This window comes from Streptomyces sp. NRRL F-5727 (assembly GCF_000719555.1).
Lineage (GTDB): Bacteria > Actinomycetota > Actinomycetes > Streptomycetales > Streptomycetaceae > Streptomyces.
Window position 1 is genome coordinate 1 of record NZ_JOGX01000002.1, and the last position, 55,909, is coordinate 55,909.

At 73.9% G+C, this 55,909-nt stretch carries 50 protein-coding genes, 1 tRNA gene and 1 pseudogene (1 of these 52 cut by a window edge); 31 read left to right on the forward strand and 21 right to left on the reverse strand.

Going from position 1 to position 55,909, the window contains the following annotated elements:
- Positions 1–94 precede the first annotated feature (94 nt).
- Positions 95–730 (reverse strand): TIGR03085 family metal-binding protein, encoded by a 636-nt coding sequence (locus tag IF73_RS0101565; protein WP_031002570.1) that lies wholly within the window; start codon positions 728–730, stop codon positions 95–97.
- 84 nt (positions 731–814) lie between these two features.
- Between IF73_RS0101565 and hisI the strand changes: the two genes are divergently transcribed.
- The 11 genes from hisI (at position 815) to lgt (ending at position 9,833) form a co-directional block, all read left to right on the forward strand.
- The gene (hisI, locus tag IF73_RS0101570) at positions 815–1,186 is read left to right on the forward strand and encodes a phosphoribosyl-AMP cyclohydrolase (protein ID WP_031002571.1); all 372 of its coding nucleotides are present in this window, start codon (positions 815–817) and stop codon (positions 1,184–1,186) included.
- 11 nt (positions 1,187–1,197) lie between these two features.
- Complete coding sequence (locus IF73_RS0101575) at positions 1,198–2,697, forward strand: anthranilate synthase component I (RefSeq protein ID WP_031002574.1); 1,500 nt, start codon at positions 1,198–1,200, stop codon at positions 2,695–2,697.
- A gap of 6 nt (positions 2,698–2,703) precedes the next feature.
- Positions 2,704–3,354 carry a TIGR02234 family membrane protein gene (locus IF73_RS0101580; protein ID WP_031002576.1) on the forward strand — a complete coding sequence of 217 codons (651 nt, stop codon included), beginning with the start codon at positions 2,704–2,706 and terminating at the stop codon, positions 3,352–3,354.
- A gap of 118 nt (positions 3,355–3,472) precedes the next feature.
- Positions 3,473–3,727 (forward strand): HGxxPAAW family protein, encoded by a 255-nt coding sequence (locus tag IF73_RS41780; protein ID WP_031002578.1) that lies wholly within the window; start codon positions 3,473–3,475, stop codon positions 3,725–3,727.
- A gap of 110 nt (positions 3,728–3,837) precedes the next feature.
- The gene (locus tag IF73_RS41785) at positions 3,838–4,335 is read left to right on the forward strand and encodes a DUF2752 domain-containing protein (protein WP_031002581.1); all 498 of its coding nucleotides are present in this window, start codon (positions 3,838–3,840) and stop codon (positions 4,333–4,335) included.
- 131 nt (positions 4,336–4,466) lie between these two features.
- Positions 4,467–5,276 carry an indole-3-glycerol phosphate synthase TrpC gene (gene trpC, locus IF73_RS0101595; protein ID WP_031002583.1) on the forward strand — a complete coding sequence of 270 codons (810 nt, stop codon included), beginning with the start codon at positions 4,467–4,469 and terminating at the stop codon, positions 5,274–5,276.
- 10 nt (positions 5,277–5,286) lie between these two features.
- On the forward strand, positions 5,287–5,523 hold the full coding sequence (trpM, locus tag IF73_RS0101600) for a tryptophan biosynthesis modulator TrpM (RefSeq protein WP_031002585.1): 237 nt from the start codon (positions 5,287–5,289) through the stop codon (positions 5,521–5,523).
- 310 nt (positions 5,524–5,833) lie between these two features.
- Positions 5,834–7,072 carry a tryptophan synthase subunit beta gene (gene trpB, locus IF73_RS0101605; RefSeq protein ID WP_037878060.1) on the forward strand — a complete coding sequence of 413 codons (1,239 nt, stop codon included), beginning with the start codon at positions 5,834–5,836 and terminating at the stop codon, positions 7,070–7,072.
- Positions 7,069–7,890, forward strand: a complete 822-nt coding sequence (trpA, locus tag IF73_RS0101610; RefSeq protein WP_031002589.1) for a tryptophan synthase subunit alpha — start codon at positions 7,069–7,071, stop codon at positions 7,888–7,890. The genes trpB and trpA overlap by 4 nt, the downstream gene beginning before the upstream one ends.
- Positions 7,891–7,963: 73 nt before the next feature.
- A complete protein-coding gene (locus IF73_RS0101615; protein ID WP_031002591.1) occupies positions 7,964–8,800 on the forward strand; it encodes a DsbA family protein in 837 nt (278 codons plus the stop codon).
- 64 nt (positions 8,801–8,864) lie between these two features.
- Positions 8,865–9,833 carry a prolipoprotein diacylglyceryl transferase gene (lgt, locus tag IF73_RS0101620; RefSeq protein WP_031002593.1) on the forward strand — a complete coding sequence of 323 codons (969 nt, stop codon included), beginning with the start codon at positions 8,865–8,867 and terminating at the stop codon, positions 9,831–9,833.
- Positions 9,834–9,909: 76 nt separating this feature from the next.
- On the opposite strand, the gene IF73_RS0101625 is transcribed toward lgt, so the two are convergent.
- From IF73_RS0101625 to IF73_RS0101655, 7 genes are read right to left on the reverse strand one after another with little or no spacing between them, the layout of a single operon-like run.
- Positions 9,910–10,749, reverse strand: coding sequence for an HpcH/HpaI aldolase/citrate lyase family protein (locus IF73_RS0101625; protein WP_051716479.1), 840 nt, complete (start codon positions 10,747–10,749; stop codon positions 9,910–9,912).
- A complete protein-coding gene (locus IF73_RS0101630) occupies positions 10,746–11,981 on the reverse strand; it encodes a CaiB/BaiF CoA transferase family protein (RefSeq protein ID WP_031002598.1) in 1,236 nt (411 codons plus the stop codon). The genes IF73_RS0101625 and IF73_RS0101630 overlap by 4 nt, the downstream gene beginning before the upstream one ends.
- Complete coding sequence (gene rbsK / locus IF73_RS0101635) at positions 11,978–12,898, reverse strand: ribokinase (protein ID WP_031002600.1); 921 nt, start codon at positions 12,896–12,898, stop codon at positions 11,978–11,980. The genes IF73_RS0101630 and rbsK overlap by 4 nt, the downstream gene beginning before the upstream one ends.
- Positions 12,895–14,358 (reverse strand): ADP-ribosylglycohydrolase family protein, encoded by a 1,464-nt coding sequence (locus IF73_RS0101640; RefSeq protein WP_078867904.1) that lies wholly within the window; start codon positions 14,356–14,358, stop codon positions 12,895–12,897. Before IF73_RS0101640 ends, rbsK begins: the two co-directional genes overlap by 4 nt.
- Complete coding sequence (locus tag IF73_RS0101645) at positions 14,355–15,506, reverse strand: ADP-ribosylglycohydrolase family protein (protein WP_031002605.1); 1,152 nt, start codon at positions 15,504–15,506, stop codon at positions 14,355–14,357. Before IF73_RS0101645 ends, IF73_RS0101640 begins: the two co-directional genes overlap by 4 nt.
- Positions 15,487–17,022, reverse strand: a complete 1,536-nt coding sequence (locus IF73_RS0101650) for an ADP-ribosylglycohydrolase family protein (protein ID WP_031002606.1) — start codon at positions 17,020–17,022, stop codon at positions 15,487–15,489. The genes IF73_RS0101645 and IF73_RS0101650 overlap by 20 nt, the downstream gene beginning before the upstream one ends.
- Entirely contained in the window at positions 17,019–18,011 is a 993-nt protein-coding gene (locus IF73_RS0101655; RefSeq protein ID WP_031002607.1) for an ADP-ribosylglycohydrolase family protein, read from the reverse strand. Before IF73_RS0101655 ends, IF73_RS0101650 begins: the two co-directional genes overlap by 4 nt.
- A gap of 278 nt (positions 18,012–18,289) precedes the next feature.
- Between IF73_RS0101655 and IF73_RS0101660 the strand changes: the two genes are divergently transcribed.
- From IF73_RS0101660 to IF73_RS0101675, 4 genes are all read left to right on the forward strand, one after another.
- Entirely contained in the window at positions 18,290–19,018 is a 729-nt protein-coding gene (locus tag IF73_RS0101660) for a VIT1/CCC1 transporter family protein (RefSeq protein WP_031002608.1), read from the forward strand.
- Positions 19,019–19,576: 558 nt separating this feature from the next.
- Entirely contained in the window at positions 19,577–24,151 is a 4,575-nt protein-coding gene (gene gltB, locus IF73_RS0101665) for a glutamate synthase large subunit (RefSeq protein WP_031002609.1), read from the forward strand.
- Positions 24,144–25,604: a glutamate synthase subunit beta gene (locus tag IF73_RS0101670; RefSeq protein WP_031002612.1), complete on the forward strand. Its 1,461-nt coding sequence runs from the start codon at positions 24,144–24,146 to the stop codon at positions 25,602–25,604. The genes gltB and IF73_RS0101670 overlap by 8 nt, the downstream gene beginning before the upstream one ends.
- A gap of 293 nt (positions 25,605–25,897) precedes the next feature.
- Complete coding sequence (locus IF73_RS0101675; RefSeq protein ID WP_031002614.1) at positions 25,898–26,617, forward strand: VWA domain-containing protein; 720 nt, start codon at positions 25,898–25,900, stop codon at positions 26,615–26,617.
- Here IF73_RS0101675 and IF73_RS0101680 read toward each other — a convergent pair.
- Complete coding sequence (locus tag IF73_RS0101680; protein ID WP_031002616.1) at positions 26,612–27,496, reverse strand: aldo/keto reductase; 885 nt, start codon at positions 27,494–27,496, stop codon at positions 26,612–26,614. The genes IF73_RS0101675 and IF73_RS0101680 overlap by 6 nt on opposite strands.
- Positions 27,497–27,565: 69 nt before the next feature.
- On the opposite strand from IF73_RS0101680, the gene IF73_RS0101685 reads away from it, so the two are divergent.
- The 4 genes from IF73_RS0101685 to IF73_RS0101700 all read left to right on the forward strand — a co-directional run bounded on the left by IF73_RS0101685 (position 27,566) and on the right by IF73_RS0101700 (position 29,600).
- Positions 27,566–27,934, forward strand: a complete 369-nt coding sequence (locus IF73_RS0101685; RefSeq protein WP_031002617.1) for a MerR family transcriptional regulator — start codon at positions 27,566–27,568, stop codon at positions 27,932–27,934.
- Between the two features lie 54 nt (positions 27,935–27,988).
- Positions 27,989–28,366 (forward strand): VOC family protein, encoded by a 378-nt coding sequence (locus IF73_RS0101690; RefSeq protein WP_031002619.1) that lies wholly within the window; start codon positions 27,989–27,991, stop codon positions 28,364–28,366.
- Between the two features lie 64 nt (positions 28,367–28,430).
- On the forward strand, positions 28,431–28,943 hold the full coding sequence (locus IF73_RS0101695; protein ID WP_031002621.1) for a pyridoxamine 5'-phosphate oxidase family protein: 513 nt from the start codon (positions 28,431–28,433) through the stop codon (positions 28,941–28,943).
- 39 nt (positions 28,944–28,982) lie between these two features.
- Positions 28,983–29,600, forward strand: coding sequence for a TetR/AcrR family transcriptional regulator (locus IF73_RS0101700; RefSeq protein WP_031002623.1), 618 nt, complete (start codon positions 28,983–28,985; stop codon positions 29,598–29,600).
- Positions 29,601–29,682: 82 nt separating this feature from the next.
- On the opposite strand, the gene IF73_RS0101705 is transcribed toward IF73_RS0101700, so the two are convergent.
- On the reverse strand, positions 29,683–30,576 hold the full coding sequence (locus tag IF73_RS0101705; protein WP_031002625.1) for a tyrosine-protein phosphatase: 894 nt from the start codon (positions 30,574–30,576) through the stop codon (positions 29,683–29,685).
- 253 nt (positions 30,577–30,829) lie between these two features.
- On the opposite strand from IF73_RS0101705, the gene IF73_RS0101710 reads away from it, so the two are divergent.
- On the forward strand, positions 30,830–31,714 hold the full coding sequence (locus IF73_RS0101710; RefSeq protein ID WP_031002627.1) for an SDR family oxidoreductase: 885 nt from the start codon (positions 30,830–30,832) through the stop codon (positions 31,712–31,714).
- Here IF73_RS0101710 and IF73_RS0101715 read toward each other — a convergent pair.
- Positions 31,711–32,196, reverse strand: coding sequence for a MarR family winged helix-turn-helix transcriptional regulator (locus IF73_RS0101715; RefSeq protein ID WP_031002630.1), 486 nt, complete (start codon positions 32,194–32,196; stop codon positions 31,711–31,713). The two genes, IF73_RS0101710 and IF73_RS0101715, sit on opposite strands and share 4 nt — an antisense overlap.
- A 125-nt stretch (positions 32,197–32,321) precedes the next feature.
- Here IF73_RS0101715 and IF73_RS0101720 point away from each other — a divergent pair, with 125 nt between their 5' ends.
- On the forward strand, positions 32,322–33,713 hold the full coding sequence (locus IF73_RS0101720) for an MFS transporter (RefSeq protein ID WP_031002631.1): 1,392 nt from the start codon (positions 32,322–32,324) through the stop codon (positions 33,711–33,713).
- A gap of 20 nt (positions 33,714–33,733) precedes the next feature.
- Here IF73_RS0101720 and IF73_RS0101725 read toward each other — a convergent pair whose 3' ends face one another.
- The 3 genes and pseudogenes from IF73_RS0101725 to IF73_RS0101730 all read right to left on the reverse strand — a co-directional run bounded on the left by IF73_RS0101725 (position 33,734) and on the right by IF73_RS0101730 (position 36,317).
- Positions 33,734–35,203: an ankyrin repeat domain-containing protein gene (locus IF73_RS0101725; RefSeq protein ID WP_037878066.1), complete on the reverse strand. Its 1,470-nt coding sequence runs from the start codon at positions 35,201–35,203 to the stop codon at positions 33,734–33,736.
- A gap of 52 nt (positions 35,204–35,255) precedes the next feature.
- Positions 35,256–35,354, reverse strand: a pseudogene (locus IF73_RS41790) (SAM-dependent methyltransferase); the annotation flags it as partial.
- A gap of 57 nt (positions 35,355–35,411) precedes the next feature.
- Positions 35,412–36,317 carry a hypothetical protein gene (locus tag IF73_RS0101730; protein ID WP_051716480.1) on the reverse strand — a complete coding sequence of 302 codons (906 nt, stop codon included), beginning with the start codon at positions 36,315–36,317 and terminating at the stop codon, positions 35,412–35,414.
- Between the two features lie 194 nt (positions 36,318–36,511).
- On the opposite strand from IF73_RS0101730, the gene IF73_RS0101735 reads away from it, so the two are divergent.
- Positions 36,512–37,297 (forward strand): S1 family peptidase, encoded by a 786-nt coding sequence (locus tag IF73_RS0101735; RefSeq protein WP_031002636.1) that lies wholly within the window; start codon positions 36,512–36,514, stop codon positions 37,295–37,297.
- 59 nt (positions 37,298–37,356) lie between these two features.
- On the opposite strand, the gene IF73_RS0101740 is transcribed toward IF73_RS0101735, so the two are convergent.
- Positions 37,357–39,111 (reverse strand): glycoside hydrolase family 35 protein, encoded by a 1,755-nt coding sequence (locus tag IF73_RS0101740; RefSeq protein ID WP_031002638.1) that lies wholly within the window; start codon positions 39,109–39,111, stop codon positions 37,357–37,359.
- 81 nt (positions 39,112–39,192) lie between these two features.
- Here IF73_RS0101740 and IF73_RS0101745 point away from each other — a divergent pair, with 81 nt between their 5' ends.
- From IF73_RS0101745 to IF73_RS0101770, 6 genes are all read left to right on the forward strand, one after another.
- Positions 39,193–40,080, forward strand: a complete 888-nt coding sequence (locus IF73_RS0101745; RefSeq protein ID WP_031002640.1) for a helix-turn-helix domain-containing protein — start codon at positions 39,193–39,195, stop codon at positions 40,078–40,080.
- An 11-nt stretch (positions 40,081–40,091) separates the two neighbouring features.
- On the forward strand, positions 40,092–40,418 hold the full coding sequence (locus IF73_RS0101750) for a chorismate mutase (RefSeq protein WP_031002643.1): 327 nt from the start codon (positions 40,092–40,094) through the stop codon (positions 40,416–40,418).
- Positions 40,418–41,407 (forward strand): asparaginase domain-containing protein, encoded by a 990-nt coding sequence (locus IF73_RS0101755; RefSeq protein ID WP_031002645.1) that lies wholly within the window; start codon positions 40,418–40,420, stop codon positions 41,405–41,407. The genes IF73_RS0101750 and IF73_RS0101755 overlap by 1 nt, the downstream gene beginning before the upstream one ends.
- A gap of 72 nt (positions 41,408–41,479) precedes the next feature.
- Complete coding sequence (gene pepN, locus IF73_RS0101760) at positions 41,480–43,966, forward strand: aminopeptidase N (RefSeq protein ID WP_031002647.1); 2,487 nt, start codon at positions 41,480–41,482, stop codon at positions 43,964–43,966.
- A gap of 161 nt (positions 43,967–44,127) precedes the next feature.
- Entirely contained in the window at positions 44,128–45,513 is a 1,386-nt protein-coding gene (locus IF73_RS0101765) for a pyridoxal phosphate-dependent decarboxylase family protein (RefSeq protein ID WP_031002649.1), read from the forward strand.
- Positions 45,510–46,922: a lysine N(6)-hydroxylase/L-ornithine N(5)-oxygenase family protein gene (locus tag IF73_RS0101770; RefSeq protein ID WP_031002651.1), complete on the forward strand. Its 1,413-nt coding sequence runs from the start codon at positions 45,510–45,512 to the stop codon at positions 46,920–46,922. Before IF73_RS0101765 ends, IF73_RS0101770 begins: the two co-directional genes overlap by 4 nt.
- Before the next feature lie 4 nt (positions 46,923–46,926).
- On the opposite strand, the gene IF73_RS0101775 is transcribed toward IF73_RS0101770, so the two are convergent.
- Positions 46,927–48,723, reverse strand: coding sequence for a bifunctional metallophosphatase/5'-nucleotidase (locus IF73_RS0101775; RefSeq protein ID WP_031002653.1), 1,797 nt, complete (start codon positions 48,721–48,723; stop codon positions 46,927–46,929).
- Between the two features lie 147 nt (positions 48,724–48,870).
- Between IF73_RS0101775 and IF73_RS0101780 the strand changes: the two genes are divergently transcribed.
- The gene (locus tag IF73_RS0101780; protein ID WP_031002655.1) at positions 48,871–49,554 is read left to right on the forward strand and encodes an SIMPL domain-containing protein; all 684 of its coding nucleotides are present in this window, start codon (positions 48,871–48,873) and stop codon (positions 49,552–49,554) included.
- Between the two features lie 147 nt (positions 49,555–49,701).
- A complete protein-coding gene (pyk, locus tag IF73_RS0101785; protein WP_031002657.1) occupies positions 49,702–51,129 on the forward strand; it encodes a pyruvate kinase in 1,428 nt (475 codons plus the stop codon).
- Positions 51,130–51,305: 176 nt separating this feature from the next.
- Here pyk and IF73_RS0101790 read toward each other — a convergent pair.
- Positions 51,306–51,379 (reverse strand) — tRNA-Leu (locus IF73_RS0101790).
- A 115-nt stretch (positions 51,380–51,494) separates the two neighbouring features.
- Between IF73_RS0101790 and IF73_RS0101795 the strand changes: the two genes are divergently transcribed.
- Positions 51,495–52,148, forward strand: coding sequence for an ANTAR domain-containing response regulator (locus tag IF73_RS0101795; protein ID WP_031002659.1), 654 nt, complete (start codon positions 51,495–51,497; stop codon positions 52,146–52,148).
- 75 nt (positions 52,149–52,223) lie between these two features.
- Here IF73_RS0101795 and IF73_RS0101800 read toward each other — a convergent pair whose 3' ends face one another.
- The 4 genes in view from IF73_RS0101800 to IF73_RS0101815 are tightly spaced (at most 5 nt apart) and all read right to left on the reverse strand, a layout consistent with a single transcriptional unit that may run on beyond the window.
- Positions 52,224–52,940, reverse strand: a complete 717-nt coding sequence (locus IF73_RS0101800) for an ABC transporter ATP-binding protein (RefSeq protein WP_031002662.1) — start codon at positions 52,938–52,940, stop codon at positions 52,224–52,226.
- The gene (locus IF73_RS42515; protein WP_031002664.1) at positions 52,937–53,965 is read right to left on the reverse strand and encodes an ABC transporter ATP-binding protein; all 1,029 of its coding nucleotides are present in this window, start codon (positions 53,963–53,965) and stop codon (positions 52,937–52,939) included. The genes IF73_RS0101800 and IF73_RS42515 overlap by 4 nt, the downstream gene beginning before the upstream one ends.
- 3 nt (positions 53,966–53,968) lie before the next feature.
- The gene (locus IF73_RS0101810) at positions 53,969–55,810 is read right to left on the reverse strand and encodes a branched-chain amino acid ABC transporter permease (RefSeq protein ID WP_031002666.1); all 1,842 of its coding nucleotides are present in this window, start codon (positions 55,808–55,810) and stop codon (positions 53,969–53,971) included.
- Positions 55,811–55,815: 5 nt separating this feature from the next.
- A protein-coding gene (locus tag IF73_RS0101815; protein ID WP_031002668.1) for a branched-chain amino acid ABC transporter permease crosses the window boundary here: on the reverse strand, positions 55,816–55,909 show its end. 836 nt of this gene lie beyond the right edge of the window; only the last 94 of its 930 coding nucleotides appear in the window; its start codon lies beyond the right edge, outside the window — the gene reads right to left on this strand; the stop codon is at positions 55,816–55,818.

Below are 55,909 nucleotides of genomic sequence, written 5' to 3' on the forward strand. Positions count from 1 at the left end.
TCCAGTACGAGGACTTCCACCCGGCACGCCGAGAGCACGCACCTGACGCCGCGGGGCCGCCCTTCGGGCGACGACGGGAGTTTGACGACAGGACCTAGAGCCCCAGCTGCTTCGTGGAGCTCAGCAGCTCGATGGCGTCCGGCTCGCCCTCCAGGCCCACCTTCGCCACCTCCGTACGCCCGTACAGGTACATCGTCAGCTCGCCCGGCTCCCCGGAGACCGTCACCACCGGGGTGCCGCGGTGCGCGACCACCGTCTGGCCGTTCGGGCGGCGCAGCACCAGACCGACCGGGGCCTTCCGGCCGAGCAGCCGGGCGCCCTTCTCCAGCCGGGACCAAAGGGCGTCCGCGAAGACCGGGTCCAGCTCCCGCGCCGACCAGCCGGGCTGGGCCCGCCGGACGTCCTCGGCGTGGACGTAGAACTCGACGACGTTCGCCCCCTCGTCCACCTGCTTGACCGCGAACGGCGAGAACCGCGGCGGACCCGTCCGGACGAGCCGGATCAGCTCCTCGTACGGCTTCGCCGCGAACTCGTCCTGCACCCGCTGCAGCCGCTCCCTCAGCGCCGGTACGAGCGTCCCGGCCGCCGCGTCCGGGCGCCGCTCCCGCACCACCACGTGCGCCGCGAGGTCCCGGGTCCGCCAGCCCTCGCACAGCGTCGCGGCGTCCGGACCGGCCGCCTCCAACAGATCAGCGAGCAGAAGCCGTTCACGTTTGGCATGGGTCGACATGCCCGCCAGCGTACGACCGCTCCGCGCCGTCCGCCCAGTGGACGCCCCGCCGGACACCCCCGCGCGTCACGGCACAATGGCGTCATGCCCAGCACGCCCCGGACCCCCAGCGACCTCGACCCGGCCATCGCCGCCCGCCTCAAGCGCAGCGCGGACGGCCTGGTCCCGGCCATCGCCCAGCAGTACGACACCGGCGAGGTGCTCATGCTCGGCTGGATGGACGACGAGGCCCTGCACCGCACCCTCACCACCGGCCGCTGCACCTACTGGTCCCGCAGCCGGAACGAGTACTGGGTCAAGGGCGACACCTCCGGGCACGTCCAGCACGTCAAGTCCGTCGCCCTCGACTGCGACGCCGACACCGTCCTCGTCAAGGTCGACCAGGTCGGCGCCGCCTGCCACACCGGCACCCGCACCTGCTTCGACACCGACGTGCTCCTCCCCGCGGCCGAGTAGGGTCTGGCGCCATGGATCTCGAGACCTTCCGCAAGCTGGCGGCGGACCGCCGCGTCATCCCCGTCAGCCGCAGGCTCCTCGCGGACGGCGACACCCCGGTCGGGCTCTACCGCAAGCTCGCCGCCGAACGCCCCGGCACCTTCCTCCTCGAATCCGCGGAGAACGGCCGCAGCTGGTCCCGCTACTCCTTCATCGGCGTCCGCAGCGACGCCACCCTCACCGTGAAGGACGGCGAGGCCCACTGGCTCGGCACGCCGCCCGTCGGCGTCCCCGTCGACGGCGACCCGCTCGCCGCCCTCCGCGCCACCGTCGAGACCCTCCACACCCCCCGCGACCTGGCCGGCGGCCTCCCGCCGTTCACCGGCGGCATGGTCGGCTACCTCGGGTACGACATCGTCCGCCGCCTGGAGCGCATCGGCGACTCCACCCGCGACGACCTGGAGTTCCCCGAGCTCACCATGCTGCTCACCAGTGACCTCGCCGTCCTCGACCACTGGGACGGCTCGGTCCTGCTGATCGCCAACGCGATCAACCACAACGACCTGGAGACCGGCGTCGACGAGGCGTACGCGCACGCCGTCGCCCGCCTCGACGCGATGGAGGCCGACCTGGCCCGCCCCGTCGCCACCACCCCCGTCGCCCTCCCGGCCTCCGAGCTCCCCGAGTACTCCGCGCTCTGGGGCGGCCCGGCGTACCAGGACGCCGTCGACGACATCAAGGAGCGCATCCGGTCCGGCGAGGCGTTCCAGGTCGTCCCCTCGCAGCGCTTCGAGACCCCCTGCGCCGCCTCCGCCCTCGACGTCTACCGGGTCCTGCGGGCCACCAACCCGTCCCCGTACATGTACCTCTTCCGGTTCGAGAACGGCTTCGACGTCGTCGGCTCCAGCCCCGAGGCCCTCGTCAAGGTCGAGGACGGGCAGGCGATGCTCCACCCCATCGCCGGCACCCGGCACCGCGGCGCCACCCCGCAGGAGGACCACGACCTCGCCGAGGAGCTGCTCGCCGACCCCAAGGAGCGCGCCGAGCACCTGATGCTCGTCGACCTCGGCCGCAACGACCTCGGCCGGGTCTGCGCCCCCGGCTCCGTCGAGGTCGTCGACTTCATGTCGATCGAGCGGTACTCCCACGTCATGCACATCGTCTCCACCGTCACCGGCCGGGTCGCCGAGGGGCGGACCGCCTTCGACGTCCTCACCGCCTGCTTCCCCGCCGGCACCCTCTCCGGCGCGCCCAAGCCCCGCGCGATGCAGATCATCGAGGAGCTGGAGCCCTCCCGGCGCGGCCTGTACGGCGGGTGCGTCGGCTACCTGGACTTCGCCGGCGACTCCGACACCGCCATCGCCATCCGCACCGCCCTGCTCCGCGACGGCACCGCGTACGTCCAGGCCGGAGCGGGCGTCGTCGCCGACTCCGACCCGGCCGCCGAGGACGCCGAGTGCCGCAACAAGGCCGCCGCCGTCCTCCGCGCCGTCCACACCGCCAACCGGATGAAAGGTTCATCGCAGCCGTAGGGGATAGTGGGGTACGTGAGTGCCGTACCCGTACCCCAGCCCCGCGCCGCCCGCGCGGCCGTCACCTCCGGCGGCCGGCGGAGCCTCGCCGTCGCCCTGCTCCTCGGTGCCCTCGGGGCCACCGTCGTACTGCTCTCCGCCGGCCAGATCTGGGCCGAGGGCACCGCGTCGGTCGCCGGGGGCACCGTCCCCGTCGAGGCCGACGGCGGCACCGTCACCGGCGTCCCGACCGCCCTCGCGATCGTCGGCCTCGCCGCCCTCGTCGCCGTCTTCGCCGTCCGCCGGGCCGGCCGCACCCTCGTCGCCGGGCTCCTCGCCCTCAGCGGCGCCGGCGCCGCCCTCGCCGCCCTCCTCGGCGCCTCCGACAGCGCCGCCCTCGACGCCGAGGCCGCCCGGATCAGCGGCGACACCGCCGCCGCCGTCGCCGGTCTCAGCCACACGGCCTGGCCCTACGTCGCCGCCGCCGGCGCCCTGCTCATCCTCGTCGCCGGCCTCTTCGCCCTCCGCTACGGCAAGAGCTGGCCCGCGATGGGCGGCCGCTACGAGCGCTCCGGCGCGCCCCGCGCGGCGCGCCGCCCCGCCGCCGGCGACCCCGACCGGCCCGAGGACCTGTGGAAGGCGCTCGACCGCGGCGAGGACCCGACACACGACGCGTGATCGTCCGGGACCCCCCGAGTCACCTCCGCGGGGTCATGTGCGGAAGAATGACGCCGTCATCACATGACGGCCGTCGTCTTCGACGTCACCACCGAGCAACATCTACGAGGAGCAACTCATGGCGGGCAGCGCCCACGGACACACCCCGGCCGCCTGGACCGGTGTCATCATCTCCTTCATCGGCTTCTGCATCGCCGGAGTCTTCATGGTGGCGGCGAACGTGCCCGGCTTCTGGGCCGGTATCGGCGTCATCGTGCTCGGCGGTGTCGTCGGCGGCGCGATGAAGATCGCCGGTCTCGGCATGCCCAAGGAGTCCCAGGCCGTCATCGACGCCCGCGAGAGCGCGACCGCCGCGGCCAAGGCCCGCGCCTGACCCCGAGCCCCCAGGGCCCACGGGACGCGCGCACCACACGAACGGCGCAGTCCGGCACCGCCGGGCTGCGCCGTCGTGCGTCCCGCCGCCTCCCGGGCGACAATCACCGCGTGACCGCCGAGCCGCCGCCGCAGACCACCCCGCCCGCCCCGCAGCCCGTCCCGCCCCTCCTGCCGAGGCCGCTCACCGAGGCCGAGGAGTTCCGGCGGCGCCTGCTCCGGCGGCGGCTGCTCGCCCCGCTCGCCACCCTCGCCGGCACCGCCGCCGCCTTCACCTACGTCGGCCTCGTCGACCCCAACGAACCGGGCCACTACCCGGTCTGCCCGCTGCTCCGCCTCACCGGCCTGTACTGCCCCGGCTGCGGCGGCCTGCGCAGCGCCCACGCCGTCGCCCACGGCGACCTCGCCGCCGCCCTCGGCGCCAACGCGCTCGCCGTCGCCGGCTACGCGGTCTGCGCGGTCCTCATGGCGGTCTGGCTGGTTCACGCCGTCCGCGGCGCGCCGACCCGGATCACCGTGCGGCCCGCCTGGTGGTGGGCGCTCGGCGCGCTGACCGCGGCGTTCGCCGTGGTGCGGAACCTGCCGTTCGGCTCCGCGCTCGTCCCGTGAAGTCCCAGGGATTGGGACACCGCGCCGCTCGATGCGGATCAGACGGCCTCCTGCGGATACCATCGGACATGGCTGAACCGTGTTCATCAGGTTCCGTGGAACCGTCACCGTCCCGGAAGGGGGCCTCTCGCGTGAGTGTGCTCGACGAGATCATCGAAGGCGTGCGCGCCGACCTCGCAGAGCGGCAGGCGCGGGTCTCCCTCGACGAGCTCAAGGAGCGCGCCGCCAAGGCCCCGCAGGCCAAGGACGGGGTCGCCGCGCTGCGCGGCGACGGCGTCACCGTGATCTGCGAGGTCAAGCGCTCCAGCCCGTCCAAGGGAGCGCTCGCGGCGATCGCCGACCCGGCGGGACTCGCCGCCGACTACGAGGCGGGCGGCGCCGCCGTCATCTCCGTCCTCACCGAGCAGCGCCGCTTCGGCGGCTCGCTCGCCGACCTGGAGGCCGTGCGCGCCCGGGTCGACATCCCGGTCCTGCGCAAGGACTTCATCGTCACCGCCTACCAGCTCTGGGAGGCCCGGGCGTACGGAGCGGATCTCGCGCTCCTCATCGTCGCGGCCCTGGAGCAGGAGGCCCTCGTCTCCCTCATCGAGCGCGCCGAGTCCATCGGGCTCACCCCGCTCGTCGAGGTCCACGACGAGGAGGAGGTCGAGCGCGCGGTCGAGGCCGGCGCCCGGATCATCGGCGTCAACGCCCGCAACCTCAAGACCCTCCAGGTCGACCGCTCCACCTTCGAGCGCGTCGCCCCCGAGATCCCGGCCGGCATCGTCAAGGTCGCCGAGTCCGGCGTCCGCGGCCCGCACGACCTCATCGCGTACGCCAACGCCGGCGCCGACGCGGTCCTGGTCGGCGAGTCCCTCGTCACCGGCCGCGACCCGAAGACCGCCGTCGCCGACCTCGTCGCCGCCGGCGCGCACCCGGCCCTGCGGCACGGCCGGAGCTGACGGCCGCGTCATGACCCCTCGCCGCGTCGCCGTGCCGACCGCCCCGGGCTCCACGGCCCAGGGGCCGGTCGGCCTGCGCGCGGTCGCCGTCCCGGCCCACGCCCGGCTCGCCCGCGGCTGCCGGCCCCGGGGCTGCCGGGCGCCGGCCCGCCGGGTCCACGGCCGCCGGGTCCGCCACTGCATCGGCTCCGAACCGGGCACGGTCCCGGGCATGCGATGGCGCGCCCGCCTCACACGCGCGCGCTGACCGCCCCCGGCCCTGTGGGCAGGCGTCCCGCAGGGCGGGACGGGTGGGCACAGGGACGGCGCCCCTGCCGGGCCCAGGCTTTCCGGGCCTGAGCCCGCACCGCCGGTACGGCTCCGTACGGGTGCGGGTCCAGGCACGGGGAGCGGAGGCACCCGCAACGGTGCCGTCCCGTTGTGCCCACCCGTTCCGCCCCGGCGGAACGCATGCCCACAACGGGACGGCGGGGCCGTCACAGAGGCCGCACGCGCGCGCGTGGAAGCGAGTCACGTCCCTCACACGACCGCATCGCCCCGCGAGGAGCAGCATCCGCATGACCAGCGAGTTCTTCATCCCGGACCCGGAGGGCCAGGTCCCGTCGCCCGAGGGTTACTTCGGCGCCTTCGGCGGCAAGTTCATCCCCGAGGCCCTCGTCGCCGCCGTCGACGAGGTCGCCGTCGAGTACGAGAAGGCCAAGAACGACCCCGAGTTCGCCCGCGAGCTCGGCGACCTCATGGCCCACTACACCGGCCGCCCCAGCGCCCTCACCGAGGTGCCCCGGTTCGCCGAGCACGCCGGCGGCGCCCGGATCTTCCTCAAGCGCGAGGACCTCAACCACACCGGCTCGCACAAGATCAACAACGTGCTCGGCCAGGCCCTGCTCACCAAGCGCATGGGCAAGACCCGGGTCATCGCCGAGACCGGCGCCGGCCAGCACGGCGTCGCCACCGCCACCGCCTGCGCCCTCTTCGGCCTCGACTGCACCATCTACATGGGCGAGGTCGACACCCGGCGCCAGGCCCTCAACGTGGCCCGGATGCGGATGCTCGGCGCCGAGGTCATCGCGGTGAAGTCCGGCAGCCGCACCCTCAAGGACGCCATCAACGAGGCGTTCCGCGACTGGGTCGCCAACGTCGACCGCACCCACTACCTCTTCGGGACGGTCGCGGGACCGCACCCCTTCCCCGCGATGGTCCGCGACTTCCACCGGGTCATCGGCGTCGAGGCCCGCCGCCAGCTCCTGGAGCGCGCCGGCCGCCTTCCCGACGCGGCCATCGCCTGCGTCGGCGGCGGCTCCAACGCCATCGGCCTCTTCCACGCCTTCCTGCCCGACACCGGCGTCCGGCTCATCGGCTGCGAGCCGGCCGGCCACGGCGTCGAGACCGGCGAGCACGCGGCCACCCTCACCGCCGGCGAGCCCGGCATCCTGCACGGCTCCCGGTCGTACGTCCTCCAGGACGACGAGGGCCAGATCACCGAGCCGTACTCGATCTCGGCCGGCCTCGACTACCCCGGCATCGGACCCGAGCACGCCTACCTCAAGGACAGCGGCCGCGGCGAGTACCGGGCCGTCACCGACGACGCCGCCATGCAGGCGCTGCGGCTGCTCTCCCGTACCGAGGGCATCATCCCGGCCATCGAGTCGGCCCACGCCCTCGCCGGGGCCCTGGAGGTCGGCAAGGAGCTCGGCAAGGACGCGCTGCTCGTCGTGAACCTCTCCGGCCGCGGCGACAAGGACATGGACACGGCCGCCCGCTACTTCGGCCTGTACGACGAGGAGGGCTCGAAGTGACCACCGGCAACATCCAGCTGCTCGCCGACACCCTGGAGCGCGCCAAGGCCGAGGACCGGGCCGCGCTCATCGCCTACCTCCCGGCCGGCTTCCCGACCGTGGACGGCGGCATCAAGGCCGTCAAGGCCGTCTTCGACGGCGGCGCCGACATCGTCGAGGTCGGCCTCCCGCACAGCGACCCGGTCCTGGACGGCCCCGTCATCCAGACCGCCGACGACATCGCCCTGCGCGGCGGCGTCAAGATCGCCGACGTCATGCGGACCGTGAAGGAGGCCCACGAGGCCACCGGCAAGCCGGTCCTCGTGATGACCTACTGGAACCCGATCGACCGGTACGGCGTCGAGCGCTTCACCGAGGAGCTCGCCGCGGCCGGCGGCGCCGGCTGCATCCTGCCCGACCTGCCGGTCCAGGAGTCCGCCCTGTGGCGGGAGCACGCGGAGCGGCACGGCCTCGCCACCGTCTTCGTCGTCGCCCCCAGCAGCAAGGACGAGCGGCTCGCCACCATCACCGCGGCCGGATCCGGCTTCGTCTACGCCGCCTCCCTGATGGGCGTCACCGGCACCCGCGCCTCGGTCGGCGAGCAGGCCGCCGACCTGGTCCGCCGCACCCGCGTGACCTCGAAGATCCCGGTCTGCGTCGGCCTCGGCGTCTCCAACGCCGACCAGGCCCGCGAGGTCGCCGCCTTCGCCGACGGCGTCATCGTCGGCTCGGCCTTCGTCCAGCGGATCCTCGACGCCGACGGCGACGAGGCCGCCGGACTCGCCGCCGTAAAGGAACTGGCGGCCGAACTCGCCGAGGGCGTGCGCCGCACCCCGTAGTCGATGTAGTCCATTCGGGTGGATATCGGACCGGGGAGGCGCGGACGCGCCTCCCCGGTTCGTTGCTGTGGGCGTGAGCGAGAAGAACCGTGACGGTAGTAACAAGAGCGCGCGGGAGCGCCTCCAGCAGCAGCGCGAGCGCGAGAAGGCCCGGGAGAAGCAGCGGCGGGTCCTGATCGTGACGGCGGGAGTGGTCGGCGTCCTCGGCCTCGCCGCCGTCGTCGGCGTGATCGCCGCCAACAGCGGCAAGGACAGCGACTCGGCCAAGGCCGGGCCCGTCGTCGCCCCCACCGGCTCGATCGAGGGCGACAAGCCGGCCATCCCCACCGGCAAGGCGGACGCCCCGTCCACCCTCCAGATCTGGGAGGACTTCCGCTGCCCCGCCTGCGCCCAGTTCGAGAACGTCATGCGGGACACCATCCACGAGCTGGAGGCCACCGGCGCGCTCAAGGCCGAGTACCACCTCGCCACCCTCATCGACGGCAACATGGGCGGCAGCGGCTCCCTGCGCGCGGCGAACGCGGCGGCCTGCGCCCAGGACGCCGGCAAGTTCACCGCGTACCACGACACGCTCTACATCAACCAGCCGCAGGAGACCGACGACGCCTTCGGCAAGAACGACAAGCTGATCGAGCTGGCCGCCAAGGTCCCCGGCCTCGACACGCCGGCGTTCCGCTCCTGCGTCGAGGACGGCACGCACGACAGCTGGGTCGAGAAGTCCAACGATGCTTTCCAGGCCGGCGGCTTCCGCGGCACCCCCTCCGTGCTGCTCAACGGAGAATCGATCTTCCCGACCAAGGGCGGCGAACAGATCTCGCCGGAGAACCTGAAGAAGTGGGTCGCCGAGGCCAACAAGGGCAAGAAGCCGGGCACGGCCTCCCCCTCGGCCGGACAGTCACCGGCGGGTTAGTTATCCAGACGTTGCCGGGCGGGCTGCCGGTCCGCCCGCCCGGCAGGGTAGCGTCGGACCTGCCATGGACCTTGCCTACATTCCCAGCCCGTCGACCGGTGTCATCCACCTCGGACCGATCCCGCTGCGCGGCTACGCCTTCTGCATCATCCTCGGTGTCTTCGTCGCCGTCTGGCTCGGCAACAAGCGCTGGATCGCCCGGGGCGGCACCGCCGGCACCGTGGCCGACATCGCCGTCTGGGCGGTGCCCTTCGGCCTGGTCGGCGGACGCCTCTACCACGTGATCACCGACTACCAGCTGTACTTCAGCGAGGGTGAGAACTGGGTCGACGCCTTCAAGATCTGGGAGGGCGGCCTCGGCATCTGGGGCGCCATCGCCTTCGGCGCCGTCGGTGCCTGGATCGGCTGCCGCCGCCGGGGCATCCCGCTTCCCGCGTACGCGGACGCCATCGCCCCCGGCATCGCCCTCGCCCAGGCCATCGGCCGCTGGGGCAACTGGTTCAACCAGGAGCTGTACGGCAAGCCGACCGACCTGCCGTGGGCGCTGAAGATCACCGAGAGCGCCAACCGCGAGGCCGGGCTCTACCACCCGACCTTCCTGTACGAGTCGCTCTGGTGCGTCGGCGTCGCCCTCCTCGTCATCTGGGCCGACCGCCGCTTCACGCTCGGCCACGGCCGCGCCTTCGCCCTCTACGTGGCCGCCTACTGCGCCGGCCGCGTCTGGACCGAGTACCTGCGCGTCGACGAGGCCCACCACATCCTGGGCCTGCGCCTCAACGTGTGGACCGCGATCGTCGTCTTCCTGCTCGCCGTGGTCTACATGGTCCTCTCGGCGCGGATGCGCCCGGGCCGCGAGGAGATCGTGGAGCCGCGCTCCCGCAAGGCCGTGGAGCCCGCCGGGGACGCCGACGAGGACGCGGCCGACGGCAAGGACGCGGACACGGACGCGGACCCGGCGGAGGCCGTCGAGGAGCCGGCCGACGAGGCGGAGAACGGGGCCGGGAACGGCGCCGGGTCGGCCGCCAAGGGCTGACACCGCCTTCCGTACCGAGACGAGGGCCGCCGGGACCGAGAGGTTCCGGCGGCCCTCGTGCGTGTCCGGGCGCGGATCAGCCGGCGCGCTCCGCGAGGGCGAGGACCCGGTGGGCGCCCGCCACCACCGCCGCGTCCACGAACCGGCCGTCCGCCAGGGCCAGCGCGCCCCGGTCGGCCGTGGCCGCCGCCACCACCTCGCGGGCCGCGTCGACCTCCTGCGCGGTCGGCAGATAGGCCCGCTCGATCACCGGGAGCTGCCGGGGGTGGATCGCGGCCCGGCCGAGGAAGCCGAGCGCCCGGCCCCGGGCGCAGCCGGCGGCGAGCGCGTCGAGGTCGGCGACGTCCGCGTGGACCGACTGGACCGGCGGCGGCAGCGCGGCCGCCCGGGCGGCGACCACGACCCGGCTGCGCGGCCAGTCGAGGCCGCTGTCGTCGCGCACCCCCAGGTCGGCCCGGAGGTCGGCCTCGCCGAGGGAGAGGCCGCGGACGGCCGGGTGGGCGGTGGCGATGGCGTACGCCTGCTCCACGGCCAGGGCGTTCTCCAGGAGCGGGTAGAGCGGGAGACCGGGGGCGAGCTCGCTGATCCGGTGGATGTCAGTGGCGTGTGTCACCTTGGGGACACGGAGACCGCCGAGGCCGGGGAGGGAGGCCAGGACGGGGATGTCGCGCGGGGTGTGGATGCGGACGTGCACCGGGACGGGGTGGGCGTCGGAGAGCAGATCGACGGTGGCGTCGAGGGCGTACGCCTTGCGGTCCGGGGCGACCGCGTCCTCCAGGTCGACGATGACCACGTCGGCGCCGGAGCCGAGCGCCTTGCGGACCACGTCGGGGCGGTCGCCGGGGGCGTACAGCCAGGTGAGGGGGAGTCTGCGGCCCCGGTGCCGCAGGCCGTCCACGGCGCCCGGGGCGCTCATACCGCCCCCTGGGCGCGCAGGGCGGCGATCTCGGCCGGGGTGAGGCCGGCCGCCGTCAGGACCTCGTCGGTGTCGGCGCCGTGCGGGCGGCCGGCCCAGCGGATGCCGCCCGGGGTCTCGGAGAGCCGGAAGAGCACGTTCTGCATCCGGATCGGGCCGAGCTCCGGGTCGGGGACCTCGGTGACCGTGCCGAGCGCCTGGTACTGGGGGTCGGCGAGGACGTCCCGGACGTCGTAGACCGGGGCGATCGCCGCCTCCGCCTTCTCGAAGGCGGCCATGGCCTCGTCGCGGGTGTGGCGGGCGATCCACGAGCCGACCGCCTCGTCGAGGACGTCGGCGTGCGCGGCCCGGCCCGAGCCGTCGGCGAACCACGGCTCGTCGATCAGCTCGGCCCGGTCCACCAGGCGCATCACGCGTTCGGCGATGGACTGCGCCGAGGTGGAGACGGCCACCCAGGAGCCGTCGGAGGTCCGGTAGGTGTTGCGGGGGGCGTTGTTGCGGGAGCGGTTGCCGGTGCGCGGCTGGACGTAGCCGAGCTGGTCGTACCAGAGGGGGTGGGGGCCGATGACGGAGAGCATCGGTTCGATGATGGCCATGTCCACGACCTGGCCGTGGCCGGTCGTCGTCCTCGCGGTGAGCGCGGTCATCACCGCGTACGCGGTGGCGAGGGCGGCGATCGAGTCGGCGAGGCCGAAGGGGGGCAGGGTCGGCGGCCCCTCCGGCTCGCCGGTGATGGCGGCGAAGCCGCTCATCGCCTCGGCGAGGGTGCCGAAGCCGGGGCGGTGGGCGTACGGGCCGAACTGGCCGAAGCCGGTGACCCGGGCGAGGACGAGCCGGGGGTTGACCGTGGACAGCTCCTCCCAGCCCAGACCCCAGCGTTCCAGGGTGCCCGGGCGGAAGTTCTCCACGATCACGTCGGCGTCGGCGGCCAGCCGGAGCAGGGCGTCCCGGCCGCCGGGGGTGGACAGGTCGAGGGTGACGGTCCGCTTGTTGCGGCCCAGGACCTTCCACCACAGGCCCACCCCGTCCTTGGCCGGGCCGTGGCCCCGGGACGGGTCGGGCTTGCGGGGGTGCTCGACCTTCACGACGTCGGCGCCGAAGTCGCCGAGCATCATGGCGGCCAGCGGCCCGGCGAAGAGCGTCGCCAGATCGAGGACCCGCAGCCCCTGGAGCGGCGGGACCTTCGCGGCGGGGGGAGAGGCGGGGGCGGGGGGCGCGGTGGGGGTGGTCATACGGGATCGGCCTCCAGGGACTCGGGGGTGTCGAGGGCCGCGTCGATCTCGGTGCGGTACGGCATCGAGGTCGAGGCGCCCTCGCGCCGGACGGAGAGCGCGGCGGCCGTGCCGGCCCGGGTGAGGGCCTCCGGCATCGGCAGGCCCTCGGCGACCGCGACCGCGAGGGCGCCGACGAAGGTGTCGCCGGCGGCGGTGGTGTCGACGGCCCGCACCCGGGGGGCGGGCACGGTGAGCGGTTCCGCGCCGCGTGCCACGTAGAGGCAGCCGGCCGCGCCGAGGGTGACGACCACCTCGGGCACCGCGTCGAGGAGGGCGAGCGCGGCGGCGTGCGGGTCGGTGCGGCCGGTGAGCGCGACGGCCTCGTGCTCGTTGGGCACCAACAGGTCGGTGACGTCGAAGAGTTCGGGCGGCAGCGGCTGGGCCGGCGCCGGGGTGAGGACGGTGCGGACGCCGCGGTCGTGGGCGTGGGCGGCGCCCTCGACGACGACGGAGAGGGGGAGTTCGAGCTGGAGGAGGAGCAGCTGGGCGGAGGCGATCAGGGCCTCGTCGCCGGCGGTGAGGGAGGTGACGGTGGCGTTGGCGCCGGGGACGACGACGATCGCGTTGCCGCCCTCGTCGTCGACGACGATGTGCGCGGTGCCGGACGGGCCCTCGACGGTGCGGAGCAGGTCGGTGTCGACGGAGGAGTGCTCCAGGACGTCCCGGAGCCGGTAGCCGAAGTCGTCGGCGCCGACCGCGCCGATCAGGGCGACCTCGCCGCCCGCGCGGGCGGCGGCGACCGCCTGGTTGGCGCCCTTGCCGCCGGGGATCGTGCGGAACGCGCGGCCGGTGACGGTCTCGCCGCGTGCCGGGGCCTTCGCCACGTAGGCGACGAGGTCCATGTTGGTGCTCCCGAGCACCACGATGCTGGTCATGGGCGTACTGCCTCCAGGTGGGTCAGGTCGGCGAGGGTGTCGAAGCCGGTGCCGTCGAAGCCCGGCACCGAGGTGGCGAGCCGGTTCTTCAGGGGGGAGGTCCAGCGGTCCGGCAGCCGGGCCGGGTGGCCGGCGAGGAGGCCGGCGACCGAGCCGGCGGTGGCGCCGTTGGAGTCGGTGTCCCAGCCGCCGGAGACGGCCGCGCAGATCGAGCGGGTGAAGTCGCCGTCGGCGTGGGTGAGGGCGGCGGCGAGGAGCGCGGAGTTCGGCACGGCATGGACCCAGTGGTACCCGCCGTACCGGGCGTGCAGCCGGTCCACGACGGTGTCGAACGTGGGGGTGGCGCGGGCGGCGGCGATGCCGTACCGGACGGCCTCGGCGAGCCGGGAGCGGGGCGGGACGACGGAGAGTCCGGCGGCGAGCGCCCGGTGGACGTCGGCGGTGCCGCCCGCGGCGGCGGCCACGGTGGCGGCGACGAACAGGGCGCCGTGGACGCCGCTGCCGGTGTGGCTGAGGACCGCGTCCCGGTGGGCCTGGGCGGCGGCCGCGGCGGGGTCGCCGGGGTGGGTCCAGCCGTGGACGTCGGCCCGGATCTGGGCGCCGATCCACTCCCGGAAGGGGTTGCGGCGGACGGCGGTCAGCGGTGGCTCGATCCCGTCCAGGAGGTTGCGGTAGGCGATCCGCTCGGCGGTGAAGGTGCGGCCGGCGGGGAGTTCGTCGAGCCAGAGGTGGGCCACGTCGGCGGTGGTGAAGCCGCGGCCGTGGCGGCGGAGGAGGAGCAGGGCGAGGAGGGGGTAGTTGAGGTCGTCGTCCTCGGGCATGCCGTCGATGGTCTCGGCGAGCGAGGTGGCGGCGGAGCGGCGGTTCCAGGGGTGGGCGGCCAGCAGCTCCGGCGGCACCCCGCGGGCGGTGAACCAGTCGTCGAGCGGCCAGTTCCCGGCGGCCCGGGCGAGCGCGCGGATCGCGTCGAGCGGCAGCTTCTCGACGGGCTTCCCGAGCAGGCACCCGGCGGCCCGCCCGAGCCAGGCGGCGTGCAGGCGGTCGCGGAGGGCCGGGTCCTCGGTGGCGCCGGGGAGCGGGGCGGGCCGGTCGGGGCAGGCGGCGGTGATCGCGTCGAGGCCGGTGGGTTCGTCGGGGGCGAGGGGCGAGGGGAGGGCGGCCAGCTCGTCGAGCAGCTCCTCGGCGAGCGGCCGCAGCTCGGGCCGGGGGACGGGCGAGGCGCCTGCGGCGGGCGGTGCGGGGTCCCCGCCGGCCGCGTACCAGCGCGCCGCGATCTCCCGCGCGTCCCGCCCGTCCTCGGCCGCCTGGCGCAGCTCGTGCCCGACGAGGTCCTCGGGCTGCACCCAGGTGAGGCGCACGGTGGCGGCCTCCGGCCGGCCCCCGGCCCGGACCTCGGCGCCCGACGCCCCGGTTCTGGTGCCCGGGGGGTGGGCCGGGTGGCTGAGGGTGGTGTCCGTCATCGGGACGGGTCCGTGAGGGCGGCGCGGGCGGACTCGTGGGCGCGGCGGCGGGCGGTGTCGCGGGCGAAGACCTCGTGGGCGACGGCGGTCAGGGACCGCGCCGGGGCGTGCAGGTCGAGGCGGCTGGCCTCCGCCACCCGCTTCGCCCAGTCCGCGGGGACGGCCGCCTCGCCGTGCAGGGCGCCGGCGATCGCGCCCGCCATGGTGGCGATGGAGTCGCAGTCGCGGCCGTAGTTGACCGCGCCGAGGACCGTACGGCGGTAGTCGCCCTCGCCGACCAGGAGCATGCCGAGCGCGATCGGCAGTTCCTCGATGGAGTGGAGGCGGGAGGGGCGGCGGGCGCCGAGGCCGGGGTTGCGGTAGTCGGGGCCGACGGAGTCGTACGGGGCGACCGCCTTGCGGAGCGGTACGAGCGCGGTCTCGAAGTCGCGGTGCCGGTCGGCGACTTCGGCGACTGCCTCGATCGCGGCGCGGGTGCCGTCCTTGGCGAGGCCGAGGACGGTGTCGACGACCGTGCGCGGGCCGGCGCCGGGGACGCAGGCCGCCGCGACCGCCGCCGCGAAGACGCCCGCCGCCTCGCGGCCGTACGAGGACTGGTGGGCGCCCGCGACGTCGATCGCCTCGGCGTAGGCGCCGTCCGGGTCGGCCGCGTTGACCAGGCCGACCGGGGCCATGTACATCGCGGCGCCGCAGTTGACGATGTTTCCGGTGCCGGCCTCGCGGGGGTCGTGGTGCCCGTAGTGGAGGCGGGCGACGATCCACTTCTCGGCGAGGAAGATCCGCTGGAGGGGGAGGGCCTCCGCCTCCAGTTCGGGGATCCACACGGGGGTGCCCATGAGTTCGGGGACGAGGTGGTCCGCGACGGCGTACGCGTCGAGGTGGTCGCGGACCCTCTCGTACACCCGGATCAGCGCGTGGGTCATCAGGGTGTCGTCGGTGACGTGCCCGTCGCCCTTGTGATACGGGGCGATGGGGCGGGCGGTGCGCCAGGAGTCGCCGTTCCAGGGGCCGACGACGCCGGTGACGCGGCCGCCGTGGCGTTCGGCGATCTGCTCGGGGGTGTACCCCTCCACGGGGCCGCCGAGGGCGTCGCCCACGGCGGCACCGAGGAGACTTCCGGTGATCCGGTCATCCAGTGTGGGTGTCATGTCGGAATTGTCCACCTGGCGGGGCCGGTTCCGTGGTTCCCAGCAGCCCGGCGAGTTCCACCAGGTCCGTGCCGGCGAGCCGGGGGAGCGCGCAGCCGGACAGCGTCCGGCAGGCGTCCCGCCAGCTCGCCGGGACCGAACGGCCGCCGCCCAGCGCGCCGGTGAGCGCGCCGGCCAGGGCGGGCGCGGAGTCGGCGACCCGGGAGAGGCAGGCCGCGGCCGGGACCGCGGCCGTCATCGCGCCGCGCGCGGCGACGGTCAGCGCGAGGGCCACCGGGACGGTCTCGGCGGCGGCGATGCCGTAGCTGTAGACGTGGTCGACGATCTGGTGCTCCAGGAGCGGGACCAGTTCGAAGGCGGAGTCGGCGGTACGGGCCAGCTTCACGGCGTGCCGGGCGTTGCGGCCGATCTCGGTGACGGGCGGGAGTTCGGCGAGCGCGGCCTCGACGGCGGTGTCGGGGTCGGCGCCGCCGAGGGCCGCCGCGACGGCCGCCGCGGTGGCGCGGGCGCCGTGCACGCCGTCGCCGTCCTGGGTGTACCGGGCGTCGAACTCGGCGAGTTCGGCGGCGGCGCGCGGGTCGCCGGGGTGGACGACGGCGAGGACCGCTGCCCGGACGCAGGCGGCGTCGTCGAAGTAGTGCGGGTTGTCGTGGCCGGTGGCGGGCGGGCGCAGACCGGTGGCCAGGTTGCCGAGGCCGGCCCGGACCGAGATCCGGGCGCGCAGCGGGAGGACGGCGGACTCGATCTCGGGGGCACGGTCGGCGGCCGCCGCGACCTGGCCCGCGAGGTGGTTCCAGGCGAGGTCGACGGCGGCGCGGAGGCGGCGCTCGCGGGGGAGGGCGGCGAAGAGCGGGCCGCCGGCGGCCAGGACCGCCTCCGCCGTGAAGGCCGCCCACTCGGCGTCGTCGGAGGGGCCGAGGCGGAGGGGCTCGGGGGGCTGGTTCAGGGCGATGGGGACGGGGAGGGTGGTCGTCGCGTTCTGCTCCGCGAAGGTGTCGAGTTCGCGGGTGAGGCGGCGGGTCCACTCGGGCATGCGGGCGGCGCGGTGGCGTGCGGCGGGCCAGCCGGCGGCGTCGCCCGCGGCGAGGCCGAGGAGGAGGCCCTCGATCCTCTCGCGGTCCGCCCTGCGCGGCGGCGCGGACCGTGGGGCCTCCTGGGGCGCGCCCCAGGTCCCCGTGGCCTGTGGCGCGGGGGCCTGGGCGGCGGCGCGTGGTGCCGGGTCGGGGTCCAGCGGGGCGAGGAGCTGCGCGTCGGCGCCCGGCACGGGGGCCGGGTCCAGCGGGGTCAGGAGCTGCGCGTCGGCGCCCGGCACCGGGGGGAGGTCCAGCGGCGCGTCGGTCGCCGGAGCGGCGCCCGCCATCGGGGGCTGGGCCCACCCTCCCCCGGAGGGGGGACCCCCACGCCCCGCGGAACGACGGCCCACGGCGGGTGCGGAACGGGTGTCGGCGGCCGGGGTGGCGGGGGCGGGCGAGCCGGCCGGGGGCGCCGGCTCGGTCGTGGTCAGGTCGGCGCTCATCGGGGGTCCTCTTCGGTCAGGAGGTCGGCCACGTCCAGGACGTGGTAGCCGCGCATGGTGGGGAGGCAGCTGCCGGTCACGGGGGTGATGGCGGTGGCCCACTCCTCGGGGATGGCGGTCAGGCCGCCCGCCGCGCCGGCCAGCGCGCCGGCCACCGCCGCCGTGGTGTCGGCGTCGCGGCCCATGTTCACGGCCGTCAGGACCGCCGTGCGGAAGTCGCCGCGGGCCGCCGCGAAGGCGCCGAAGGCGAGGCCGACGGCCTCCGGGGCCAGGTCGGTCCACGGGTAGCCGCCGATGACGACCGCCGAGCGGACCTGGCGTTCGCGGGTGAGCGGGTCCGGCTGGACGCGCTGCGCCGCGACCACCGCCCGCCGCAGCGAGCGGGCCGTCCAGGAGTCCATGGGGATCACCGAGAGGGCCGCCGCGATGACGGACGTGACGCCGGCGCCGGACATGGCCGCCGCGACGCCCGCCGCCACCGCCTGGCCGCCGTAGATGCCCTCGCCCTCGTGGCTGACGCTGCCGTCGATGGCGACGAGCCGGGCCGCCTCCGCCGGGCGGCCGGCCGCGAAGACGCCGAAGGGCGCGGCCCGCATGGCCAGTCCGTCCGACCAGGCGTGCCGGTGCTGGGCGGAGATGGGGGCCGCCAGGCCCCGGCGGAGGTTCTCCAGGGTGCCGCGCTCGGAGAAGCCCGCGCCGCGGAAGGGGCCCTCGTCGAGGTCGGCGATCCAGCGGTGCCACGCCCGCTCGACGTGGGCGACGGTGAGCGCCGAGCCGTGCCGGGCGAGCAGCAGCGCCGAGAAGATCGCGTACTCGGTGTCGTCGGTGCCGGCCGGACGGTCCGTCAGGAAGCCCTCGATCCGCCCCCACCTGCGGCGGATCTCGGAGGGCTTCATGTTCTCGGCGGGGGCGCCGAGCGCGTCGCCGACGGCGAGGCCGAGCAGCGCCCCCCTCGCCCGTTCCCTGGTGTCGCATGTCGTGGTCACCATCTCCGCGCCCCTTCCTCGGTGCCCGCACCTCTTCGGCGGTACCCCTTCGCCTGGATCTGTGCCACGACGGGCGGACGACTCGCCGGTGGACGGCTTCTGTCACCCGTCTGTCAGTGGGGCGGCGGGGCATGACGGAAGGTCAGGGAAGGGTCACCACACTGAGGCGGGCCTTACTAAGTACGGCCTGCCTTGCTGGCGGGCCCCTTACATCGCGCGTATTTTCGAGGGTGTTGGGGGGCGGCGGGTACGACCCGGCCCGCCGGAACGAGGGGAGAGCCATGTCCATCATCGAAGCCCAGGCACCGCTGCACGAGGCCCACCGCGACAACCACACCCACCGTGACGTCAACGGCGGTTGGCTGCGGCCCGCCGTCTTCGGCGCGATGGACGGCCTGGTCTCGAACCTCGCCCTCATGACCGGTGTGGCGGGCGGCGCGGTCTCCTCGCAGACGATCGTCGTCACCGGACTCGCCGGGCTCGCGGCCGGAGCCTTCTCGATGGCGGCCGGCGAGTACACCTCCGTCGCCTCGCAGCGCGAGCTCGTCCAGGCCGAACTGGACGTGGAACGCGTCCAGTTGCGCAAGCACCCGATCGACGAGATGGAGGAGCTGGCCGCCCTCTACGCCTCCCGCGGCGTCGAGCCCGCGCTCGCCCGCGAGGTCGCGATGCAGCTCTCCCGGGACCCCGAGCAGGCGCTGGAGATCCACGCCCGCGAGGAGCTGGGCATCGACCCCGACGACCTGCCGTCGCCGCTCGTCGCCGCCGTCTCGTCCTTCGGCTCCTTCGCACTGGGCGCGCTGCTGCCGCTGCTGCCGTACCTGCTCGGCGCGACCGCGCTCTGGCCGGCCGTGCTGCTCGCCCTGATCGGCCTCTTCGGCTGCGGCGCGCTGGTCGCCCGGGTCACCGCGCGCGGCTGGTGGTTCAGCGGCCTGCGCCAGCTGGTGCTCGGCGGCGCCGCCGCGGCCGTCACGTACGGACTCGGCATGCTCATCGGCGCGGCCGTCTAGCCCGTCCCGGGCGGCCCTCACGAGGGCCGCCCGGGAGGCCGCTCCCGCTGCCGTGACCTCCCGTTTTCCCGCGGGACCGGCGGAACGGAATCCGTACCTCCGCAGAAGCCCGAGAGGCCCCCGCACGGGGCCTTTCGGGCTTTTCGGGGTGACAAAAAGGGGCGTAGGCCGCATTCTCGCTGTGACGAATATCCCTGGTCGCAATCCGCGCGGCGGTGAGACACTATGCAGGACGCCACATATGTAGCCGGTTACTCGGCGGTTTCGAACCCGTGACCAACGGGAAAGAGGCTGAAGCGTCGTGGGGCAATGAGGCCCTGCCCGGACGAGCCGGTACGGCTCCGTCCCCCGCGGATCAGTCACGGTGCAGTCACTGTCCCCGCACCCAGAGAGAACAGGTGAACGCACACCACCGCTCCGTGTCGGAGGTGTCCGCATGCTGGAACGAGCTATCCGCTAGGCGAGAAGCACGCCATCATGTAACCTGCACGAAATTTCGCGGAGGGCCAACGTCGTCCCTCGGCATCTGCATATGCCACGACGACGACGGGAGAGCCGATGCGTTCCGACGCCTGGTCGCCCATGGACGGTCGCCCCGCCCCCCAGGGCATGTACGACCCCCGTAACGAACACGACGCCTGCGGTGTCGGGTTCGTGGCCACCCTCACCGGTGTGGCCAGCCACGCGCTGGTCGAGCAGGCGCTGACCGTACTGCGCAACCTCGAACACCGCGGCGCCACCGGCTCCGAGCCCGACTCCGGTGACGGCGCCGGCATCCTGCTCCAGGTCCCGGACGCGTTCTTCCGCGAGGTCACCGGCTTCGAGCTGCCCGAGGCCGGCGCGTACGCCGTGGGCACGGCCTTCCTCCCCGTCGACAGCGCCGACGAGACCGCCGCCGCGATCGAGGCGCTCGCCGCCGACGAGGGCCTCACCGTCCTCGGCTGGCGCGAGGTCCCCGTCGCCCCCGGCCTGCTCGGCGCCACCGCCCGCTCCACCATGCCGGCCTTCCGCCAGGTCTTCGTGACCGACGGCGAGTCCACCGGCATCGCCCTGGACCGCAAGGCGTTCGCGCTCCGCAAGCGCGCCGAGCGCGAGGCCGCGACGTACTTCCCGTCGCTCTCCGCCCGCACGATCGTCTACAAGGGCATGCTCACCACCGGTCAGCTGGAGCCCTTCTTCCCGGACCTGTCGGACCGGCGCCTGGCCTCCGCCATCGCCCTCGTCCACTCCCGGTTCTCCACCAACACCTTCCCGAGCTGGCCGCTCGCCCACCCGTACCGCTTCGTCGCCCACAACGGCGAGATCAACACGGTCAAGGGCAACCGCAACTGGATGACCGCCCGCGAGGCCCAGCTCGCCACCGACGTCTTCGGCGAGAGCAGGACCGGCAAGGGCCTGGACCGGATCTTCCCGATCTGCACCCCGGACGCCTCCGACACCGCCTCCTTCGACGAGGTCCTGGAGCTGCTCCACCTCGGCGGCCGCTCGCTGCCGCACGCCGTCCTGATGATGGTCCCCGAGGCGTGGGAGAACCACGACTCCATGGACCCCGCGCGGCACGCCTTCTACCAGTACCACTCCACGATGATGGAGCCCTGGGACGGCCCCGCCTGCGTCACCTTCACCGACGGCGTCCAGGTCGGCGCGGTCCTCGACCGCAACGGCCTGCGCCCCGGCCGCTACTGGGTCACCGACGAGGGCCTCGTCGTCCTCTCCTCCGAGGTCGGCGTCCTCGACATCGACCCCGCCAAGGTCGTCCGCAAGGGCCGCCTCCAGCCCGGCAAGATGTTCCTCGTCGACACCGTCGAGCACCGCATCATCGAGGACGACGAGATCAAGGCCGGCCTCGCCGCCGAGCACCCGTACGCCGAGTGGCTGGAGACCGGGGAGATCGAGCTCTCCGACCTCCCCGAGCGCGAGCACATCGTGCACACCCACGCCTCGGTCACCCGCCGCCAGCAGACCTTCGGCTACACCGAGGAAGAGCTCCGCGTCATCCTCGCCCCGATGGCCCGCACCGGCGCCGAGCCGATCGGCTCCATGGGCACCGACTCGCCGATCGCGGCCCTCTCCGAGCGCCCCCGGCTGCTCTTCGACTACTTCACCCAGCTCTTCGCGCAGGTCACCAACCCGCCGCTGGACGCCATCCGCGAAGAGCTCGTGACGAGCCTCCGCTCCTCCCTCGGCCCCCAGGGCAACCTGCTCGACCCGACCGCGGCCTCCTGTCGCTCGGTCACCCTGCCCTTCCCGGTGATCGACAACGACGAGCTCGCCAAGCTCATCCACATCAACCACGACGGCGACATGCCGGGCATGAAGGCCGCCACGCTCTCCGGCCTCTACCGGGTCTCCGGCGGCGGCGAGGCCCTCGCCGCCCGCATCGACGCCATCTGCGCCGAGGCCGACGCGGCGATCGAGGGCGGCGCCCGCCTGATCGTCCTCTCCGACCGGCACTCCGACGCCGAGCACGCGCCGATCCCGTCGCTGCTGCTCACCGCGGCCGTCCACCACCACCTCATCCGCACCAAGCAGCGCACCATGGTGGGTCTGCTGGTCGAGGCCGGCGACGTCCGCGAGGTCCACCACGTCGCCCTGCTCATCGGCTACGGCGCCGCGGCGGTCAACCCCTACCTCGCCATGGAGTCCGTCGAGGACCTGCTCCGCGCGGGCACCTTCCTGTCGGACATCGAGCCCGAGCAGGCCATCCGCAACCTGATCTACGCCCTCGGCAAGGGCGTCCTCAAGGTCATGTCGAAGATGGGCATCTCCACGGTCGCCTCCTACCGCGGCGCCCAGGTCTTCGAGGCCGTCGGCCTCGACGAGCAGTTCGTCGCCCGGTACTTCAACGGCACCGCCACCAAGATCGGCGGCGCCGGCCTGGACGTCGTCGCGAAGGAGGTCGCCGCCCGGCACGCCAAGGCGTACCCGGCCACCGGCATCGCCTCCGCGCACCGCGCCCTGGAGATCGGCGGCGAGTACCAGTGGCGCCGCGAGGGCGAGCCGCACCTCTTCGACCCGGAGACCGTCTTCCGCCTCCAGCACGCCACGCGGAACAAGCGGTACGACATCTTCAAGAAGTACACGGACCGGGTGAACGAGCAGTCCGAGCGCCTGATGACGCTCCGCGGCCTGTTCGGCTTCGCGACCGAGGGCCGTACCCCGATCTCCATCGACGAGGTCGAGCCGGTCTCCGAGATCGTCAAGCGGTTCTCCACCGGCGCCATGTCGTACGGCTCCATCTCCCAGGAGGCGCACGAGACCCTCGCCATCGCCATGAACCAGCTCGGCGGCAAGTCGAACACCGGTGAGGGCGGCGAGGACCCGGAGCGCCTGTACGACCCGGCGCGCCGCTCCGCGATCAAGCAGGTCGCCTCCGGCCGCTTCGGCGTCACCTCCGAGTACCTGGTCAACGCCGACGACATCCAGATCAAGATGGCCCAGGGCGCCAAGCCCGGCGAGGGCGGCCAGCTGCCCGGCCACAAGGTCTACCCGTGGGTCGCCAGGACGCGTCACTCGACGCCCGGCGTCGGCCTCATCTCGCCGCCGCCGCACCACGACATCTACTCCATCGAGGATCTGGCCCAGCTGATCCACGACCTGAAGAACGCCAACCCGTCGGCCCGCATCCACGTGAAGCTGGTCTCCGAGGTCGGCGTCGGCACGGTCGCGGCCGGCGTGTCCAAGGCCCACGCGGACGTCGTCCTGATCTCCGGCCACGACGGCGGCACCGGCGCCTCCCCGCTGACCTCGCTGAAGCACGCGGGCGGCCCCTGGGAGCTCGGCCTCGCCGAGACCCAGCAGACCCTGCTGCTCAACGGCCTGCGCGACCGGATCGTCGTCCAGACCGACGGCCAGCTGAAGACCGGCCGCGACGTCGTCATCGCCGCGCTGCTCGGCGCCGAGGAGTTCGGCTTCGCCACCGCGCCGCTCGTCGTCTCCGGCTGCGTCATGATGCGCGTCTGCCACCTCGACACCTGCCCGGTCGGCATCGCCACCCAGAACCCGGTGCTGCGCGACCGCTTCTCCGGCAAGGCCGAGTACGTCGTCAACTTCTTCGAGTTCATCGCGCAGGAGGTCCGCGAGCTCCTCGCCGAGCTGGGCTTCCGCTCCATCGAGGAGGCCGTCGGCCACGCCGAGCTGCTCGACACCAGCCGCGCCGTCTCGCACTGGAAGGCGCAGGGCCTCGACCTGGAGCCGCTCTTCTACGTGCCGGAGCTGCCCGAGGGCGCGGTCCGCCACGCCCTGGTCGAGCAGGACCACGGCCTGGAGAAGGCACTCGACAACGAGCTGATCCAGCTCGCCGCCGAGGCGCTGAACGCCGCCTCCGCGGAGGAGGCCCAGCCGGTCCGCGCCCAGGTCCCGATCCGCAACATCAACCGCACGGTCGGCACCATGCTCGGCCACGAGGTGACGAAGAAGTTCGGCGGCGCCGGCCTCCCGGCCGACACCATCGACCTCACGTTCACCGGCTCCGCCGGCCAGTCCTTCGGCGCCTTCCTGCCGTCCGGTGTGACCCTCCGCCTGGAGGGCGACGCCAACGACTTCGTCGGCAAGGGCCTCTCCGGCGGCCGCGTGATCGTCCGCCCCGACCGGGGCGCCGACCACCTGGCCGAGTACTCCACCATCGCGGGCAACACCATCGCGTACGGCGCCACCGGCGGCGAGCTCTTCCTGCGCGGCCGCACCGGCGAGCGGTTCTGCGTCCGCAACTCCGGCGCCCTGGTCGTCTCCGAGGGCGTGGGCGACCACGGCTGCGAGTACATGACCGGCGGCACGGCGGTCGTCCTCGGCGAGACCGGCCGCAACTTCGCGGCGGGCATGTCCGGCGGCGTCGCCTACGTCATCGACCTCGACCCGAGCAACGTCAACTCCGGCAACCAGGGTGCGGTCGAGGCCCTGTCGGACGCCGACAAGGCGTGGCTGCACGACGTCGTGCGCCGCCACCAGGAGGAGACCGGCTCCACCGTCGCCGAGAAGCTCCTGGCCGACTGGGACGCGGCGGTGAGCCGCTTCAGCAAGATCATCCCGACCACGTACAAGGCAGTGCTCGCCGCCAAGGACGCCGCTGAGCTCGCCGGTCTCTCCGAGCGGGAGACCACCGAGAAGATGATGGAGGCGGCGACCCATGGCTGACCCGAAGGGCTTCCTCACCACCGGCCGCGAGGTCGCCGAGACCCGTCCCGTCGCGGAGCGCGTCCGCGACTGGAACGAGGTCTACGTCCCCGGCTCCCTGCTGCCGATCATCAGCAAGCAGGCCGGCCGCTGCATGGACTGCGGCATCCCGTTCTGCCACAACGGCTGCCCGCTCGGGAACCTCATCCCCGAGTGGAACGACTACGCCTACCGCGAGGACTGGTCGGCGGCGTCCGAGCGCCTCCACGCCACCAACAACTTCCCGGAGTTCACCGGTCGCCTGTGCCCGGCTCCGTGCGAGTCGGCGTGCGTGCTCGGCATCAACCAGCCGGCCGTCACCATCAAGAACGTCGAAGTCTCCATCATCGACAAGGCGTGGGACGCCAACGACGTCAAGCCGCAGGTGCCCGAGCGCCTCTCCGGCAAGACCGTCGCGGTCGTCGGCTCCGGCCCGGCCGGCCTCGCCGCCGCCCAGCAGCTGACCCGGGCGGGCCACACCGTGGTCGTGTACGAGCGCGCCGACCGCATCGGCGGCCTGCTGCGCTACGGCATCCCCGAGTTCAAGATGGAGAAGCGGCACATCAACCGCCGCATCGAGCAGATGCGCGCGGAGGGCACCAAGTTCCGCACCGGCGTCGAGGTCGGCCGCGACATCACCGCCACCGACCTGCGCAAGCGGTTCGACGCGGTCGTGGTCGCCGCCGGCGCCACCACCGCCCGCGACCTGCCGGTGCCGGGCCGCGAGCTCAAGGGCATCCACCAGGCGATGGAGTACCTGCCGCTCGCCAACAAGGTCGTCGAGGGCGACTTCGTGGCCTCGCCGATCAGCGCCGAGGGCAAGCACGTCGTCGTCATCGGCGGCGGCGACACCGGCGCCGACTGCGTCGGCACCGCCCACCGCCAGGGCGCGGCCTCCGTCACCCAGCTGGAGATCATGCCGAAGCCGGGCGAGGAGCGGAACGCCAACCAGCCCTGGCCGACCTTCCCCATGCTCTACAAGGTCACCTCGGCGCACGAGGAGGGCGGCGAGCGGGTCTACTCCGTCTCCACCACCCACTTCGAGGGCGACGAGGACGGCAACGTCCAGTACCTCCACCTCGTCGAGGTCGAGTTCGTCGACGGCAAGCTGACCCAGAAGCCCGGCACCGAGCGGAAGATCCCCGCCCAGCTGGTCACCCTCGCCATGGGCTTCACCGGCACCGACGTCCAGAACGGCCTGGTCGCGCAGTTCGGCGTCGAGCTCGACGAGCGGGGCAACATCGCCCGCGACGCCGAGTTCGCCACCAACGTCGACGGCGTGTACGTCGCCGGCGACGCCGGCCGCGGCCAGTCGCTGATCGTCTGGGCGATCGCCGAGGGCCGCTCGGCCGCCCGCGGCGTCGACCGCTACCTCACCGGCGCCAGCTCCCTGCCGGCCCCGATCCGCCCGACGGACCGGTCCCTGCTGGTCTGACGGGCCCCACCGAACGTCCCGTACAACGGCGTACGGAACCGAACGACGCCCGCCCCACCGTCCCCGACCAAGGACACCCGGGGCGGGCGTCGTGGCGCCCGCCCCCGAACGCCGCCCCGGCGGGACGCGGCGGAACCGTCCCGTCGCCCCGCCCGTCCTCCAGGACGAGCCCGCCGGGGCTCCCCCTCGGCCACCGCCCCCACGCGGTACTACGCTGCCGGGCACGACCTGGCCGACGCCATGCTCGCGGACACGGAGAACCGGCACCGACAGAGCCGAGGGGGAGCGCTGACATGGCACTGAGCCTGCGCAAGGTGGAGGAGACCGCGCCCGCGCTGGTCAGCCTGTACAAGACGGCCGGCGAGTCGCTGCGCCGGCACGGTGTCGACGGGCAGCGGGTGGCGGTGTACCTCGTCGTCGACTACTCCGGCTCGATGAAGCCGTACTACAACGACGGCAGCGTCCAGGCCCTCGCCGACCGGGTGCTCGGGCTCTCCGCCCAGCTCGACGACGACGGCCGGGTGCCGGTCGTCTTCTTCTCCACCGACGTCGACGCCGAGACCGAGATCCGGCTCGACGACCACCAGGGCCGGGTCGACCGGATCGTCGCCGGCCTCGGCCACATGGGCAAGACCAGCTACCACCTCGCCATGGACGCGGTCATCGACCACTACCTCGACAGCGGGGCCACCGCGCCCGCCCTCGTCGTCTTCCAGACCGACGGCGGCCCCATCAACCGGCTCGCCGCCGAGCGGTACGTCTGCAAGGCGGCCCGGCTGCCGCTGTTCTGGCAGTTCGTCGGCTTCGGCGACCCCGGCAGCAAGCAGTTCGACTTCCTCCGCCGGCTCGACGAACTCGCCGTCCCCGAGCGGCGGTGCGTCGACAACTCCGGCTTCTTCCACGCCGGGAAGGACCCCGGCCGGATCGCGGACGCGGAGCTGTACGACCGGCTGGTCGCCGAGTTCCCCCGCTGGCTCACCGCCGCCCGCGCCCAGGGCATCGTCCGGTCATGACCCGGCGCCGAGCCGGGCGAACTGCTCGTCCGTGAGCCGCACGTCCAGCGCGCCCAGGTTCTCCTTCAGATGGTGCTCGGAGGAGGTGCCGGGGATCGGCAGCACGTGCGGCGCCCGGTGCAGCAGCCAGGCCAGCGCCGTCTGCGACGGGGTGGCCCCGACCTCGCGGGCCACGGCCGCGACCGGCCCGGCCGGATCCGTGTGCCCGCCCATCGCGATCGGGAAGAAGGGGACGAACGCGATCCCGCGCCCGGCGGTGTGCTCCAGGACCGCCTCGTGGTCACGGGCCGCCAGGTTGTACAGGTTCTGCACCGCCGCCACCGGCGCCACCGCCTCGGCCTCCGTCAGCTGCGCCACCGTCACCTCGGAGAGGCCGACGTGCCGGACCTTCCCCTCCTCCTGGAGCCGCCGCAGCGCCCCGACCTGCTCGGCCACCGGCACGTTCTCGTCCAGCCGGTGCAGGTACAGCAGGTCGATCCGGTCGGTGCGGAGCCGGCGCAGGCTCAGCTCGGCCTGCTGGCGCAGATAGGCGGGGTGGCCGAGCGGCACCCACTCGGTGGGGGAGGGCCGCACCACGCCCACCTTGGTCGCGACGGCGACCTCGTCCCCGTACGGGGCGAGCGCCTCGGCGAGCAGCTCCTCGCCGGCGCCCAGGGCGTACGCGTCCGCCGTGTCGAAGAGCGTCACCCCGGCCTCGGCGGCCGTCCGCAGCAGCCGGACCGCCGCCGCCCGGTCGGCCGGTGCCGTCCAGATCCGCGCCTCGGGCCCGGTGGGGTCCCCGGGGCCGTCGGCGAGCCGCATGGTGCCGTAGCCGATGCGGCGGACCGGAAGATCGCCGCCCAGCAGGAATACGGTGGAGTCGTTCGTGTTCGTCGTCATGCGGCAGACGCTAGGAGCTCACATGGATGTGAGCTTCAAGTCCCGCCAGGGCGTTGTGAGGGGGATCACATGAGGATCGGTGAGCTGTCACGGGAGACGGGCGTCGCGGTCCGGCTGCTCCGCTACTACGAGGAGCAGGGCCTGCTCGTCCCGGACCGCACCCCGGGCGGCCAGCGCCGCTACGGCCCCGACGCCCCGGCCGTGGTCCGCCGCATCCGCGCCCTCCTGGGCGCCGGCCTCCCCACCCGGGTCATCGCCGAGGTGCTGGACTGCGTCTGCGGCAGCGAGGCGGAGATCGAACCCTGCCTCAGCCCCCTCCTGGTGGCCCGCCTCGACGCGATCGACGCCCAGATCCACGACCTCCAGGGCGCCCGTTCCTCGCTGGCGGCCCTGGTCGCCGCCACGGAGGGCAAGGGCCTGGCGCCCGCCGCCGGCTGACGGATGGTCGGAAAGCGATGGCGGCCGTCCGGGCGGCCGGGGGATCATCGGGCCATGAGCTCTCTCGTACGCCATGTGACCATCGACTGCGCCGACGCCCACGCCCTCGCCACGTTCTGGGCGGAGGTCCTCGACGGCCGGCTCGACGACGACGACCACCCCGGGGACCCCGAGGCCACGGTCGAGTCGGCGGGCGCCTCCCTGCTCTTCATCCGGGTCCCCGAGGGGAAGTCGGTGAAGAACCGGGTCCACCTCGACCTCCAGCCGCAGGACCGGACCCGGGACGAGGAGGTCGAGCGGCTGCTCGCGCTCGGGGCGAAGCTGGTCGGCGACCACCGCAGGCCGGACGGCACCGGCTGGGCGACGCTGACCGACCCGGAGGGCAACGAGTTCTGCGTGGAGCGCAGCAAGGCGGAGCGGGCCGGTTCCTGACTCCTCGGGAACGCTCGGAGCAATCCGGACGGAAGATGTCGGGTATCCGGTGTTACCTGGGACCATGCGTGACACCGGAACCCTCGCCTGGGCGGCCTTCGAGGCCGCCGAACCCGCCCTCGCCGCCACCGTCCGGGAGCGCTTCGGGCAGTACACCCACCACGCCCTCGCCACCCTCCGGAAGGACGGCTCGCCGCGGCTCAGCGGCATCGAGGCCGACTTCCGGGACGGCGAGCTGTGGCTCGGCATGATGCCGAACTCGCGGAAGGCGCTCGACCTGCGGCGCGACCCCCGGTTCTCGCTGCTCGCCAACCCCGGCGCCGGCACGGACATGGGCGGCGGGGACGTGCGGATCTCCGGGCGGGCCGTCGAGGTCACCGACCCCGCAGAGGTCGCCCGGTACGCCGCGGAGGCCGGGGCGCCGCTGCCCTTCCACCTCTTCCGGGTGGAGCCCGCCGAGGTCGTACGGACCTGGGTGGAGGGCGACGAGATCTGCTTCACCACCTGGCGCCCGGGACGCCCGCCGCGCACCCTGCGGCGCGGCAACGACGACGCCCCGCCGCGCGAGGACCGCTGAGCCCGCCGACGGCCGCCCGGGACCGACGACAATGGGCGGGTGTCAGCGACCAAGAAGAAGAACCAGGTGAACGCCGCCGCGCCGGAGCGGCGCCGCGAACTCCTCGACACCGCCGCCGAGGTGTTCGCCGCCCAGGGCTACAACGCCACCACCGTCCGCAAGATCGCGGACGCCGCCGGCATGCTCGCCGGCAGCCTCTACTACCACTTCGACTCCAAGGAGTCGATGCTCGACGAGATCCTCTCCACCTTCCTCACCGAGCTGTGGGAGGGGTACGACGCCGTCCTCGCCGCCGGTCTCGGCCCCCGGGAGACGGTCGAGGCGCTCGTCACCGAGTCCTTCCGCGAGATCGACCGGCACCGCGCCGCCGTCGCCATCTACCAGAAGGAGTCCCGCCACCTCACCGACCTGCCCCGGTTCGCCTATCTCGCGGACTCGCAGCGCCGGTTCGAGAAGGCGTGGCTCGGCACGCTGGAGCGCGGGGTGGCGGACGGGGTGTTCCGGGCCGACCTCGACATCCGGCTCACCTACCGCTTCCTCCGCGACACCGTCTGGGTCGCGGCCTCCTGGTACCGGCCGGGCGGGCACCACGGCCCCGAGGAGATCGCCCGCCAGTACCTGTCCATGGTCCTCGACGGGGTCGCCGTACGCGCCTGACCCGCCCGGCCGTCGTCCCACCGGGCGGGTCGGGTCGTACGCGGGCGGGCGCGGCCCCCGCACGGGCCGCGCCGCACCCGCGTCAGCCGGCGAGCCGCTCCCGCAGACCCGTCAGGGTGCGCAGGTCCAGGCCCAGGCCGGCCGTCACATAGCGGTACAGGCCGCCGTAGCCGGAGCGGACCTCGGCCAGGGCCGCGTCCAGGTACTCCCGGCGGACCTCCTGGAGCGGCACGATCAGCTCCGGGTTCTGCATCAGGCCCGCCGCCTTCAGGCCCTCGCGGACCCGGGCGTCGTGCGCGGCGCGGAACGCGTTGGAGGCCAGGTAGTCCTCGGTGGCGAGCTGCTCGGGCACCCCGGCGAGCCGCAGGATCAGCCAGCTCGCCCAGCCGGTGCGGTCCTTGCCCGAGGTGCAGTGGTAGAGCACCGGACCCGTGCCGGGGGCGGCCGGTTCGCGCAGGGTGCGCCCGAAGGCGTCCCGGTTCGCCGCGTCGGTGACGAAGGTGCGGTACACGTCCGTCATGAAGGCGGCCGCGCGGCCGCCGCCCAGCATCTCCTCCTGCCGCACCGGGTCGCGCGAGCCGATCGCGGCGAGCAGCTGCCCGAAGAGGCCGTGGTCGGTGACCGGCCGGGAGACGGCGGCGACCCCGGCGGGCAGCCGGTCGGCCCCGTCGTACCCGACCTCCAGCGGGATACGGAAGTCGATCGCCCGGGAGAGGCCGAGCCCGCCGAGCGTGGTCACGTCGGCGTCGGTCAGCCTGCCGAGGTGGTCGGCCCGGTAGACGAGGCCGTGCCGGACCCGCGCGCCGTCGTAGGTGGGGTATCCGCCCAGGTCGCGGACGTTCACCGCGCCCTGGAGCGGGATCTGGCGGATGGGACTCGTGGTCAGGGGGCGAGCGGCGGCGGCGGACGGCGGGACGGTCGCCACGAGGGTGGCGGCCCCGGCGGTGGTCAGCAGTGCGCGTCTCGACAGGGACATGCGGACTCCCTTGCTGAGGGGGGAAGGGGGTTCGGTTCGGCCGCGGGGTGCAGACACGCGGGAGCGCGTCGGCTATGTTCCCACCAAACGTTTGTTAGGCGGCTTCCCGGTGAGGAAGGTAGCAGCCGACGGGTCGGACGGGGAGGGGCGTGCTCACCCCCGCCGGAAGGGCACCCCGGCCGCACCGGGGGCGCCGCCGCCGGTCCGTACCGCAGCGGCCGTGGGGTCGCGACAGCCGTGAGGGAGAGCTCGGATGGGGATCTGCCAAGGCCGCGTGGTCGTCGTCACCGGAGCGGGCCGCGGGCTCGGGCGGGCCCACGCGCTCGCCTTCGCCGCCGAGGGCGCCCGGGTCGTCGTCAACGACCTCGGCGTCGGCCTCGACGGCACGCCCGGACCCGACAGCCCGGCCACCGCCGTCGTCGAGGAGATCAGGGCCGCCGGCGGCGAGGCCGTCGCCCACGGCGGCGACATCGCCTCCAGCGAGGGCGCCGCCTCGCTCGTCACCACCGCCCTCGACGCCTTCGGCCGGCTCGACACCCTGGTCTGCAACGCCGGCTTCCTGCGCGACCGGATGCTGGTCAACCTGGACGAGAAGGACTGGGACGCGGTGATGCGCGTCCACGCCAAGGGGCACTTCCTGCCGCTGCGGTACGCCGCCGCGCACTGGCGCGCCGAGGCGAAGGCGGGGCGCACGCCCGAGGCGCGGGTCGTGCAGACGACCTCCGGCGCGGGGCTGCTCGGCAGCGTCGGACAGGGGAACTACGCGGCGGCGAAGGCGGCCGTCGTCGGCCTCACCCTGGTCGCCGCCGCCGAACTCGCCCGCTACGGCGTGCAGGTCAACGCCGTCGCCCCGGCGGCCCGCACCCGGATGACCGAGCGGGTCTTCGACGGCCTGCAGGCCCTCCCCGAGGACGTCTCCCCGCTGGTGGTCTGGCTCGGCTCGGCGGCCTCGGCGGGCGTCACCGGCCGGGTCTTCGAGGCCGAGGGCGGCCGGCTGACGGTGATGGAGGGCTGGCGCCCGGGTCCGGGCGAGACCGGCGGCGGCCGCAGGACCCCGGCGGAGGCGGGCGAGACCGCCCGCAAGCTGCTGGCCCTCGCCGAGCCGCCGCAGCCGGTGTACGGCGCCGAGGGCTCCTAGCTCTCCGGGTCCGCGAGGCGGCGGGTCGCGGCGCGCTGGCGCTCGGTGGCGCCGGTCAGGAAGCGCAGGACCGTGCGCAGTTCGGCGGTGCTGAACTCCTCGTACAGCTCGTGCACCTCGCGGGCCCAGTCGTCGAAGAGCGGGGCCAGCTCGGCCAGTTTCTCGGGGCGGGGCTCGATCAGCACCCGGCGCTTGTCCGTCGGGTGCTTCACCCTGCGCACGTACCCCTTGCGCTCCAGGCGGTCGACGAGGCCGGTGACGGAGGCGGGGGCCAGGCCGGAGTGCCCGGCCAGCTCCTTCGCGGTGAGCGGGCCGTGCCGCTGGAGCAGGTCGAGCGTCTTGGTCTCGGTGGCGCCCAGGTCCTGCCGGGCGGCGATGGCCGTGTGGAAGGCGACCGAGGCCGCGCTGGAGTCGCGGCCGGCGGTGGTCAGGGCGGCGACGACCTCCGCCCGCTCCTGCCCGTCTGGGGTCTGCTCGCTCATGGCGGCAGCCTAGCAAAATTCATTTCGTTCGACCGAACGAAAGACTTGCGGCGGCCGGCCGCAGTGTGGGACCTTTATTTCGTTCGCCCGAACGAAATAACTGTGAAGCTCCTGGAGGGGTTCCCATGCCGTCCCTGACCGTGTCGAGCGCCCCCGGCGCCGACACCGCCCACCCGCGCCGCTGGGCCGCGGCCGCCGTCCTGATGACCGCCGCCCTGATGGACCTGGTCGACGTCACGATCGTCAACGTCGCCCTGCCCTCCCTCGGGCAGGGCCTCGGCGCCTCCGACAGCGCCCTCCAGTGGACGGTCTCCGCCTACCTCCTCGGCTTCGCCGCCACCCTCGTCGTCGCCGGCCGCCTCGGCGACCGCTACGGCCGGCGCCCGCTCTTCCTCGCCGGCACCGCCGCCTTCGGCCTCGCCAGCCTGGCCTGCGGACTCGCCCAGACCCCCGGCCAGCTGATCGCCGCCCGGGCCGTGCAGGGCGTCGCCGCCGCCGTCCTCATGCCGCAGGTCCTCGGCTCCTTCCACAGCCTCTTCCGGGGCCGGGAGCGCGGCAAGGTCTTCGGCATGTACGGGGCGGTGGCCGGCTTCGCCTCCGCGCTGGGCCTGCTGCTCGGCGGGATCCTCACCGACGCCGACCTCTTCGGCCTCGGCTGGCGCACGGTCTTCCTGGTGAACGTCCCGGTGGCCGCCCTCACCCTCGCGGCCGCCGTCGTCCTCGTCCCCTCCACCCGCGAGCGCTCGACGACCCGGCCGCCGGTCCTCGGCAGCCTGGTCCTCGCCGCCGGTCTGGTCGCCGTGGTCCTCCCCCTGGTCCAGGGCGGCGAGTGGGGCTGGCCGCTGTGGGGCTGGGGGCTGCTCGCGGCCGGCGTGCTCGCGGTGACCGGCGTCGCCGCCCGCGGCGCGGTGATCCCGCGCCGCCTCTTCACCGTCCCGGCCTTCTCCCTCGGCCTCGCCGTCCAGCTCCTCTTCGCCCTCGGCATGCAGGGCTTCTTCCTGGTCCTCGCCCTCTGGCTGCAGGGCGGCCAGGGCTACACCCCGACCCAGGCGGGCGTCCTCATGGTCGCCTTCTCCGCCGGCGGCTTCCTCACCGCGCCGGCCGCCGAACCCCTCGCCGTGAAGCTGGGCCGGTACGTCCCCGCCGCCGGCGCGGTGCTGATGGGCGCGGGCTACGGCTGGGTCTGGTACGCCATGGAGCACGCCTCCCCGCACGCCACCGCCGCCTGGCCGCTCGTCCCCGGCCTCGTCGTCGCGGGTGCCGGGCTCGGACTCCTCGTCGTCCCGCTGGTGAACATCGTCCTCTCCGCCGCCCCCGCCGCACTCGCCGGCGGCGCCTCCGGGGTCTTCTCCACCGCCCAGCAGTTCGGCGGCGCCCTCGGCGCGGCCGTCGTCGGCACCGCCTACTTCGCCGACCTCTCCCTCGCGGCGGCCCTCCCCTGGGTCCTCGGCGCCTACGCCCTCACCGCCCTGCTGAGCCTCGGCCTGCCGCGTACGGCGGTGCCGGAGACCCCCTGACCCGGGGCGGTCCCGCGCCGTCAGCGACGGCGCGGGGGGATCCACTCCAGCCGGGTCCTGACCCGGGCGTCGCGCACGAACTCCAGGGCGGCCAGCGCCGTCTCGCGGGGCGCGCCGTCCGGGTCGCCGTCCGCCAGGACCGCCGCCAGCGCGTCCACCGCCCGCGGGTCCTGGCGGATCGCGAGCCCGCGGGCCGCCTCCGCCGCCGTCTCCGGATCGGGGTCGGCGAGCCGCTCCGCCAGCGCCTCCCGCACCAGCGGCGTGTCGTCCGGCAGTTCGGCGAGGGCCAGCACCGCCCAGTCCCGCACCCGCGCGTCCCCGTCCCGGCTCAGCGCGAGCAGCACCCCCAGCGCCTCCATGTCGCCGGCCGGTACGAGCCCCGCCAGCGCCCCCGCCGCCGCCCGCCGCACCTCCGGGTCCGGATGGGCCGCGGCGGCCAGCAGCTCCGGCACCGCGGCCGGTTCCGCGCAGGCCCCGAGCGCCGTCACCGCCGACAGGAGCGGCTCCCGCGCCGGGCCCGCCGCCCCGGCCGCGAGCCGCCGCAGCACCGGCACCGCGCTCGCCGCGAACCCGGGCAGCGCGCCGAGGACCCGCGCGCCGAGCGCCCGCCGCAGCGGATCGCGGTCGGCGCACCAGCCGGCCGCCGCCACGAAGGTCTCCTCGTCGGCCCGCCCGGCGAGTTCGTCCACCGCCGTCGTCCAGTCGTCGAGCTCCGGGTCCCCCTGCCGCAGCGCCCGCGCGGCCAGCTCCTCGGCCGGGGTGCGCCGCCCGAGCGCCGCCTCCAGGAGGGTCGCGACGGCCGCGTGCCCGGTCTGCCGCTCGTCCCCGCTGCCCGGCCGCCCGTCCTCCCGCAGCAGCTCGACGACGACGGTGATCCCGCCGTCCTCCCGTACCCGCCGCACCACGGCCTCGTACGTCTCCCCGCCCCCGTGCCCGGCGACGAGCCCACGCCGCAGCTCGGCCGCCACGTCCACCCCGATCCACCGCCGCGCCTCCCGCAGCGCCGCCTCGGCGCCCCGCGCGCCGCGGTCGAGCAGCGCCCGTACACAGGCGGTCGAGCCGCGCCGGGCGGCGGCGGTCAGCGGGGCGAGCCCGTCGGGGCCGGTCCGATCGGCGTCGGCGCCTGCCGCGAGCAGCGCGCGGACGACCTCCGCGTGCCCGAGCCGCACCGCCCAGGCGAGCGCGGTGAAGCCGAACTCCTCCTCCTGGTCGGGCGCGGCCCCCGCCGCGAGCAGCGCCCGCACGGTCCCCGCGTGCCCGCCGCAGGCCGCGCCGCAGAGCGGCAGGTCGCCGCCGTCCGCCCCGCTCGCCCGCCCGGGGTCGGCCCCGGCGGCGAGCAACAGCCGCACGATCCCCGGCTCGTCGGCGACGGCCGCGCGGTAGAGGGCGGTCTCCCCGTCGTCGGTGGCCTCGGGATCGGCCCCCGCCCGCAGGGCCCGGACGACCGCGTCCTCGTCCCCGCCCGCGATCGCGTCGAACAGCGTGCTCATCCTCCGACCCTGACCCGCCGTCGGCCGCCGGCGCAAATCCGTCCCGGCCGGCTCAGGGCTTGCGGGCCTCGACGAGGAAGCGGGCGGTGTGCGCCACGAAGGGACCCTCCCGGCCGATCCGTCCGTGCAGCTCCCACAGCCGGTCCCGGTACGGGGGCAGGCGGCCCCACGACGAGACGGCGGTGCGGCGTTGTCCGCCGGTGGCCCGTCACCCGGCGCAGTCGTGGACCGTCCGGCACAGCCGGCAGCGGGCCCGCAGCGTCCGGCCGGCCGGGACGCGGAGGCGCTGGTGGCAGACGGGGCAGGGGAAGGCGACGGCGGTCGCCGGTGCGCCGCCGTCGAAGGCGTACGGCGCGCCCGGCGCGGCCCGCCCCAGGCGCCGCTCGCGGGCGTAGCGGCGGCGGTCGGCCCAGCCGGCCCCGGCCAGCGGGGGCAGCCGGCGCTCCCGGTCGGCCTCGGCCGCGCCCCGCCGCCACGCCTCGTACGCGACGGCGCTGGTGAACCAGGGGGAGGGGTCCTCGCCGAAGAGCGCGGCCCGCCGCGCGAGGACCCAGCCGAACTCCTCCGGGGTGAGGTAGCCGAGCTTCTGGCTCTCGGCGCCGTCCTGCCGGAAGGCGTCGAGAAGCAGCCATCCGGCGCCGAGGTACGCGGCCGTCACGTCCGTGAGGATCTCGTTCCGCCCGGTGTCGGGGAAGCCCAGGTCCAGCCGGTGCAGCAGGACATGGGTGAGCTCGTGGGCGAGGGCGGCGCCGATGTCCCGCGGCCGGGCCCGGAAGCGCGCGTTGAGCTCGACCTGGTACGCGGGTCCGGCCGCGGGCTCGACGGTCGCGGCGTGCTCCATCGTCCGGAAGGTCACCACCGTGGGCGCCTCGGGGAGGCGCAGGTGGCGCACCAGGACGCCGGCCACCCGGGTGGCGCCGAGGAGCGGGTCCTCGCCGGGGGAGAGGGCCACGTCGGCGGCGGTCACGCTGGTCGGGTAGCGGGCGACGCCGTCGGGGCCGACGCGCCGCCAGAGCGCGGTGAGCGAGGCCCGTACGGCCTCCCGGTGGGGGAAGCCGTGCCGCACTCCGTGGGCGTCCTCGCCGACCCGGTCGGCCCTGTGGCGGTCCGTCATCCGCGATCACCCCCGCCCTCCACTGTACGGTCCCGTTGTGGCGTCTGGCCGAAAAGGCTTTCTTGTGGCGGCAGTTGAGCCCTGTCCATAATCCGGACATGCCTTGACGGGCGCATGTCACCCCATGGACGTGCGGGACCCGCCGTCAGGGCCGCACCCCCCATGCAAGAACCCCCCACGAGAGAAGGCAGACCGTGCAGAAGAACCGAATCGTCCGCACCCTGCAGAAACTCGCCGCCGCCGGCGCCGTCGCGCTCGCCGCGATCAGCCTCCAGCCCGTCTCCACCGCCACCGCCGCCCCCACGCCGGTCGTCGGCGGCACCCGCGCCGCCCAGGGCGAGTTCCCCTGGATGGTCCGGCTCTCCATGGGCTGCGGCGGCTCCCTGATCACCCCTCAGATCGTCCTCACCGCCGCCCACTGCGTCAGCGGCTCCGGCACCAACACCTCCATCACCGCCACCGCCGGCGTCGTGGACCTCTACTCCAGCAGCGCCATCAAGGTCCGCTCCACCAAGGTTCTTCAGGCCCCCGGCTACAACGGCAAGGGCAAGGACTGGGCGCTCATCAAGCTCGCCAGCCCCATCACCTCGCTGCCCACCCTGAAGATCGCCGAGACCACCGCCTACAACAGCGGCACCTTCACCGTGGCCGGCTGGGGCGCGGCCCGCGAGGGCGGCTCCCAGCAGCGCTACCTGCTCAAGGCGAACGTCCCCTTCGTCTCGGACGCCTCCTGCCAGGCCGCGTACGGCAGCGACCTCGTCCCGTCCGAGGAGATCTGCGCCGGCTACGACCAGGGCGGCGTCGACACCTGCCAGGGCGACTCCGGCGGCCCGATGTTCCGCAAGGACAACGCCGGCGCCTGGATCCAGGTCGGCATCGTGAGCTGGGGCGAGGGCTGCGCGCGGGCCGGCTACCCCGGCGTCTACACGGAGGTCTCGACCTTCGCCGCCGCGATCAAGTCCGCCGCGGCCACGCTGTAACCCACGGACGGAGGGGCCCCGGGGCGGCACAGCGCCCCGGGGCCCCTCCCCGCGCACGCTCAGCCCAGCTCCACACCCCCCGGGCCCTCGCCCTCGACCTCCAGCACCCACACCTCGTTCGCGCCCTCCCGGAGCACCGGCCCCGGCACGAACAGGCCCTCCTGTGGACCCGCCGCCGGCCAGTACCGGCCCAGACAGAAGCCGTTCACCCAGACGAAGCCCCGGCCCGCGCCCGGCAGCCGCAGTTCCGCGTCGCCCGCGCCCGCGACCTCCACCGAGGCCCGGTACAGCCCCCGCCCCCCGCGGCGCTCCACCGCCTTCCGGAACGGCACCCGGCCGCCCACCGCCTCCGCCGTGAACGCGCCGAGCCGCAGCCCCCGGGCCCGCACCCCGTGCACGTACTGCCGCTCGTGCAGCAGCCCGCCGGTGATCCCCTTCGGCTCGGCCAGCCGCGGCCCGTAGTTCACCCGGCCCAGCGACTCCACCCACAGCTCCACCACGGCCGGGCCCGCCACCGGCTCCGGCAGCACCGCGTCCTCCTCCGTGAGCACCCCGGCGAAGACCCCGTCCACCCACACCTGCGCCCGGTCCCGCAGACCCGTCACCCGGAGCGGATACGGCTGCCGGGGACCCGGCACGGCGAAGCGGTACCGCACCAGCCCCCGGTCCACGTCCAGCTCCTCGAAGGCCGGCGGCGCCCCCGCCTCGACCTCCGCGCCGCCCAGCGCCTCCAGGACCGCGTCCAGCGGCGCCCACTCCGCCACGTCCGCCCGCACCGGCGCCGCCAGCCGGGCCGGCGGCTCCGGCACCTCCGGCAGCGGCCCCGCCGCGTACCGCGCCAGCACCTCCCGGAAGCGGTGGAACTTCTCCGTCGGCCGCCCCCACTCGTCCACCGGCGCGTCGTAGTCGTACGAGGTCACCGTCGGCAGCAGCCGCCCGTCGTGCAGGTCGCCGGAGCGGTTCGCCCCCGCCCAGCCGCCGAAGTTCGAGCCCCCGTGCGCCATGTAGACGTTCACCGACGCCCCGCACTCCAGGATCTCCCGCAGCGCCTCCGCCGCGTCCGCCGCGCCCCGCGCCGTGTGCTCCGTGCCCCAGTGGTCGAACCAGCCGCACCAGAACTCCATGCACATCAGCGGCCCCGACGGCCGGTGCCGGCGCAGCACCGCGAAGCCCTCCGCCGCGCCCGAACCGAAGTTCGCCGTCGCCAGCACCCCCGGCACCGAACCGCCCGTCAGCATGTGGTCCTCCGGCCCGTCCGAGGTGAAGAGCGGCACCGTCACCCCGCACCCCCGCAGCAGTCCCGCCAGCCACTCCAGATAGCGGGCGTCACTCCCGTAACTCCCGTACTCGTTCTCCACCTGGACCATCACCACCGGCCCGCCCCGGTCCACCTGCCGCGCCACCACCTGCGGCAGCAGCCGCCGGAACCACCGCTCCACCGGCGCCAGGAACTCCGGGTCCCGGGTCCGCACCCGCCGCCCCAGCGGCCCCGTCAGCCAGTGCGGCAGCCCGCCGTTCTCCCACTCGGCGCAGATGTACGGCCCCGGCCGCACGATCGCCCGCATCCCGGCCGCCGCCACCGCGTCCAGGAAGCGGCCCAGCGCCTCCGGATCCGCGTACCGGCCCGGCTCCGGCTCGTGCAGGTTCCACGGCACGTACGTCTCCACGCAGTCCAGGCCCATCGCCCGCAGCATGCCGAGCCGGTGCGCCCAGTGCCCCTCGTGCACCCGGAAGTAGTGCAGCGCCCCCGACAGCAGCCGCACCGGCCGCCCGTCGAGCAGAAAGTCCTCGTCACCCACGGCGAACGTGCTCATGGCCTCACCCTCACCCCCTGGCGGCGGGCCGGTCCATGGACAAAGATCGTCGCAGTTTGGACGTTACGGAGGGCCACCGGCATGTACCACACCTGGATGCGCTACTTCACGCCCGGACCCGTCCACCACCGCCTCGGCCTGGTCTGCCTCGGCGTCGGACTCCAGCACGGCCGGCTCCCCGTCGTCGGCCCCCGCACCCTCGACCACCACGTCGCCGTCGTCGTCTCCGCCGGCGGCGGCTGGTACCGCACCGCCGACGGCCGCACCACCCCCGTCGCCGCCCCCGCCCTCCTCTGGCTCACCCCCGGCGTCCCCCACCACTACGGCGCCGACCCCGCCACCGGCTGGGACGAGTCCTTCGTCGACTTCACCGGACCCGCCGCCGCCACCTACACCGAACTCGGCTACATCGAACCCGACCGGCCCGTCGTCCCGCTCGCCGACGCCGCCCCCGCCCGCGCCGCCATCGGCCGCGTCGCCCGCGCCGCCCGCCCCGGCAACCCGCTCCTGGAGGTCGAGACCGCCGCCGCCGTCCACGAACTCCTCGTCGCCCTGCGCCGCGGCCGCGCCGACACCGACGCCGACGGCGACCCCGTCCTCACCGGCCTCGCCCGCGACGCCTTCCAGCCGTACTCCGTCGCCGAGCACGCCGCCCGGCACGGCATGACCGCCGCCGAGCTGCGCGCCGCCGTCCGCCGCGCCGCCGGATGCAGCCCCAAGGACTACCTGCTCACCGTCCGGCTCGGCCGCGCCAAGGAACTCCTCGCCGCCACCGAACTGCCCGTCGCCGCCGTCGCCCGGCGCGTCGGCTACGACGACCCCGCCTACTTCTCCCGGCTCTTCACCCGAAGGGTCGGTCTCGCCCCCGTCCGCTTCCGCGAGCAGCAGGGCCGCGCCGTCCACGGCGGCTGGAGCGACCGGATCCCGGATCCCGAACACCCGCCGACCATCGGCGGAGACTCCGTCTAAGCTCGCTGACCATGAGCGACACCAGGAACGACTCCAGCGACATCGACCCGTCCGTCCGCGCCGAGCTGACCCGGCTGCGCGAGTCGATCGACAACATCGACGCCGCCGTCGTCCACATGCTCGCCGAGCGCTTCAAGTGCACCCAGCAGGTCGGCGTCCTCAAGGCCGAGCACCAGCTGCCGCCCGCCGACCCGGCCCGCGAGGCCCGCCAGATCGCCCGGCTGCGGGAACTCGCCGAGAGCGCCAAACTCGACCCGGCCTTCGCCGAGAAGCTCCTCAACTTCATCATCGCCGAGGTCATCCGCCACCACGAGACGATCGCGGACGGAGCCCGCTGATGGCCCCGGTCACCGTCTTCACCCTCGGCGGCACCATCTCCGCGCGCGGCGGCGAACTGGGCCGGATGACCGGCCCCGAGGTCCTCGCCGCGCTCGGCGCCCCCGACGACGTCGACCTCCGCGACTTCCGCCGGCTCCCCTCCTCCACGCTCACCCCCGAGGACCTCACCGCCCTCGCCGCCGAGGTGAACGAGGCCGTCGCCGCCGGCTCCGGCGTCGTCGTCGTCCAGGGCACCGACACCCTGGAGGAGACCGCCTTCCTCCTCGACCTGCTCTGCCCCACCGAACGGGCCCCCATCGCCGTCACCGGCGCCATGCGCCGCCCCGACCTGCCCGGCGCCGACGGCCCCGCCAACCTCGCCGCCGCGCTCGCCGTCGCCGCCGACCCCGCCTGCCGCGGCCTCGGCGTCCTCGTCGTCCTCGCCGACGAGATCCACGCCGCCCGGCACGCCCGCAAGACCCACACCACCTCCGTCGCCACCTTCGCCTCGCCCGGCGCCGGACCCCTCGGCACCGTCGTCGAGGGCACCCCGCGGATCCTGCTCCGCCCCACCGTGCCCACCGCGCCCTGCCGGCTCTCCTACGACCCCACGGTCCGGATCGCCCTCGTCACCCTCACCCTCGGCGACCGCGGCGAACTCCTCTCCGCCGTCGACGACCGCTTCCAGGGCCTCGTCGTCGCCGCCTTCGGCGCCGGCCACGCCCCCGCCTGGCTCGTCGAACCGCTCGCCGCCATCGCCCGCCGCATCCCGGTCGTCCTCGCCTCCCGTACCGGGTCGGGCGCCGGCCTCAGCGACACCTACCGCGGCCCCGGCTCCGAGTACGACCTCCTCCACCACGGCCTGATCCCGGCCGGACCGCTCGACCCCGCCAAGGCCCGGCTGCTGCTCGCCGCCCTCGTCTCCAGCGGCGCCGCCGGCCCCGCCGGCTACGACCGGCCCCGGATCACCGCCGCCTTCGCCCACCTCGACGGCACCGGCCTCGCCTAGGCCGAGTCCTCAGCCAGCCGGCTTGCGCAACCCCCCTGCCCGCCGACCGGACGATCGGGCAGCATAGGGCGCATGTCCGTACTGACGCGCGACGAAGCGCAGACCCGTGCCCAGCTGCTCGACGTCCACCACTACGCGGTGGACCTCGACCTCACCGGCGGCGACGAGACCTTCGGGTCCACCAGCCGCATCCGCTTCACCGCCCGCGCCGCCGGGTCCACCTTCGTCGAAGTCAAGCCGGACGCCCTGCACTCCGTCACCCTCGACGGCGAACCCCTCGACCCCGCCGCCCTCACCGAGAACCGCCTCCCGCTCACCCTCGCCGAGGGCGAGCACGAGCTGACCGTCACCGCCACCATGCGCTACTCGCACACCGGCGAGGGCATGCACCGTTTCCTCGACCCCACCGACGGCGAGTCCTACGTCTACACCCAGCTCTTCATGGAGGACGTCCAGCGAGTCTTCGCCGCCTTCGACCAGCCCGACCTGAAGGCCGTCTTCGACATCTCCGTCACCGCCCCCGAAGGCTGGACCGTCCTCTCCAACGGCATCACCGAGCAGCAGGAGGACGGCCGCTGGACCGCGGCCACCACCCCGCCGCTCTCCACCTACTTCGTCTGCGTCGCCGCCGGACCCTGGCACTCGGTCCGCACCGAGCACGCCGGACTGCCCTTCGGCATCCACTGCCGCCGCTCCCTCGCGCCCTACCTCGACGCCGACGCCGACGAGATCATCGCCGTCACCAAGGCGTGCTACGACCGCTTCCACGAGAAGTTCGACGAGCCCTACCCCTTCGACTCCTACGACCAGGCGTTCGTCCCCGAGTTCAACGCCGGCGCCATGGAGAACCCCGGCCTCGTCACCTTCCGCGACGAGTTCGTCTTCCGCTCCGCCGTCACCGCCACCGAGCGGATGACCCGCGCCATGGTCATCGCCCACGAGATGGCCCACATGTGGTTCGGCGACCTCGTCACCCTCCGCTGGTGGGACGACATCTGGCTGAACGAGTCCTTCGCCGAGTACATGGGCTACCAGACCGTCAACGAAGCCTGCTCCGACCTCTTCGCCGACACCTGGATCGACTTCGGCGTCACCCGCAAGTCCTGGGGATACGACGCCGACCAGCGCCCCTCCACCCACCCCGTCGCCCCGGACCCCGAGGCCGTCCCCGACACCGCCTCCGCCCTCCTCAACTTCGACGGCATCTCCTACGCCAAGGGCGCCTCCGCGCTGCGCCAGCTCGTCGCCTGGCTCGGCGAGACCGACTTCCTCGCCGGCATCAACATCCACTTCAAGCGGCACCGGTTCGGCAACGCCACCCTCGCCGACTTCATCGACAACCTCGCCGCCGCCACCGACCGCGACGTCCACGCCTGGGCCGAGCAGTGGCTCCGCACCACCGGCGTCGACACCCTCACCCCCCGCCTCACCGGCGAGGGCAACCGCTGGGACCTCGCCGTCGACCGCGCGGGCAGCCGCCCCCACCGCATCGAGGCCGGCCTCTACGACCGCCGCCCCGACGGCGAACTCGCCCTGCGCGAGCGACTCCTCCTCGACGTCCCGCAGCAGGAGCCCGCCCGCCTCACCGGCCCCCGCCCCGCCCTCGTCGTCCTCAACGACGGCGACCTCAGCTACGCCAAGCTCCGCTTCGACGAGGTCTCCGAGGAGTCCGCCCTCCGCGGCCTCTCCCGCATCCCCGACCCGCTCACCCGGGCCGTGGTGTGGAACGCGATGCGCGACATGGTCCGCGACGGCGAACTGCCCCCCGCCGACTACCTGGAGTTCGCCCGCGCCCACCTCCCCGAGGAGACCGAGCTCGGCATCGTCCAGGGCGTCCTGGCCTTCGCCCGGCAGCAGATCGCCGACCGGTACGTCGCCGCGGAGCAGCGCCCCGCCGCCCTCGCGACCCTCCGGGAGATCGCCCGCGCCCTGCTCCGCCGCACCGAGGACGGCGACGACCCGGGCCTGCGCCTCACCGCCGTCCGCGCCCTGATCGACAGCGCCACCACCCCCGACCAGATCGCCTCCTGGCTCGACGAGGGCACCGTCCACGGCGGCCCCGAGCTCGACCCCGAGCTGCGCTGGCGCATCCTCGCCCGGCTCGCCGTCCTCGGCGCCACCGACGAGGCCGCCATCGCCGCCGAACTGGAGCGCGACCCCAGCGCCACCGGCCAGGAAGGCGCGGCCCGCTGCCGCGCCGCGCTCCCGGACCCGGCGGCCAAGGCCACCGCCTGGGCCGCCATGTTCGACTCCGACGACCTGTCGAACTACCTGTTCACCGCCACCGCCCTCGGCTTCTGGCAGCCCGAACAGGCCGACCTGGTCGAGGAGTACGTGGAGCGCTTCTACGACGCGGCCATCGCCCTCGGCGACCGCCGCGGCCCCGCCATGGCCGAGGCCGCCGGCCGCTACGCCTTCCCCGCGTACGCGGTCGACGCCGGCTCCCTCGCCCTCGGCGAGCGCCGGCTCGCCGACGGCACCATGATCCCGGCCCTCCACCGCAAGCTGGTCGACCAGCTCGACGACCTGGCCCGCGCCCTGCGCGTCCGCGAGGCGTAGCCAGAGCGTCCCCGCCTCCCCGTCCCCGCCGGCGGACAGGGGCATGAGGGCCGACCCCGAACCGGTCCGACCCGGACGGGCCGCAAGTCGGCATCCCTCGTTCGGGTCACGTGACCGCGGTCGCCGGACAGGGCCCGGCGGCCCCCGGCACGCTGTCGTCCATGCGTGCCGCACCCCCGCCACCCCTCGCCGCCCAGCCCACCCCGCTCAGCCGCCTGCTCGGCATCGCCCTGGACGCCCTGCGCACCGGCGCGGACGAACGGGGCGGACCGCTGCCGGCCGGCGGGCCCGCGGCGGTCACGGCACGCGTCCGCGACACCCTCGGGGACGTCCTCCCCGAGACCGGCACCGGACCGGACGAGGCCCTGCGCACCCTGGTCCACCTGGTCGCCGCCGGCGCCGCCGACCCCGCCCACCCGCTGTGCGCCGCCCATCTGCACACCCCGCCGCTGGCCCTCGCCGCCGCCGCCGACCTGGCCGCCACCGCCCTCAACCCGTCCATGGACTCCTGGGACCAGGCGCCCTCCGCCTCCGCCCTGGAGGCGGAGGTCACCGCGGCCCTCGCCGCCGAGGTCTTCCCGCGCGCGAGCCGCCCCGACGCGCTCGTCACCACCGGCGGCACCGAGTCCAACCAGCTGGCCCTGCTCCTCGCCCGCGAACGGCACGGCCCCGCCCTCACCACCGTCGTCGGCGCCAACGCCCACCACTCCTTCCGCCGCGCCGCCTGGCTCCTCGGCCTCTCCGAACCGGTCACCGTCCCCACCCCCCGCGGCGTCCTCGACCCGGCGGCGGTCGCCCGCACCCTCGACGCCCTGGACGGGCCCGTCCTCCTCGCCGCCACGGCCGGCACCACCGAGGAGGGCCTGATCGACCCGCTGCCGGAGCTCGCCGACCTCTGCGCCGAGCACGGCGCCGAACTCCACGCCGACGCGGCCTACGGCGGCCCGGTCCTCCTCAGCCGCGCCCACCGGCACCTCCTGGCGGGCCTGGACCGGGCCCGCACCGTCACCCTCGACCTGCACAAGCTCGGCTGGCAGCCGGTCGCCGCCGGACTCCTCGCCGTCCGCGACCCCGGCGACCTCACCTCCCTCGGCCACACCGCCGCCTACCTCAACGCCGGCGACGACACCGAGGCCGGCCTCCCCGACCTCCTCGGCCGCTCCCTGCGCACCACCCGCCGCCCCGACGTCCTCAAGGCCGCCGTCACCCTGCGCGCCCTCGGCCGCTCCGGACTCGGCGCCCTGGTGGACCTCTGCATGGAACGCGCCCAGGACCTCGCCGACCTGGTGGAGAAGGCCCCGGGCCTGGAGCTGCGCGACCGGCCCGTCCTCACCACCGTCCTGCTCCGGCCTGCCGGCGCCGACGACGCCCGGGTGGCCCGGGTCCGGCGCACCCTCCTCGCCGGCGGCCGGGCCGTCCTCGGCCGTGCCGAGGCCGACGGCCGGCTGTGGCTGAAGGCCACCCTGCTCAACCCCCACACCACCCCCGACGACCTGGCCCAGCTCATCTCCCTCGTGGAACTCGCGGAAGGCGACACCGACCGATGACCGGCAGCACCCCCCAGCAGGACCTCGACCGCCCGCACGATCTGGTGGGCGTCGGCATCGGCCCGTTCAACCTCTCGCTCGCCGCCCTCGCCGACGGCGTCCCCGGCGGGCTCGCCGCGACCTTCTTCGAGCAGCGTCCCGCCTTCCACTGGCACCCGGGCCTCCTCATCGAGGGCGCCACCCTCCAGGTGCCCTTCCTGGCCGACCTGGTCACCCTCGCCGACCCGGCCAGCCCCTGGTCCTTCCTCAGCTACCTGCGCAGCCGCGAGCGGCTCTTCCCCTTCTACTTCGCCGAGAAGTTCCACATCCAGCGCGCCGAGTACGACGCCTACTGCCGCTGGGTCAGCGAGCGGCTGCCCGGCCTGCACTTCGGCCACCAGGTCGACTCGGTCCGCTGGAACCCCGAACGGAAGCTGTTCGAGGTCGACTTCACCCAGCTCGACCAGGACGGCGAGGCCGCCGCCCTCGGCCGCGCCTACACCCGGAACGTGGTCCTCGGCGTGGGCACCGAGCCGTACGTCCCCGAGCCGCTGCGCCCGCTCGCCGACGCCCCCGGCGTCCCGGTGATCCACTCCGCCGACTACCTCGCCCACCGCGAGACGCTGCTGCGCGCCGGGCACGTCACCGTCATCGGCTCCGGCCAGTCCGGCGCCGAGGTCTTCCTCGACCTGCTCCGGGCCCGCCCGGCCGGCGCCGAGCGGATCAGCTGGCTCTCCCGCACCGAGGCGTTCGCGCCCATGGAGTACTCGAAGCTGGGCCTGGAGCACTTCACGCCCGACTACACCCGCTACTTCCACGCCCTCCCGGAGCCCGTCCGGGGCGAACTGATGCCCCGCCAGTGGCAGTTGCACAAGGGCATCGACGCGGACACCATCGCCGCCATCCACGACGAGCTCTACCGCCGCACCCTGCACGGCGGCTGGCCGGACGCCGTCCTCACCCCGGGGGTCCGGGTCCGCACGGCGGGCCGGGTCGCCACCACCCAGGTCGAGCTGCACCTGGAACACGTCCAGCAGGGCAGCCGCTCCCGGCTCACCACCGACGCCGTCGTCCTCGCCACCGGCTACCGGGAGCGCCCGGTCGACCGGATGCTGGCCGGCCTCGACCCCTATCTGCGGCACGACTCGGCGGGCCGGGCGAAGATCGACGAGCGGTACCGGCTGGTCCTCGACCCGTCGGTGACCGGCTCGGTGTACGTGCAGAACGCGGAGCGCCACACCCACGGCGTGGGCGCCCCCGACCTGGGGCTGGCCGCCTGGCGCAGCGCGGTCATCCTCAACGCGGTCACCGGGAAGGAGCCGTACCCGCTGCCGCGCCGGACCGCCTTCACCAGCTTCGGCCTGGACGCGCGAGAGGCGCCGAGCATCCCGTCCCAGGACCGGAAGCTGACGCCTCTCGTGGAGCACTGAACCGCTAGAAGACCGGCACGCCGTCCCGGGTCAGCTTCCAGCCCACGGACGCAAACTGCGCCGGGTCGACCGTGCCCTTGGCCCGCACCCACTGGATGATCGTGTTGCGGATCTCGTCCGAGTTCGCCCACAGCTGCTCGGCCTTGGCGACGTGCGGGAAGGCGCCGCCGCCGCTGGCGCGGTAGTTGTTGACGGCGAGGACGAACGTCGCGGCCGGGTCGAGCGGCTTGCCCTCGAAGGACAGGCCGGTGATCCGCTGTCCGGCCGGCTTGGCGATGTCGATCTCGTAGGTGAGCCCGTACACGGCGTCGTAGTTGTAGTCCGGGGTGTTGTCCGCGTTGGTGAGCTTCGCGGTGTCGACGGGGGCGCCGGCCGGGGTCTGCACGTAGTACTTCGCCGAGTACTCCAGGTACTCCTTCAGCTGGGCGCCCGTCATCAGACGGGCCTCCAGGGTGTTCTCGAAGGGGTAGAGCCCGGCGGCGTCCTTGATGGTGATCTGGCCGGCCGGGATGCGGGCGGTCCGGGAGAAGCAGGACGCCTGCGAGAGCACCGGCAGGGCGGCGTGCGCGCCGCCGGCCAGCGCGGCCTTCACGGTCTCGGCCTGGACGACGTTGATCAGGTCGATGATCGGCTCGTCCTTCCACGGCGCGTCGGCCGTGGTCATGACGGCGGTGGAGGTGCCGATCACGGTGTTGACGTACTCCACGACCTTCTTGTGCTCGTCGGCGAGGAGACCGGTGATCTCCGGGTCCTCCTCGACGGTGTTGGAGTTGAGGACCTGGGCGGCGACCTTCTCCACCGTCCAGCGGCCCTTCTCCCACACGAGGTCGAAGTCGAAGAGGGTGAGGCGCTGGCCCCACTTCAGCGGCTCGGAGAGCACGACCTCGCGGCCGGTCTCCTTGTTGGCTATCCGGTACTCGGGGATCTCGGTGTGGGCGTGGCCGACGAGGATCGCGTCGATGCCGGGGACCTGCTCGGCGACGAGCCCGGCCGCGTTCTCGATGTGGGGCAGCTGGTCACCGTACGAGGAGGTGCCGCTGGAGCCGGAGTGGGCGGAGACGATCACGACGTCGGCGCCCATCGAGCGCAGCTTCGGCACCCACTTCGCGGCCTGCTCCTCCAGCCCGGGGAAGACCATCTTGCCGTTGACGTTGGCCTTGTCCCAGATGGCGATGCCGGGGTTGGTCAGCCCGAGCACCGCGACCCGGACGTCCTTGCCGTGCGGGGTGCGCAGCCGGTGGAGGCTGTACGGGGGGAAGGCCGGGCGCAGCGTCTTCGCGTCGAGCGCGTTGGCGCCGAGCAGCGGGAAGTCGCACTGCTCCTCGAACTTCCGCAGCACCGGGATGCCGTAGTTGAACTCGTGGTTGCCGAGCGCGGCGGCGTCGTAGCCGATGGCGTTCATGGCCTGCGCCATCGGGTGGACCGGGCCGCCGGCCTGCGTGATGGGGTCGATCTTGGCGTAGTAGTACGAGAGCTGGGTGCCCTGGATGGTGTCGCCGGCGTCGATGAGGAGGGTGTTGCGGCGGCCCTTGGCGGCGCGGACCTGGTTGACGAGGGTGGAGATCTTGGCGAGGCCGACGTCGTTGTGGGCCTTGTCGTCGAACTCCTTGTCCGTGAAGTAGTCCCAGTTGAGGACGTTCCCGTGCAGGTCGGTGGTGCCCATGACGGTGAAGGAGTACCGCTTGGCCGGCCTGGGGCGGCGCTCCTGGGCCGCGGCGGGGGCGACGGTCCCGGCGGTGAGGGCGGCCCCGGCCCCGATGGCTGCGGAGCTCTCCAGGAAAGTCCGGCGGTTCAGCGGCATGTCGTACTCCTCGGTGTTCGTGGCGCTGTCTCAGGTGCACAACGCGCGTAGATTCTGGCTCAGACGCCTCCCGGGCAACACCCCTTTCGGGTTACGGAGTGGGAAAGTGTTCCTACGCCACCGACCCCCGGCCCGGAGGAGCACGCCGTGACGCACACCCACCCCACCCCCCAGGCGCCGCAGGTGACGGTCCGCGGCGAGGGCCGTCTGGAAGTCGATCCGGAGCTGGCCCGGTTCTGGATCGGCGTCTCCGCGCGGGGCGCCGACCGGGCCGCGGTCCTCGCGGACCTCACCCGCCGCAACACCGAGGTCCTCGATCTGCTCAGGGCGCGCGGGACGGCGGTGGGGAAGCTGGAGACGGGCAGCTTCTCGATCGCGCCCGAACAGCCCCGCCGGGCCCGGGGCGAGCAGGTGCGGGCCTACCGGGGGCGGGTGCGGATCGGCGTCGAACTGACCGACTTCACGGTCCTCGGCGAACTGGTGCCCCAGCTCGCCGACCGCGACCAGACGGAGGTGGACGGCCCGTGGTGGGAGCTGCGCCAGGACTCGGAGGCGTACGCCGAGGCGCGCCGGCTCGCGGTGGCGGAGGCGGTCCGGCGGGCCCGCGCCTACGCGGAGGCGCTGGGCACCTCGCTCGGCTCACTCCTCGAACTGTCGGACGCCGGGCTGCCGGAGGCGGGGACGCCGAAGGGCGGCGGCTTCGCGCCGATGCTCGCCTCCTTCGCGGGGGAGGGCGCCGGCGGGGCCCCCTCGCTCGACCTCGAACCGCAGCGCCGGACGGTGACCGCCGAGGTCATCGCGCGCTTCACGATGCTGCCGCCCGCACTCTGAGACGAGCGGTCCGGGGGCGCGGAAATCGCTCATCGGAGCACGCCGGCGCACAGATTCAAGTCTTGTCAACAACGTTTCACGGAAAGGTTGTTGAGTAGTCATGCCGGACCCACCGGCTACTGATGGGTAAGGCCCTAGGCTCGACTCATGCGCCGAGCGAAAATCGTTTGTACCCTTGGGCCCGCCACCGAAACATACGACCAGATCAAGGCGTTGATCGAGGCCGGAATGGACGTGGCCCGCCTCAACCTCAGCCACGGCACCTACGCCGAGCACGAGGAGCGCTACCAGCGCGTCCGCAAGGCGGCCGAGGAGACCGGTCGCAGCGTCGGGGTGCTTGCCGACCTTCAAGGCCCGAAGATCCGGCTCGGCCGCTTCCGCGAGGGTCCCGTACTCCTTGAACGCGGCGACGCGTTCACCATCACCGTGGAGCCCACCGAGGGCGACCGCCACTGCTGCGGCACCACCTACTCCGGCCTCGCCGGGGACGTCGCCGCCGGTGAGCGGATCCTCGTCGACGACGGGCGGGTCACCCTGGAGGTCACCTCCGTCGACGGCCCCCGGGTGCACACCCGGGTCGTCGAGGGCGGCATGGTCTCCGACCACAAGGGGCTCAACCTGCCGGGCGTCGCCGTCTCGGTCCCCGCGCTCTCCGCGAAGGACGTCGAGGACCTCCGCTGGGCGCTGCGCACCGGCGCCGACGTCATCGCCCTCTCCTTCGTCCGCTCCGCCCGGGACATCGAGGACGTCCACCGGATCATGGACGAGGAGGGCCGCCGCCTCCCGGTCATCGCCAAGATCGAGAAGCCGCAGGCGGTCGAGAACATCGAGGAGATCGTCGCCGCCTTCGACGGCATCATGGTCGCCCGTGGCGACCTCGGCGTCGAGATGCCGCTGGAGCAGGTCCCGATCGTCCAGAAGCGCGCGGTGAAGCTGGCGAAGCGCAACGCCAAGCCGGTCATCGTCGCCACCCAGATGCTCGACTCGATGATCGACAACTCCCGGCCCACCCGCGCCGAGGCGTCCGACGTCGCCAACGCCGTCATCGACGGCACCGACGCCGTGATGCTCTCCGGCGAGACCAGCGTCGGGCGCTACCCGATCGAGACGGTCCGCACCATGAGCCGGATCGTCGAGGCCGCCGAGGAGGACGTCCTCGCCAAGGGCCTGCCGCCGCTGACCGAGCGGAACAAGCCGCGCACCCAGGGCGGCGCGGTGGCCCGGGCCGCCGCCGAGATGGGCGACTTCCTCGGCGCGAAGTTCCTGGTCGCCTTCACCCAGTCCGGCGACACCGTGCGGCGGCTCTCCCGCTACCGCTCGCCGATCCCGCTGCTGGCCTTCACCCCGGACCCGGGGACCCGCTCGCAGCTCAACCTGACCTGGGGCGTCGAGACCTTTCTCGGCCCGCACGTCGACTCCACGGACGCGATGGTCGCCCAGGTCGACGAGGAGCTGCTGCGGATCGGGCGCTGCCGGAAGGGTGACGTCGTGGTGATCACGGCCGGCTCCCCGCCCGGCGTCTCGGGCTCCACGAACCTGGTGCGCGTGCACCACATCGGAGACCCGCTCGCCTAGCCGCCCGGCCTCGCGCCGCGACGGTCTGCCGGGAAGGACCCCGCCACAGCACGAGGCGGCGGGGTTCTCGCGTTCTCCGCGCCCACGCCCTGCCCCGGCCGGAGGCGATCCTCGACCGGCCGCTGCCGAAGGGGGGAGGGGTCCGTCAGGTGCGGACCTTGGAATTGAAGGTAAAGTACCCCGGGTGGGATTCGAACCCACGCTGGATGGTGTTTGAGACCATTGCCTCTAACCGCTGGGCTACCGGGGCTTCCTTTGAAACGAAGGTCGGCAGTTACCCGCCGTGGCACCACCTTACAGGAGGTAGGTAGGCTCATGGGGAGCTGTATCCGCCTCGGAACGAGGCCATCGAACGAGGAGCCCGCGTGACCGCCCCCGAGTCGCCCCAGCCCGCCGAGGACGCCGAGGCGTCCCACGTCCCGCCGCTGACCACCCGCGTCGTCATCGCCGAGGACGAGGCCCTCATCCGCCTCGACCTCAAGGAGATGCTGGAGGAAGAGGGCTACACGGTCGTCGGCGAGGCCGGCGACGGCGAGGCCGCCATCGAGCTGGCCCGCGAGCACCGCCCGGACCTGGTCATCCTCGACGTGAAGATGCCCAAGCTCGACGGCATCTCCGCCGCCGAGAAGATCGCCGGCGAGTCCATCGCCCCGGTCCTCATGCTCACCGCCTTCTCCCAGCGCGACCTCGTCGAGCGCGCCCGTGACGCCGGTGCCATGGCGTACCTGGTCAAGCCCTTCAGCAAGAGCGACGTCGTGCCGGCCATCGAGATGGCCGTCTCCCGCTTCGCCGAGCTGCGCGCCCTGGAGCAGGAGGTCGCCGACCTCACCCAGCGCCTGGAGACCCGCAAGCTGGTCGACCGCGCCAAGTCGATCCTCCAGACCCAGTACGGCCTCTCCGAGCCGGCCGCCTTCCGCTGGATCCAGAAGACGTCCATGGACCGCCGCATGTCCATGCAGCAGGTCGCCGAGGCCGTCATCGAGGACGCCGAGGAGAAGAAGGCCGCCAAGGGGCAGTAGCCCCGGCCGGCCCGTACACGGCGGAAGGCCCGCCCCGCGCGATGCGGGGCGGGCCTTCTCGTCGTCGTACCGGACTCAGTCCTCGCCGAGGTACGCCTTGCGGACGGACTCGTCGTGCAGGAGGTCGCCGCCCGTGCCCGAGAGCACGATCTTGCCGATCTCCATCACGTGACCGTGGTCCGCCAGCGCCAGCGCGGCCTGGGCGTTCTGCTCGACGAGCAGGATCGTGGTGCCCTGGGCCTTCAGCTCGGCGATGGTCGCCATGATCTTCTGCATCATGATCGGCGACAGACCCATGGAGGGCTCGTCGAGCATGAGCAGCTTGGGCTGGGACATCAGCGCCCGGCCCATGGCGAGCATCTGCTGCTCACCGCCGGAGAGCGTGCCGGCCGCCTGCTTGCGACGCTCGCCCAGGATCGGGAAGAGGTCGTAGGCGCGCTGCACGTCCTTGGCGATGCCGGCGGTGTCCTTCCGGAGGAAGGCGCCGAGGAGGAGGTTCTCCTCGATGGTCATGCGCGGGAAGATGTGCCGGCCCTCGGGGGAGTGGGCCAGACCCAGCGAGACGATCTTGTGCGCGGGGATCTTGCGGAGGGACTTGCCCTCGAACTTGATCTGCCCGCCGACCGGCTTGAGGAGCCCGGAGAGGGTCCGCAGGGTGGTGGTCTTGCCGGCGCCGTTGGTGCCGATGAGGGTGACGACCTCGCCCGCCTCCACGGAGAAGGAGATGCCCTTGACGGCCTCGATCTTTCCGTAGGCGACGCGCAGGTCCTCGACTTCGAGCAGTGCGGTCATGCGTCGTTCTCCTTGCCCGGAGCGGCGTCCTTCGCGGCGTCCGCCGCGTCCGCCGGGGTGTCGTCCTCGGCCGGGGTCTCCTCCGCCGGGGCCTCGTCGTCCGCCGGGGCCTCGTCCGCCGGAGCGTCGTCCTCGGCCTCGGTCTCCTCGGCCTCGGTCTCCGCCTCGGGGGTCTCCGCCTCGGGAGCCGCCGGAGCGGCGGCCTTCGGCGCCTCCTCGATCGGCTCGCCGAGGTACGCGGCGATGACCCGCTCGTCGCTCTGGACGGTCTGGCTGTCGCCCTCGATCAGCTTCTGGCCCTGCACGAGCACGGCGACCCGGTCGCACAGGTTGAAGATGAAGCGCATGTCGTGCTCGATGACGAGCACGGCGATGCCCATGTCCCGGATCGCGAAGATGAGTTCCTCCGCCGCACGGGTCTCCTGCGGGTTCATGCCCGCCGTCGGCTCGTCCAGCAGGATCAGACCCGGGTCGCTCGCCAGCGCACGGGCGATCTCCAGCTTGCGCTGCTCGCCGTACGGCAGGTTCTTCGACAGGAGCTGCGCCTTGTGCGCCAGACCGACGAACTCCAGGAGCTCCATCGCGCGCTTCTCGGAGGCCGCCTCGGCCTTCTTGAAGCCCGGACCGCGCAGCAGGGCGGACCAGAGGCCCTCCTTGGTGCGGGTGTGCCGGCCGACGAGCACGTTCTCCAGGACCGTCATGTTGTTGAAGAGACGGATGTTCTGGAAGGTACGGGCGATGCCGGCCGCGGTGACCTTGAAGGACTTCGGCGGCAGGACCTGGCCCTTGTAGCGGACCTCGCCCTCGGTGGGCACGTACAGACCGGTGAGGCAGTTGAAGAAGGTGGTCTTGCCGGCGCCGTTCGGGCCGATCAGACCGACGATCTCGCCGCTGTTGACGGTGAGGTTCACGTCGCGGACGGCGGTCAGGCCGCCGAAGCGCATGGTGACCCCGCGCGCGTCCAGCACGGTCTCGCGGGCGGCCGGCTCCGTGGTGGCACCGGCCTCGGTGGTGGTGGTCGTCATGGTTCAGGCACCTGCCTTGGCGGGCTCAGCGGCCGGCTGCTCGTCGTGCTCGTGGAACTCCAGCTGACGGCGCTTGTCGGCCACGATGCCCTCCGGACGGAAGCGCATGATCAGGATGAGCGCCACGCCGAAGGCGAACAGCTGGTACTCGCCCATGAACTGGAGCTTGTTCGGGATGAGGAAGAGCAGGGCCGCGCCGACCAGCGGGCCGCTCATCGTGCCCATGCCGCCGAGGACGACGGCCGCGAGCAGGAAGGCGGAGTTGGGCGGGATGGGACCGGCGAAGAGGTACTGCTCCGGCGTCACCGTGTACGTGACGTGGGCCTGCACCGTACCGGCGAGGCCGGCCAGACCGGCACCGAGCGCGAAGGCGATCAGCTTCACGCGGAAGCCGTTGATGCCCATCGCGAGCGCGGCGGTCTCGTCCTCGCGGATCGCCACCCAGGCGCGGCCGATGCGGGAGTCGCCCGAGCGCCGGAAGACCAGCACGACGACCGCCATGATCAGCAGCATCAGGAAGAAGTAGTTGGCGAAGCGGCCGATGGTGAAGCCGGCGATGGTGTGCGTCTGCCCGAAGTCGAACCCGAAGAAGTTCAGGTTCGGGATGGACGCGATGCCGTTGGAGCCGTTGGTGATGTCCGGGCCCGAGGTGCCGTCGGTGTTCATCACCGCGATGCGGAAGATCTCACCGAAGCCGAGCGTCACGATGGCGAGGTAGTCGCCGCGCAGCCGCAGGGTCGGGGCGCCGATCAGGACACCGAAGACCACCGAGGCCGCGGCGCCGACCAGGACCGCCGCCCAGAAGGGGAAGTGGACGCCGAAGGGGGAGGTCGGGGCGCCCGAGACGAGGGCCGCCGCGTAGGCGCCGACGCCGAGGAAGGCCACGTAACCGAGGTCGAGCAGACCGGCGAGGCCGACGACGATGTTCAGGCCCAGGGCGACCGTGGCGAAGATCAGGATGTAGACGCCGAGCGTCGCGTACTGGTCGTCGGTCTGGGTGAAGGGGAACAGCGCCGCGGCGATGAACGCGCCCGCGATCGACAGGTTCTGGTGCTTCGAGGTGAGCTGCGTGGCCTGCTTGAGGAGGCCGGAGGCGCTGATCGCGGCGAAGCCGAGGCCGGCCGTGATCAGGAAGCCGAGGAACAGCTCGTCGTACTCGGTGCCGATGCCGTAGGTGAAGACGCCGAGCGCCAGGCCGAGGACCACGGCGATGATCAGGATCTCGACGGTGGACGACAGCGGCGGGAGCTTGCGCACCGGCTGGGGCGCGGAGAAGGCGGCCTTGACGGCGGCCCAGTGGTTGCGCCGCTGCTGCCTGTGCTGGTCCCAGCGGGTGTCCTCCGGGTCGACCGGCAGCACGGCCGGCCGGGTGAACGGCAGGTCGAGGGCGGCGAGCAGGGTGGCCAGGGTGGCCACCGCGAGCACGGCGCCGCCGGGCTCCAGGTTGACCAGGCCGCCGAGCTGGACGCTGATCGCGCCGAGGGTGAACCAGGCGGTGGCGAAGGAGGCCAGCGCGCCGAACTTGATGGCGGCGTCGGCGCCGGCCGGCGTCAGCCAGCCGAGCCCCTTGATCCCGTAGGAGGAGAGGGCGAAGAGGGCGGTCAGGGCCCCGAGCAGCAGGACCTGGAGCTGGAGGCCGGCGGGGTAGCCGTACACGGTGAGGTCGCCCGGGAAGCCGGGGTCCCAGGTCCAGGCGAGGAAGCAGCTCGCGATGGTGAGGAGGGAGCCGCCGAGCACGACGGCGCGGGCGATCGGCTCCGGCATGAGGCCGATCAGGCCGCGGTCGGCGGTCTTCGCGGTCTCCGTGGCGGCGGGGGCCTGGGGGTTCTCGGAGATGGTGGTCATGGTGCTCACGCCCTGTCCGCGACGCGCTCGCCGAGCAGACCCTGGGGCCTGGCGAGGAGGACGACGATGAGGAGTACGAAGGCCCAGACGTTGGCCCAG

What these genes read in the sequence shown, in the direction of transcription:
- IF73_RS0101565 (WP_031002570.1), bottom strand. Translation starts at nt 730, where the DNA reads ATGTCGACCCATGCCAAACGTGAACGGCTTCTGCTCGCTGATCTGTTG.
- hisI (WP_031002571.1), top strand. Translation starts at nt 815, where the DNA reads ATGCCCAGCACGCCCCGGACCCCCAGCGACCTCGACCCGGCCATCGCC.
- IF73_RS0101575 (WP_031002574.1), top strand. Translation starts at nt 1,198, where the DNA reads ATGGATCTCGAGACCTTCCGCAAGCTGGCGGCGGACCGCCGCGTCATC.
- IF73_RS41780 (WP_031002578.1), top strand. Translation starts at nt 3,473, where the DNA reads ATGGCGGGCAGCGCCCACGGACACACCCCGGCCGCCTGGACCGGTGTC.
- trpM (WP_031002585.1), top strand. Translation starts at nt 5,287, where the DNA reads ATGACCCCTCGCCGCGTCGCCGTGCCGACCGCCCCGGGCTCCACGGCC.
- trpB (WP_037878060.1), top strand. Translation starts at nt 5,834, where the DNA reads ATGACCAGCGAGTTCTTCATCCCGGACCCGGAGGGCCAGGTCCCGTCG.
- lgt (WP_031002593.1), top strand. Translation starts at nt 8,865, where the DNA reads ATGGACCTTGCCTACATTCCCAGCCCGTCGACCGGTGTCATCCACCTC.
- IF73_RS0101625 (WP_051716479.1), bottom strand. Translation starts at nt 10,749, where the DNA reads ATGAGCGCCCCGGGCGCCGTGGACGGCCTGCGGCACCGGGGCCGCAGA.
- IF73_RS0101630 (WP_031002598.1), bottom strand. Translation starts at nt 11,981, where the DNA reads ATGACCACCCCCACCGCGCCCCCCGCCCCCGCCTCTCCCCCCGCCGCG.
- rbsK (WP_031002600.1), bottom strand. Translation starts at nt 12,898, where the DNA reads ATGACCAGCATCGTGGTGCTCGGGAGCACCAACATGGACCTCGTCGCC.
- IF73_RS0101640 (WP_078867904.1), bottom strand. Translation starts at nt 14,358, where the DNA reads ATGACGGACACCACCCTCAGCCACCCGGCCCACCCCCCGGGCACCAGA.
- IF73_RS0101645 (WP_031002605.1), bottom strand. Translation starts at nt 15,506, where the DNA reads ATGACACCCACACTGGATGACCGGATCACCGGAAGTCTCCTCGGTGCC.
- IF73_RS0101650 (WP_031002606.1), bottom strand. Translation starts at nt 17,022, where the DNA reads ATGAGCGCCGACCTGACCACGACCGAGCCGGCGCCCCCGGCCGGCTCG.
- IF73_RS0101655 (WP_031002607.1), bottom strand. Translation starts at nt 18,011, where the DNA reads ATGGTGACCACGACATGCGACACCAGGGAACGGGCGAGGGGGGCGCTG.
- IF73_RS0101660 (WP_031002608.1), top strand. Translation starts at nt 18,290, where the DNA reads ATGTCCATCATCGAAGCCCAGGCACCGCTGCACGAGGCCCACCGCGAC.
- gltB (WP_031002609.1), top strand. Translation starts at nt 19,577, where the DNA reads ATGCGTTCCGACGCCTGGTCGCCCATGGACGGTCGCCCCGCCCCCCAG.
- IF73_RS0101670 (WP_031002612.1), top strand. Translation starts at nt 24,144, where the DNA reads ATGGCTGACCCGAAGGGCTTCCTCACCACCGGCCGCGAGGTCGCCGAG.
- IF73_RS0101675 (WP_031002614.1), top strand. Translation starts at nt 25,898, where the DNA reads ATGGCACTGAGCCTGCGCAAGGTGGAGGAGACCGCGCCCGCGCTGGTC.
- IF73_RS0101680 (WP_031002616.1), bottom strand. Translation starts at nt 27,496, where the DNA reads ATGACGACGAACACGAACGACTCCACCGTATTCCTGCTGGGCGGCGAT.
- IF73_RS0101685 (WP_031002617.1), top strand. Translation starts at nt 27,566, where the DNA reads ATGAGGATCGGTGAGCTGTCACGGGAGACGGGCGTCGCGGTCCGGCTG.
- IF73_RS0101690 (WP_031002619.1), top strand. Translation starts at nt 27,989, where the DNA reads ATGAGCTCTCTCGTACGCCATGTGACCATCGACTGCGCCGACGCCCAC.
- IF73_RS0101695 (WP_031002621.1), top strand. Translation starts at nt 28,431, where the DNA reads ATGCGTGACACCGGAACCCTCGCCTGGGCGGCCTTCGAGGCCGCCGAA.
- IF73_RS0101705 (WP_031002625.1), bottom strand. Translation starts at nt 30,576, where the DNA reads ATGTCCCTGTCGAGACGCGCACTGCTGACCACCGCCGGGGCCGCCACC.
- IF73_RS0101710 (WP_031002627.1), top strand. Translation starts at nt 30,830, where the DNA reads ATGGGGATCTGCCAAGGCCGCGTGGTCGTCGTCACCGGAGCGGGCCGC.
- IF73_RS0101715 (WP_031002630.1), bottom strand. Translation starts at nt 32,196, where the DNA reads ATGAGCGAGCAGACCCCAGACGGGCAGGAGCGGGCGGAGGTCGTCGCC.
- IF73_RS0101720 (WP_031002631.1), top strand. Translation starts at nt 32,322, where the DNA reads ATGCCGTCCCTGACCGTGTCGAGCGCCCCCGGCGCCGACACCGCCCAC.
- IF73_RS0101725 (WP_037878066.1), bottom strand. Translation starts at nt 35,203, where the DNA reads ATGAGCACGCTGTTCGACGCGATCGCGGGCGGGGACGAGGACGCGGTC.
- IF73_RS0101730 (WP_051716480.1), bottom strand. Translation starts at nt 36,317, where the DNA reads ATGACGGACCGCCACAGGGCCGACCGGGTCGGCGAGGACGCCCACGGA.
- IF73_RS0101740 (WP_031002638.1), bottom strand. Translation starts at nt 39,111, where the DNA reads ATGAGCACGTTCGCCGTGGGTGACGAGGACTTTCTGCTCGACGGGCGG.
- IF73_RS0101745 (WP_031002640.1), top strand. Translation starts at nt 39,193, where the DNA reads ATGTACCACACCTGGATGCGCTACTTCACGCCCGGACCCGTCCACCAC.
- IF73_RS0101750 (WP_031002643.1), top strand. Translation starts at nt 40,092, where the DNA reads ATGAGCGACACCAGGAACGACTCCAGCGACATCGACCCGTCCGTCCGC.
- IF73_RS0101755 (WP_031002645.1), top strand. Translation starts at nt 40,418, where the DNA reads ATGGCCCCGGTCACCGTCTTCACCCTCGGCGGCACCATCTCCGCGCGC.
- pepN (WP_031002647.1), top strand. Translation starts at nt 41,480, where the DNA reads ATGTCCGTACTGACGCGCGACGAAGCGCAGACCCGTGCCCAGCTGCTC.
- IF73_RS0101765 (WP_031002649.1), top strand. Translation starts at nt 44,128, where the DNA reads ATGCGTGCCGCACCCCCGCCACCCCTCGCCGCCCAGCCCACCCCGCTC.
- IF73_RS0101770 (WP_031002651.1), top strand. Translation starts at nt 45,510, where the DNA reads ATGACCGGCAGCACCCCCCAGCAGGACCTCGACCGCCCGCACGATCTG.
- IF73_RS0101775 (WP_031002653.1), bottom strand. Translation starts at nt 48,723, where the DNA reads ATGCCGCTGAACCGCCGGACTTTCCTGGAGAGCTCCGCAGCCATCGGG.
- pyk (WP_031002657.1), top strand. Translation starts at nt 49,702, where the DNA reads ATGCGCCGAGCGAAAATCGTTTGTACCCTTGGGCCCGCCACCGAAACA.
- IF73_RS0101800 (WP_031002662.1), bottom strand. Translation starts at nt 52,940, where the DNA reads ATGACCGCACTGCTCGAAGTCGAGGACCTGCGCGTCGCCTACGGAAAG.
- IF73_RS42515 (WP_031002664.1), bottom strand. Translation starts at nt 53,965, where the DNA reads ATGACGACCACCACCACCGAGGCCGGTGCCACCACGGAGCCGGCCGCC.
- IF73_RS0101810 (WP_031002666.1), bottom strand. Translation starts at nt 55,810, where the DNA reads ATGACCACCATCTCCGAGAACCCCCAGGCCCCCGCCGCCACGGAGACC.